The sequence below is a fragment of the Microcoleus vaginatus FACHB-2002 genome (genome assembly GCF_040004035.1).
Taxonomy (GTDB): domain Bacteria; phylum Cyanobacteriota; class Cyanobacteriia; order Cyanobacteriales; family Microcoleaceae; genus Microcoleus; species Microcoleus vaginatus_C.
In genome coordinates this window covers 1-57,671 of record NZ_JAMPLN010000034.1, presented here as the reverse complement: position 1 = coordinate 57,671, position 57,671 = coordinate 1, and the positions used below count along the sequence as shown (strand labels likewise).

The following is a 57,671-nucleotide window of genomic DNA, read 5'->3' as shown; positions in this document are numbered from 1 at the left end:
CAGCAAAGCAATTGGCAATCCCTCAAGTGCACCGGAAATTTCGCATTCCTGATATTTCCCGTTTTCCTGCAAGCGAAATGCCAAAACTCTCTCGCCCTTAATATCTACTACCCAATACTCAGGAATTCCCAAAGCAGCATACAACCGCTTTTTTTCATCTAAATCGCTGGCCAAAGTCGTATCGGAAGTTTCTATCACTAAATCGGGAATTCGCGATTTATTTAAATTAAGTCGGCGCGGTTCCCCTTTTTGCCACTGGATGAATTCTCCGCCGACATATAAAATGCGATCGGGCGCACCTCCTCCCACCTTTGGCTTCTCAATTACACATCCGCCCAAATCATCGAAGGCTTGTCCTCCTTTGCTGACAAACCAGGCGTAAAATACCAGCGTCAAGAGGTTGTTAAATCTGGCGTGCTGAGGCCCTTCATTACCCATGTCTATCCAAAGATATCCTTCATAAAAAAATATTCTGGCTTCCTCCAAAGATGGATCTTCGCAGGCTGCTACATAATCTTCCCATGTCGCCGCTTGCCATTGGGGAATTTCGCCCACTTGAGACACGATGAATTTTGCAGTTGTAGAAGTCATGATTTAAAAGTAAATTTAGGATATTTTTCTCCTAACTTAAGTCGCTATTTATAGCCGAAGAAAGAAGGAAGGCACTAGACGGCTGAGGAGACGGATACACGGATGAATTATCGAGTCTGAGTCATTCTTAAAAAAGAAGAAGGAAAATACAAGAAAGATCGACTTGCAGTCAGACGAAGGGGCGGGCACGGGGGCACCGCCCCTACAAATGGCGATCGCAATTCTTGTGCTTATCGAATTGCTGTGGGCGCCGCCATTGGTACTTCTAAGTCTGGTTGCAAGTCAAAGACTACGACAAGTGTTGCTTGAGGCATCAGTTGACGCAAACACAGCAAGTGTCCGTCAGCATCCGATCGACTGCGAAATCGCCCCACAATCGCCCGCTGCATACTGGGCATGAGTTTGGCGATCGCCCAAGGGTAAAGGCGTTTTTGGTACGCGATCGCACTAGGATTCGCTGCGAATCCCTGTTGATAACCGTTTTGTGGCATAATCGTGTTGTATTCGTAAGGAGTACACAAAAGGCGTTAGTAAGTTTCTTGGCGGGAATGTACTAACGCCTTTTCCATTAAAATTCAAGCACATATCACAAGAATTGTCAATTGTCAATTCTTAACGCTAAGTTTTAACGGTTATTGTATCTGAAGCTTTTATCGGCTAGGGATTTGAGGGTTTTAGTAAGTGTTGAATTGTTTGCCAAAGTGATAGATTTTTGATTTTTAACCGCAGATGCACGCGGATAAACGCGGATGAAAGAAAGATAAATTGAGAATGAGTTAAGGGGCGATCGCACTTAATCACACATCACAAACTCACTCTTTTGTCAATACAAAAACACTGTCTTTATTTCCCCGTCCAATCCGCAAATCTTTATCCAAATAAGTGATATCTAGCCATCCCTGCTGTTCGCGAGTATCCAGCCCGAAATCTACAGCAGCGAACTTTTTCCCCGACTCAATCTCATCGATAAACTTCGCCGGATATTCATAGCCAATCAACCTGCTTAAACCTACAATAGACCGCTCAAACTTGACCTGCACTCGCCGTTCCGAAGTTGGCTCAAATCTCGCTGCTACACTGACAATTCCTTCCAAATAAGGCAAGCCGTAAAGTTCGCCAATGTTGTAAATTTTAGATTCTTTGACGCGGATAGATTGATAAATTTGACCTAATTTTACCAAAGGGAAACTGTCAAGATTCAGCAGTTCGCGGCTGGTGGTGTACAATAACCGCCAATCACCATTTAAAAGCTCTGCGGCTTCGACAGGGCGTGGTGTGGGGTTGTAATCTTCCAATTGGGCGATCGCACTTAAAATTGCTTGTTTGTCGCTGGGAGTCGCCAGCAAACCGCGATTCTTACCAGCAATTATCTCTAAGAGTGCAGATTTTCTCAGCATATATTTTTTTAGGAAGAGGGATGAAGAAGGAAAAAATATTCTTGAGTTCGCGTTCAATATTATTTATAAATTACGCGACAAGTTGTTTTTAGCGCGCTTATTATTGGGTTTGTCTGTGCCCAGTGTTCACCCTACATTGATTAATGACTAATAACTAAGATACCAAATTTCACCAGATAGAGCATCGTCCGATATAGGTATGCTAATTCTTGCTCGTTTTTAACGTAGCGTCGGATAACTTCCCCCACGCTGATCGCACCTTCGTGCTTAATTGTATCCAATATCTCCATCTGAAGGCTCACAGATCTTCTTCTATCCTCACCAAAACTGGTAAACCTAATTGTCTGTACCTGCTTGAAAAGTTCTGGTGTGGCGATCGCACCCAGACTCAGCATCATCTCATTGCTTAAACTTCTAGTCGCATAATTACCCAATAGCCGAAACGGATCGTCGCCTAGGGGATAAGGCGGCTTCCCGGCTTTTAAAGGTGCTGACTCCGGTGCCGTAAGGCGAATTTCTGCTAATTCGCGCCACAATTGTTCGTAAGCAGCAATTACTACTTTCCAATCATAAATTTCCCTCGCCCTTTGTCTGGCATTTTCCCCCATCCGCTTTCTCAATTCGGGATTTTCAATTAATTGGCACAACGCCAGGGTGCAAGCATCAATGTCAACTGCTGTGGCGAGGGAAGTGTGACCCATGTAAGTGGGCCAATTTAAGCTGCCGTCGAGATAATTTAGGGCTAAATCTAAACAAGATTCCGGGGGCGGGATGAGTGTGGGAATGCGGAAGCCGTCTATTTCGTGGCGTACTGATTCTTTGTATCCGTTCCAATCGGAGACTATGGCCGGCAGTCCGTTCGCCATAGCTTCTATTGGTGTCAGTCCAAAGGATTCTTGAATGTTGTCGGAAAGCGAAATGAAAATGTCGGCCGCCGACCAAATATTTATTCTAATTTCCGGCTGTCTGCCATCTAAAAAAATAGCATTCACCGACGGACAAAATATTTGTGCGCTATTTTTAAAGTCGGGTTCTTCTCTCGGATCTTCGATCCAACCGGCTTGAATTAAGTGGATTTTGGCTTTTGTCTGTTGTGCGGCCCGTTCTAGGGCGATGTACATGGGTACCGGATGAGCTTTTGCAGAAAAAGTCAATCGACCGACAAATAACACAACAATATCTTCGGGAGAAATGCCGAGTTCTTGCCGCAGTTGGCGGCGACTATTAACTGCTTCCACACCCTGCGGAAACGCGCTGCAATCGACTCCGAGGGGAATAACGGGGAATTTGACCAAAATTTCCGGTTTACCGCCGTTACGCTGGGCTAAATATTCAGACCACTCCCTCATAACTCCTTCTACTGCTGTTTTCACGGCTGCAGAGGTGCAGATCAGGGCGTCCCAAGGCTGCATGGGTGCGGTTATCAAATCGCCGATCGCCTCCATGATGTATTTTGTACCGATCGTGTGAGTAACGCCGCAAACGCTGTAGGCCCGCTGATCGACAAATCTGCGCGCCCACACCATCTGCGACAGAACCGGATCGGGTCGGTAAATTGTGCCCGGTTGAGATAGCAAATCCGGTCGTTCCATCGGAATCCAGCGAACTTTCCGAGGTTTTTGCAGCCAAGGTTGGATGTGCGAACAAAACTCCTTAAAGGTTGTTTCGCTATCGGCGCAACAGTAGAGAGAGTCGGCGGTTCCGTGTTGGACTAAGCTTTTGAGAAACCCTTCTCCGGCTGAATGACGCCCCAGAAGTTTTTTGCCTCCGGTGTGGTAGCCCTCTTTGTTGTATAAAACCGCTGCCGTTATATCCATTCTGAGATTTATTGCTTGAGAGTTGACTGAAGAAGCCAGAGGGCATTCGGGCTCAGGCTTTGATGAAAAACCAGGAGACTGTTGTGAATCAAACCCTTGCCGTTAGCGAGGCTTGCAGAATAGGATCGGCCCGTGTCCCGCGATATCTTAAAGACGATCGTCTTAGATTACAATGCTTACGGCTAAAGAAGGATTGGCAAGAGCGGATTTTAGTGTTATCCTCATGCCCATGCTTGGGGGCGATCGCCTTTTGGGTCTCCCATCTTATCCGATCCGGAACCAAACAGTGCCTGTGGTATAATGCTTTAGCCTTGCTAAATGCCCGATTTGCAAGTGCTTGATCAAAGGAGCAGTTCGTCGGCAAAACGTTACCTCACTCGATCGCGTCTTTGTCTTTAAAAACCGATAATCATGTACAACCCATCTCTGCGTCAAATTCCTCGCCACTTACCTGCGGATGTAATTCCATTAAAACAGCAATCTTCTCTTTTAGACTGGTTGGAATCTAACAATCGCCTGTTAGCAAGGGATGTCCAAGAACCCGACTATCTGCACGAAGAAGAAATTTCTGAACTTATGGCAGTTGACGACAGTCCTTACGATGATTTAGAAGAGGAAGTAGAAGAGGATGTGAGTGTAGGCGAAGAATAACGGGTAGAAGGGTGAAGAAATCAACCGGAAACAGGGAAGAAAAACTCAGAGATTTCTCAATCTCCTGTATCGCACCCTATTCCCCATTGTCAATTGCTTATTCTCAAATAGTGTGTGGTGAGGAGTGTTATGGATAACTTTTTGGATGAGAAAATCCCTTTTAGTCTGCCTTTCAAACTTACAGGCAAGAATTTATTCCTGCTGCTGGGTTTGGGGCTCTGCACTGTAGCGATCGGTTTAGATGTAGCAGCGGATAGATTTTTGAATTTACCTGCATCGCTATTTATGCCGCTAGTTGTTTGTGCTTTAGTTGCGTCGGGGTTGGGCTATGCAGTTGTACCCGTACTCCAGCAACTAAAAGCAGGACAAATAATTCGCGAAGACGGCCCCCAAGCCCATTTGAAAAAAGCGGGAACTCCGACAATGGGAGGCATCTTTTTTATACCTGCGGGGGTAGCAGTCGCTTTACTTTGGTCGAAGTTTAACTCAGATGTTGTTGCCGTATCGGCTTTAACTTTAGCTTACGGTTTCATTGGCTGGATTGATGACTGGCAAATTCTGCGACGTAAGTCGAACAAAGGTATTTCACCTCGGATGAAATTGGCTTTGCAAATAAGTTTTGCTGCTCTATTTTGTCTGTGGCTGATGTTTCATCAACCTGCAATTTCTACGAATGTTGCTTTGCCTTTCGGTTGGGTATTGCCTTTAGGTTTGCTGTTCTGGCCGCTGGCTGGTTTTGTGCTAGTTGCCGAAAGCAATGCTACTAATCTTACCGATGGTGTTGACGGGTTGATGGGAGGTTTGGGGGCGATCGCACTTTTGGGATTGGGCGCATCTGTAGCGTCAACTTCTCCAGAATTAATGATTTTTTGCGCTTGCATCAGCGGCAGTTGTTTCGGTTTCTTAGCACACAACCGCAATCCAGCCAAGGTGTTTATGGGCGATACAGGTGCTTTAGCTTTGGGCGGTGCGTTGGGTGCGGTAGCTTTATTAACAAATAGCCTTTGGATATTATTAATTATCAGCGGGATTTTCTTTATCGAAACGCTGTCAGTAATTGCTCAAGTAGGTTATTACAAAGCTACAAAAGGGCCTGATGGAATCGGCAAGCGTCTGTTAAGAATGGCTCCGCTGCACCATCATTTAGAGTTGTGCGGCTGGTTGGAAACTCAGGTTGTGGGAATCTTTTATTTAACTAACGGGGCGTTAGTGTTAATGATTCTGATGTTGACGGGAAACAGTTGAGAAGGGATTGCGTGACGGATTGTACAGGGGATGTAAGAGATATTTTCTACTATTTCAAAGAAACAGGCAAGATGCCTGTTCCACAAGGACTGAATGCAGTTGTGGAACAGGCATCTTGCCTGTTTAAGGGGCCGAAGTTATAATTTTGACAATTTATATCCCCGTTAATGCAATGGAACTTAATAACGCTTTTTAATTATTTGAAGAACGGCGAAGACGCTTATAGGACAAAGTAAGAACTACATTTGCTTATTTATCTTCCTTAGCGTCCTTAGCGCCTTCGCGGTTCGTTTAATCTTACTCAATATTAGTTATGCTATCGTTTACGGTTGTTTGTGAATGACTAAAACGTGTTTACCGCAAGTTTCGGTGGTTGTGCCTGTTTACAACGGCGAGATGGATTTGCCGGAGTTGATCGAGTGCCTGCGATCGCAAACTTATCCGCCACAAAGTGTAGAATATCTCATAGTAGACAACAACAGCCGGGATCGCACTTCAGCAATCCTCGAAACAGCAGCTAAGTTGGATCAAATAACCATTCGCCACCTCACCGAAAATCAGATTCAAAGTTCCTACGCCGCCCGCAATCAAGGAATTCGCGCATCCACAGGCGAAATCATTGCATTTACCGATGCAGACTGTCGCCCGGAATCTGACTGGCTGGAAAATTTAGTTAAGCCATTTGTTGACTTAGAAGTAGGAATTAGCGCTGGGGAAATACTCGCATTGCCCGGTAAAACTATCTTAGAACAACACGCCGATCGCCAAAATACTTTATCTCAAAAACATACTCTCGCTCACCCTTTTTGTCCCTACGGCCAAACCGCCAACTTAGCTGTACGCAGGCTAGTTTTACAACAAATAGGATTATTTCGCCCTTACCTCACCAGCGGCGGCGATGCTGACTTGTGTTGGCGGATTTTGCGCGAAACATCCTATAAAATGTATTTTGCCGAAAATGCGATCGTCCGACACCGCCACCGTTCTACAATAAAACAGTTGCAAAGTCAATGGTATCGGTACGGCGAATCTAATAAATATTTGCACGAACTCCACGGTGTCGATTTGATGCGAGAATTCACAACAGGGGAATATGTTTACCGCCTGGCTAGGTGGCTGTTCAAGGAATTTCCGGTTGCTGCTGCCAAAAGTGCGATAGCCCAAGCCGATATGGTAGATTTGTTTAATACGCCGATCGGTCTTTTGAATGTTAGGGCAAGGGCGATCGGACAGCGCCAAGCCAAACTTCCTTTAGCAGCTTGGGAAATCCCACAATTATAACTGTGGGTCAGTTATGCTTAAATTTGTAGGGCTTAAATTTGTGGCAATCGAGACTTCCTTTCCTTTCCAGGTATCTGGAAGTTGCTCGCTACCAGGGTGGAGCCTGGTAACGCAGATAGGCGAGGAAGAGCCTCCTTTTTAAATTTGTTGCGCTTAAACTTTTTGCAATCGAGACTGACCTTGCTGTGGAGATAGCTCGAACTGTGCGAATGAATTTGATATTCCTTTTCGCTTAGCTCTCAGGTGTAATGCTGTTTGATAAAGTTCCAAATCTTCGCGATTGAGATGTATTAGCTCATTCATAATATGGCTGTCATATAGGATACTTTTTACCAAAGAGTTATAGCCCTTATGCTTGTTTGTATTTTCATAGGTTATTGAGATTTCTGGCCAATTTAACATCTCGGCGAGATTGGTTAAATCATCTTTAAAAAATCCTTGGATTCCCACAAAATAAAAATCTGTGAGATTGCGCCCCCCAACATATTGAGACATTTCATTGCGGAGTTGAGGAATCTTGGCAAATTCCACCAGATCTAAGTTTTTTTCTTGTACATAATTGTGCAAACTCTCATCTTCAGTACGAGGAAGACTTTTCCAAAAGAAATACAAGGAAATTAACCGCAGAATAGGATCTCTCAACCAGATTATTTCTTTTACTTGAGCCGGACAGAAATATTTTCTAGAAGGAACATGACCGTGTATTACTTTTATTGTTTGCGGATCTACACCTTCACTTACTGCTACGGATTCATCCAAAAAACCAGCGATTTTATCTAGACCGTAAACCTGTGTTAAAGCTATGAAAAAAGTTGTTCCTGCCGTTTTTGGTATGTGGTATGACATGATCTCCAAACCTGGCAATCCTAAAATACTTTTTTGCCATTCACTTATAAAATTAAATTCCGGTGACTGCAAAAATGAGCTGAGGATTTCCGGCCGTGTAAGTTCGCAGTTTTGCAATTTATGGAGAAAAAAGCTTTTACCATCAGCGTCAGAATCGCGTTTCAAATAAGCGCGGTAAACTTCTTCCAAAAATGCTTCATTATCAAGTGGCTCAGTTCTTTGCAAAAAATATTTTTCGTTCATTGTTAGAGTGTTATAAACTATAGATAGTAGGATTAAAAAATGACCCTAAGCATAGTATAAGCTGTGAGCGCTTGTATGCAAGCGCGATTCATAAGTTTAGGTGTTTTAAGTGTTATTACTTATTAGGTTATCTTGTTACTCGTTACCAGACTGGAACCTGGTAAAACATATAGGCGAGCCCGATCATCCTTTTTCGCTTTTATACAAGCGCGATTCATCACTTTAGCGGTTTTAAGTATTATTACTTATTAAGTGTTCCGGTTACTCGTTACCAGGCTGGAGCCTGGTAAGGCAGATAGGGGGATGAAGAAGCTCCATTTTGTTTGACGCGAGGCTCTTCCTCTGGATATGGGTTCCCAAAATCTAGCCTAGAAGTTAAATTTACTCTATTCTAAGTATTTTTACTTATTAACGTATCTTATATATTACATAACATACTAAATAATTATTAACGCAAAACTTAATTTAAAATTAAGAACAATATTCCGATCGCGCCCGGTTAAACGACGATAACCCAGGCTGATTCTCAGAATTTTAAATTTTTGTAACCTTTACAGGTAATGCCAATGGCTCAAATCTTACTCCAGACCGTTTGGTTTATACCTTGCTATCCACTTATCGGCGGAGTTCTGTCGATGCTGTGGTTTCCAGCAGTTACCCGCCGCACGGGGCCAAGACCATCCGGTTACGTGAACGCCATATTAACCTTGTTCGCTTTCTTACACGGCGTCATCGCCCTGACAGCTATCTGGAACCAACCGGCCCAACACCAGTTGATTCCCTGGCTGAATGTAGCAGGTTTAGACTTAACCATTCCCGTTGAAATCTCTGCTGTCACCGTCGGGGCGACAGTTTTGATTACCGGACTGAACTTGCTGGCGCAGATTTATGCTTTCGGTTACATGGAAATGGACTGGGGCTGGGCTCGGTTCTTTTCTCTGATGGGGCTGTTTGAAGCCGGGATGTGCGGCTTAGTGCTCTGCAATTCCCTGTTCTTCAGCTACATGATTTTGGAAGTTCTGACTTTGGGTACTTACCTGCTAGTCGGGCTGTGGTTCAATCAGTCTTTGGTGGTGACAGGAGCCCGCGACGCTTTCTTAACAAAGCGGGTGGGTGACTTATTCCTGCTGATGGGAGTAGTCGCCATTCTGCCGCTGGCTGGAACTTGGAATTTTGACGAGTTAGCTGTTTGGGCCCAGACTGCAAAGCTTGACCCCACTGTAGCGACACTGCTGACTTTAGCTTTGATTGCCGGCCCGATGGGTAAGTGTGCTCAGTTTCCCTTGCACCTTTGGCTGGATGAGGCGATGGAAGGCCCGCTGCCGGCGACGATTTTGCGGAACACCGTAGTTGTGGAAACTGGTGCTTGGATTTTGATTAAGTTGCAGCCAGTGATTGCTTTGTCGCCGATGGGGATGACGACAACTATTATTGTAGGCGCTGCGACGGCGGTTGGTGCTTCATTAATTGCGATCGCCCAAATTGACATTAAGCGCACGCTTTCCTATATAGTCAGCTCTTACATGGGCTTAGTATTTATCGCCGTCGGTACCGGACAAGCCCAGACAGCCCTGACATTGATATTTGCTTACACCTTGGCAATGGGTTTGCTGGTGATGAGCATCGGTTCGGTAGTTTGGAACAGCATCACTCAGGATGTCCGAGCTCTCGGCGGTTTGTGGGGAAAGCGGCCAATATCAGCGATATCGTTTATTGTCGGTAGCGCTGGATTGGTGGGACTGCCGCCCTTCGGCTGTTTCTGGGCTTTAGAAGACTTCACATCCGGGCTTTGGCAAACTCACCCTTTCTTGTTAGGAATAGTGCTCTTTGTAAACGGCGTCACTGCTTTTGGCTTGGTGCGCGTCTTCGGTTTAGTTTTCGGCGGTAAACCAAAGCAAATGACCGAACGTTCGCCGGAAGTTCACTGGCCTTTTATCTTGCCGATGACTGTTTTAATGGGCTTTACTTTGCACGTTCCGCACGTGCTGGCGACGTGGCAGTTATTGCCTGGGGCGAGTTTTAATTATACCGCCACTGCACTGCTAGTTTTGTCAACAGCGATTGGCATCGGTGCAGGAGCATTTGTTTACCTGAACGAGAAATGGGAGAAACCGGTGCGAATTGGTTCTCAAGCCCTGCAAGACTTTTTTGCCTACGACTTTTACACTGCCAAACTTTACCGCGTGACAGTGATATTTGCAGTTGGTTTGGTCTCGCAAATCATCTCCTGGGTCGATCGCAATATTGTTGACGGATTCGTGAACTTAATCGGTTTTGCAACGGTTTTCGGCGGGCAGAGCCTCAAATACAACGTTACGGGTCAAACTCAGTTTTATGCCCTGACAATTCTGTTGGGAGTAGCACTTTTGGGACTGCTGGTAAGTTGGCCTTTGCTAGCTCGCCTGTCGCTGATTGTGGGCGGGTAAAACTATATAAAATTTAAGATTTTAGGTGACCTTTTTAATCTAAAATCTTAAAAAGATGAAGTCTTGAACAAAGATTTCAAACTACATACAACAAGGCAAAATCAATGAACTCAAATAACAGAAAATTCAATCTTTCCCGCCGCAATTCCCTGAAATTTGTCGCCGGAGCCATTGGTACGGGGATACTGGCAGCACGAGCAGGCGCAGATTTGGCTGCACCCGAACCGGCAATTGCTCAAAGTGACTTGACTCCCGATGCAGCTCTGCAAAAGTTAATTGACGGGAACCAGCGGTTTGTTGACAAAAAACGCCAAAGTCCCAACCAAGACTTACCCCGCCTTCTCGAAGTTGCCCAATCTCAAAAACCCTTTGCTGCTATTCTCGGCTGTGCAGATTCCCGCTTTCCTTCCGAGATTATCTTCGATCAGGGATTGGGAGATTTATTTGTCTGTCGCGTGGCCGGAAATGTTGCTACTCCCGAAGAAATTGGCAGCCTGGAATTTGGCACGCTGGTACTGGGAGCAAAAGTGCTTGTGGTAGTCGGCCATAAAAGGTGCGGTGCGGTAGACGCAACCATCAAAGGAGCTCAAGTTCCCGGTCAAATTGGCAGTTTGCTCGACGCCATTAAGCCGGCTGTAGAAAGCTCGAAAAGCAAAACGGGCGATAGTCTAGAAAATGCCTCAAAAGCCAATGTGGTGTTGCAAGCTAACAAGTTGAAGGCCTCTCCAGTTATCTCTAAGTTAATTCAAGAGAATAAACTGAAAGTTGTTGGTGGATATTACGATTTAGACACGGGTAGAGTCACTATTCTTTCTGAGTCGTGATGAAATTTGGGATTGATAATTGGGAAAAAGTTTAACATCTAAACTCTCAAATTATCAAAGACAAGAGGCTGCAAAATTAATTGTTCACTCTTCACTCTTCACTTCACACATTATGCTTAGTGCCTTGCTCTGGTTGCCCGCGTTGGGCGCTGCGGTAGTCGGGTTCCTGCCCGGAAATATCAATGGGATGCGTCTGCGTTCAATAGCCTCGGCTTTTGCGGCAGCTATTTTCATTGTGAATATCTGGCTGTTGACTCAATTCGATCCAGCCAATTCGGGACTGCAATTTCAAGAATATTTGCCTTGGATTCCACAATTAGGTTTGAGCTACAACTTGGGCATTGACGGCTTGTCCTTGCCGCTGCTGGTTTTAAGTGCTTTGCTGACGCTATTAGTCATTTACGGCACTGGCGAAAAGATGGAGCGCCCCCAGCTTTACTACGCTTTGATTTTGCTAATCAATGCTGGTATTGCCGGAGCTTTGATGTCTCAAAATTTGTTGCTGTTTGTACTGTTTTACGAAGTAGAATTAATTCCTTTTTACCTGTTGATTGCGATTTGGGGCGGAAAGCAGCGGGAATACGCTGCCATGAAGTTTTTGATCTACACGGCAGTTTCGGGACTTTTAGTGCTGGCATCATTTTTGGGTGTGGCTTGGCTGAGCGGTTCTTTAAATTTCGATTACAGTGCGATTACCACTCAAGAATTGCCGAGAAATTTGCAGTTAATCCTGCTAACAATTTTGCTAATTGGGTTGGGAATTAAAATTCCTTTAGTGCCGCTGCATACTTGGCTGCCTGATGCTTACGTCGAAGCTTCGCCAGCAACAGCAATTTTGCTGGGAGGAATTCTGGCGAAGTTGGGAACTTACGGTTTAGTGCGGTTTGGCTTGCAGATGTTTCCCGAAACTTGGTCGATTCTAGCTCCCAGTTTAGCGATTATCGGGACGGTGAGCGTGATGTACGGGGCTTTGAGCGCGATCGCCCAAAAAGACATCAAGCGCATGGTAGCCTATAGTTCGATCGGGCATATGGGCTACATCCTCGTTGCCTGCGCGGCGGGTACGAAGCTGGCATTAATCGGTGCTGTCGGGCAAATGGTAAGCCACGGCTTGATTTTAGCTTTGCTGTTTTATTTGGTAGGTATCATCGAAACCAAAGTTGGCACGCGGGATTTGGACGTACTCAACGGTTTGATGAACCCGATGCGGGGTTTACCCACGGCCAGTTCCCTGTTAGTTTTGGGCGGCATGGCAAGCGCCGGAATTCCGGGTTTGGTGGGTTTTGTTGCTGAATTTTTAGTGTTTCAAGGCAGTTTCTCCATCTTTCCAATTCCAACTTTACTGTGCATTTTAGCTTCTGGTTTAACAGCAGTTTACTTTGTAATTCTGCTCAACCGCACCTGTTTTGGGAAGTTGGACAATGCCACGGCTTACTACCCTCCTGTTACGTTTGGTGAAAATATGCCGGCGCTGGTTTTGGCGGGCATCATTTTTGTGTTGGGGATTCAACCTGCTTGGCTGCTCAAGTGGAGCGAATCAACTACAAATGCGATATTTGCTACTCTGCCGGCGGTCAGAAATACCCAAATAGCTATTAGCTATCCCCTAGAACAGTCGGCTATGCAAATCGCGTCTACACAAACGAAGTCCGCCTCTGCAGACTAACAATCTACTCGTTACCAGGCAGAGCCTGGTAACGCAGATCCGGAGGCTCTGCCTCCAATTTTACGGCTCGCGGGCCTGGATATCGGTTCCCAGGATCTTCTTGGAAGTTAAAGAATCGCAGCTTTTTGCAATAATTCAAAATATTTAGATTCACTCAATCAAAGGAAGAAACAATGGTACAAACCCCTAATAAACCAGCCACTAAACTACCTCCTTCCAAACACGAATTTGCCGAAATAATTCACAGGCTAGAAGCTGGCGGCGCAATGATTCCAGATACGCCGGAAAACCTGATGCAAATCATCGCTATTTGGAAAGCTTACGCGGTGCCGATGGACTTTTACTGGCGGGATTTGCTTTACATCGCCGAACGGGTATTTTTACACCCGCTTCCTTTCTTTAAATACTTCTTGCCACAGGAGTATTTAGACTTGCAAAATCACTATGCAGGCGACGGTGCAGATTTGCGGATTTGGCGCGGGACTGGAAGTGTTCACCCGGAACTTTTGGAGTTCATGGAAAAGGGAGAAACTGGGAAAAAGCCGCGGCTTTTTCACCATTTGTGGCACGATCGCATTAACATGGAATTTGCCGAAGAGTGCATGAGGTCAATGCTTTGGCACCGGGGCTTGTACGTGCCGACCAATCAATTCGATCCTTATTTGGACAGTGACGAATATAAGGCTAATGCCGATCGCGCAATTAAAGCTTACTTCAAAAAAGACCCGTTCATGCTGGCACTTCACAAAGCATTTCCCGAAATGTTTTTAGAACAGTGCCGCCAAATGTCTTATTACAGCAATCTCGGTTTATTCTGGGAAGTAATGGCTCCGGTGTTTTTTGAAGTTTCCGACCTTTACGACGAAGGGAAAGTTACCACCGTCCCTCAAGCTATGGATTTTCTGGTAAATGGCATATTTGCGATCGCCGGTCGTCCGATTTACCACCACGTTCAAATCGACGGGGAGACCTACGAAATCATCCCGAAATCTAAAGGTTTCACTTGGCTTTATGAAGCAGCGTTACCTTACGTGGAAGCTGTATTTTACCGGACTTCGCCATTCCGAGGCACCAAATCTTACAACGCTCAAGCTAAGGAAGTTCCTGACGACCAAAAAGACTTCCACTTCGGAGTTTTGTATGCAGACAAATTCCCGGTAGGTACGGCGGGTATTCCGCCGACTTTGCTAGCACAAGATATGCTGCATTTCCTGCCGCCTTATTTGATGGATTTCTACAAACAGCGCTGTCGCGGCGAAGATGATATCCTGAATCAAATTGGGGTGACATTTCAGCGATCGATGTACTGCGTTACTTCGGCGGTGATTCAAGCTTTGCGGACTGCTCTTTTGTATCCTTTAGATGACCCGAATCCAAAGCATTTGAAGGCAAATAGGGCTTTTTTTGAGGCTCAGATCGATCGCTTCTGTCGCCCGGAATACGGCATGAAATATGCTGCGAAGCTCAAGAATATTCAGACTTCGGATTACAGGTAAAGGATGTTTTCGGGAGGCATCTTAGCTTCCAAGTCCGCCAGTCCGTTAGTTTGCCAGGGGTTGAAACCCCTGGCTCAAAGCTCAATTCGGTTGAAACCAACTGGGAAAAATCAGAGCTTTTTTAAACCGTTTCAAAAGTCCTATAATATTAAGCCAGTTGGCATCGTAATTATTCATCTCTCTCTCTTCTTTTCCTCTGATTTCTCTGCGTTCTCTGCGTTCTCTGCAGTTTAATCATTCCCATACAACCGGAAACGATCTAACCAATAACAAATAACCAATAACTATGGACAGCAACGATCTAGCCAAATATATCGAAGCAAAGGACGGGATTTCCAAACCTTGGCTGTTGGTGCAACTGCGGCTGAAAAAATTGCAAGAAAGGCGATCGGAGATTTCTGCTGAAGAGTATATGACAGAACTTACTGACCTTCACAAAGATTTAATGAATCTGGGGGAATGGTGGCTGGGAATCGAGGATGAAGTGTTCTAGGCGATTTGAAGAATGCTAGGTGCGGGGATGGGTTCACCTTCTTCCTGCCAAGCTTCTAGATACATTTCGAGCACTTCTTCGCCATGTCGGATGGCTTCTTCGCGGGTTTTGCCGTGGGTACAGGGCATGACAACGCGATCGGCAAACTCTGGAATCCTCACGAGGAAAAGTTGATCCTCGTCAGACCATTGGACGATCATACTGTATCGATTCATGAATCTTCCTCCTTTAACTCGTCGAGTTCGGCTAACAATATTGCCAACAGCTTCTCTAAATAGCGTGGCACATCATCTCCGTCTTTGCCTGGAATTGTTAATGTCTTCCCAATCAAAGGATGGTGCCATCTCTCATGGCTGCCTTTTCCACGTTTTGGCAAATAAATAAAGCCCTCACGGGTAATCTGAGCTTTTAACTCGCGAATTTTTCTAGGCCTGGTGATTGTCCATTTTCTACCTCCATTTTCTCACTTAGCCATTTATTTTAATTTTTCCTTGGCCCATTCTGGCAGTTGGTTGCCCGGGCGATCGCACTTTAAAATTTTTCCATCAAATGTTTTTCTTGGGCATAGACATCGCGTAGCTGTTGCAGCGCCGCCCCAGAAATGACCGATTTAACAGTAGCTACCAATTGGCCCCACTCCAGCAATCTCTCAACTGAAACTGCTTTTTTGAACTTGTACGTGTAGAATTTAGTCCAAAATGCTGGTGCTTGCTTGCTTTTCCAGCGTTTGTACCATCTGCCAAAATCTTGAGGTGCGATCGGCTTTACTTCTAAAATAGGGGGAAAATCGGCGTAGCTGACAAAGCGGCTGATGCCTTTGGCGTGCACGTAGACCATGTAGCGACAGCATTCGATGCGGTAAATCTCGTCTGCTGCGATATTGAACAGGAGTGCGACTGTTTCTTCGGTAACGAATCTCGCCAGCGGATGTAGGATTGGAGATTTATGAATTATTCTCGATTCTGCGATCGTTCGCGATTTTGCCGGAGTTTCTGATATCATGGCTAGTACACCTCTGGATATGGTTAGTAGACTTCTGGATATGGCAAATGCACTTTTTGATAGAAAGAAATAATCTATCCAGATTAGGTTTTACAGACGATCGCCCTTTAGTTTTCCAGGCCGGGGGGCGATCGGCTTTTTAGATAAATTTATTCTAAGGTGTTATAGCACCCATTGTCAAGCATGGGTTTAGTAAGAATTAAAGTCAGAGAACTAGCTGCAGAGAAAGGTTGGACATTCAAGGAAGTTTCAGAACGTTCTGGGGTAATGTACAACACTGTCAAGCATTATGCTCGTTGTCCAGGGCTGACAACGGTTGACTTTACTTTGCTGCGGAAGTTAGCTCGGACTTTTGATGTGATGATTGAGGATTTGGTTGAGGTTTTGGAGGAATAGTCGATCGGCCTTTCCACCTTTCTACTATAAACTTTTTGTTTCGTCTTGTCAAGACGCGCTTAAGCACTTTGCATCGCAGATAAAAGCTCAGCTTAAAGGTGCTAAGATTTAGTCAAAGTTGTTAATCTCCCGTTACCTTTGTGACTAGAGCCAGTACCGCCATTGGAGTCAGCCCCATAATTAAGGAACTTGTGCAGAAAAAGGCGCTAGCAACCCGACTAACGCTGAAGGAAATTATCTATGTTGGGATGCTGGCGATCGACGAGTTGGACGAAAAGCGCTTGCAAGAGTTGGCTGACAAGGTGCATCAGATGCAGGTGAATGGTGAAATTTGAGGGGATAAGGGCGATCGCCATTTTGGTGAAGTGAGGTTTGGGGCGATCGCATATTCAAAAATTTTCCCGCCAATATTTTTCGTATACATAAGCATCTCGCAGTTGTTGCAAAGCTGTTTCTGAGAACAGGGATTTGACTACAGCTACCAAGAGACCCCATGCAAGCTGTTTATCCGCAGTAGTAGCGTATTTGAATTGATGTATATAAAACTGTGTCCAAAAATCAGGTGCTTTTTTGCCTTTCCAGCGTTTGTACCATCTGCCAAAGTCTTGAAGTTTCGGTAATTCAACTTCTAAAATTGGCGGAAAATCGGCATAACTGACAAACCGACTGATGCCTTTGGCGTGGACGTAGACCATGTGGCGACAGCATTCGATCCGGTAAATCTGGTCTGTTGAGATATTGAACAGCAGTGCTATAGTTTCTTCTGTGACAAATCTTGCCAGCGGATGAAGGACTGGGGACTTGTGGATTATTTTGGAGCAGGCGAAGGTGCTTGATTTTAGCTGGAATGCTGCTATCATGGTGCATAACTTAGACAGTTGATACCTGTCTACATAAGTTTTAAAGGCGATCGCCCTTAAGTTGTCTACACCCGGGGCGATCGCTTTTTTGTATTTTTTACACTATAGCATGATTAACTGTACTTAGTCAAACATTATTGTACTTAATCGGATTGAGGATGGTAACATCAAGGAAAGTTGTTATTAATAGTTGATTATTCTTCGTGGCTAAAACTAATACTGCGATCGCCGTCAGTTCCGCGATCAAGGAAGTCATTCAAAAACAAGCGCTAGCGACCAGACTAACCCAGAAGGAAGTCGTGTACTTGGGAATGCTGGCAATTGATGCACTCGATAAGGAAAGCCGCCAAGAGTTGGCAGACAAGGTGCATCAGATGCAGGTGAATGGGGAGATTTGAGGGGATAAGGGCGATCGCCATTTTGGTGAAGTGAGGTTTGGGACGATCGCACTTCTCAAAACTTCAAGAACTGGCGAGCTTAGCTTTTTGATTGCCTGTATGCTCTTAGCCAATTTAAGCCCCGCTTAGCACCTAGTTTTTTCTGCATATCTTCCAGAGAACTGTAAACACGCTTATCGCGGATCAGCTTTGCGTATCCATCTTTAACTCCAGGGATTGAGGTAAGGTCAGATTTTGGATTGTTAATAAAATCCAAGAAATCTGTAACGTCTTGAGGCTCAACAACTCTTTGATTCAGCTTTGACTGCAAAACAGCTTGTTCAATCGCTGATTCTACTTCTGGTTGTTTGGCTGCAATTAGAAATACCCAAATTCGCTCAAGCTCTGCTTCAACTGCTGCTTCATAGATTGGTAGCCCAGTTAGCAAGTGGTATTTGTCTTCCTCATCAGTAATACAAACGATTGGCAGGGCTAAGTTAAATTCCCACACCTTCAAGCTTTCGGAAACTTTTTTTAAATCAGACTTTGAAGTTCCCGATTTTTCTTGAGAAACCTCTATCTGATTTAAAACCACAAGGCTAGGCTGACTCTCAATCCCTTTATAAAATTTTACCATTTCTACATTCCTACTGAACTTTCAATCTGATTGATTCTTAGCACTATTTCTTGGGTTAAGGCGGAGAATTGCTTTGCAACTTCGGCTGCTCCTTTATTATGTTCAGCAAACAAAGAAATAGGCTGACGAGCTTGAGATGCTTGACCAACAGCAGTAGCTCTCTTTATTTCTGGCAGAATCGTGATCCCCTGAAATCTTTTCTCTACTGACTGCTTAATTGTAGTATGAATTTTCACATTTTTTTCTGTCATCATTGGTACAATTCCCAGAATAGCTCCCCGCTTTCCCATTTCATCTTGAACTTCTCTAGCTCGTCCGATTGGAGTTCTGATGCCATAGACTGAAAGATATTCCATCTGGGATGGGATCACCACATATTGAGCTGCATAGAGTCCATTACTAGCAATTGTAGTAGCGCTTGGCGGTGTATCAATAACTACATAATCGTAATCATTAGCTATACCGGATTGTCGCAAAGCCTTATCTAGCCGCTTTTCACGAATACCGCCCAAGTTGGCCAGAGCAACATCTGTAGTTTTGTAGCTACTGGGTAAAACATCTATTTTCCCAAAACTCTTTGTTTTACGGAAAATTTGATTAATTGGGGAAATCTGTATATATTCTTTGTAGTTAAAACTTTTGGTGTCATAGTCTTTCAAAAACTCTATAACTTCTTTTCTATCCTGAAAAGAATCCAAAACTTTGTCAAATTCTTCTAAGGTAGAAGCTTTGTCAAATTCGTCAGCTTTGTTGACTCCCAAGGATAGGGTTGCATGAGCTTGATCGTCTAAGTCAATAACTAAAACTCTGTTACCTAATTTTGCCAGCTCATAGGCAATGTTGACAACTAAAGTAGTTTTACCAACCCCGCCTTTGGATGTATGAATTGCAATTGTACGCATTTTAACTGTATCCAAAAAACTTCTAACGAAATTTGCTACTGGTTGAATTTGTTCGGGGTTTTCTATATTGTCCTTACACTTTAGAGTCGCGAACCCTTGTGTATATTCGTAAATCTCCACTGAAAATGGGTCAATCAGTATCCCAAATCTTGTATTAGAATATTTCAGATACGTTTCTAATTGAAGGCGAGCTTCCGCATCAAGTCTAGTTTTAGCCGTCTTAATTTCAACCAAAAAGTTAATATACCTACTCAAGTCTTCTACTAAGAAATCAACTTCTTTTTGAGTCCAAACTATCTGACCATTGGCAGTCAGCTTAGGTATTTTAACCTTAAACTCTGGAATCCAGTGAGAATAACTACTCTTGCGAGGCAAATCCGCCATTTCCAGCATTGTCTGAACCAGATGCAGAGACACATAAGCCTCATTATTCCAGTCAGAAGACAGTTGAACCATGTTGAAAACTCAGGCTTTTTTCTATTATTACCCAAAATGAGGTTTAGAGGATAGATCGCACTTTTATTCCTGCTTGACAGACTCAGCCAACCGCTTCGCATTCTCCGGCCGATACATTAATCGGACTGTTGCGAATATCAACTTCTAGGGTTACTTATTGTAACTCAGAATCTGTAGTATTAACCCTTAAATTCCTTTGAATCCCACTTCCAGATCCATCTCTTTTGCCGGACTTACAGGAGGTTGAGGCGCGGGTTGGGTTTGCTTGCGAAAAACGCCAATTTGATTGAGAACGATCCCGATTAAAATGATGCTGCCGCCGATGTATTGAGCTGTTGTTGGCGTTTCCGATAAAATCAAATAGGCGGCTAAAATCCCCGCGATCGGACTAAACGAACTGGCGAGGGATACATCTGCAGCGCCCGTCGTTTTTAGCCCGGTAAACCAGCACAGTTGTCCGCCAACAACAATAATCGCACCATAAACGAGCATCCACTGCCAGAGGAAGGGCGCAAAAACATCGATAAAGTGGGTGGGAGTATATAAGATTAAAACGGCAATAAAGAAAACAACTGTTCCCAGTGTTGTTCTGATAATAGAGAACAATCCTAACGGAATTTGTTTGAGCGTGACTTTACTAATAATCGTCGAAATGGCTAACGCGATCGCCCCTCCTGCTGCCATGAATTCGCCTTTGCCGATCGTCAATCCGCCCATGTCCATCATATCGGTAGTCGGTGCTTGCAATACAATAGTCAGTGCAACACCCACAAACGAAACCATCGCCCCCGCAATCACCCAAAGATTGACGCGATCGCCCAAAATTAGAATGGACAGCGCTAAAATCAGAGGCGGCTCGATGCGTCCAATCAGTACCACATTATTGACAGCGGTTAAATCCAACGCCATAAAAGTTAAGGCTGGAGCCAATGCCCCAGATAGCAAAGAAATTCCGATCAACCCCCACCATGTTTTACTGGGAATCGAGCGGAAATTTTGCACCGTACATTGCTGGCGATAAACCAGGAATAAAACTGCTAAGGCGCAGAGATTCCCTACAAATAAAACATTACAAAGTGAAATCACATTTCTGCCGTCGATCGCGTTCTGCGCTCCTAAATCGGTCAGTTTGCGAATGACAGAGTTAGAGGCAGCAAAAATTATGATTGCTAGTAATAAATAGGTTCCTCCAGGGATGCGGTTGAATAATTCAGACACGATAATAGGAACATGAATATATGATGCGTTCTCTTCTTTATACCACTGTTTCCTATGCGGTAATTCCTTACAGAAATATACAAAAAAATCCCCCGCTAGAAGGCGGGGGATTTTAGTTAATTACCTAGAAACCAGAGTTCAGAGTTACCCGAATTTCCCGGCCGTCGAGGCAATTACAAAGGCGGCGTAAGTGAGGATGTATCCCACAGTAAAGTGAGCCAGACCAACAACGCGACCTTGGATGATGGACAAAGCAACCGGCTTGTCTTTCCAGCGAACCAAGTTAGCCAAAGGAGTGCGCTCGTGAGCCCAAACCAAAGTCTCGATCAACTCTTGCCAGTAACCTCTCCAAGAGATCAGGAACATGAAACCAGTTGCCCAAACAAGGTGTCCGAATAAGAACATCCAAGACCAGACAGACAAGTTGTTAGTACCATACGGGTTGTAACCGTTGATCAACTGAGAAGAATACAGCCAGAGGTAATCGCGGAACCAGCCCATCAGGTAGGTAGAAGACTCATTAAACTGAGCCACGTTACCTTGCCAGATGCCTAGGTGCTTCCAGTGCCAGTAGAACGTTACCCAACCCAGGGTGTTCAGCATCCAGAACATAGCCAGGAAGAAAGAGTCCCAAGCAGAGATGTCGCAAGTACCGCCACGGCCGGGGCCGTCGCAGGGGAAAGCATAGCCGAAGTCTTTCTTGTCCGGCATCAGCTTAGTACCGCGAGAGTCTAGAGCTCCCTTGACCAAGATCAATGTGGTGGTGTGCAAGCCTAATGCGATTGCGTGGTGAACCAAGAAATCGCCAGGTCCGATCGCCAAGAACAGAGAGTTAGTGCCGTTGTTAATCGCGTCCAACCAGCCTGGGAGCCATACGTTGCCGTAGTTCGGCCAAGCGGTAGAAGCAATGCTGTCGGGGTTAGACAACAGCACATCCATGCCGTAGAGAGCTTTTCCGTGAGCAGCTTGGATGAACTGTGCGAACACTGGTTCAATCAAGATTTGCTTTTCAGGAGTACCAAAAGCAACTACAACGTCATTGTGAACGTACAGACCGAGAGTGTGGAAGCCCAAGAACAGCGACACCCAGCTCAAGTGAGAGATAATCGCTTCCTTGTGCTGCAACACGCGATCGAGCACGTTGCCTTTATTTGCTTCAGGATCGTAGTCCCGCACCAAGAAGATAGCTCCGTGGGCGAAAGCGCCGACCATGATGAATCCAGCAATGTACTGGTGGTGCGTATACAACGCAGCCTGAGTCGTGAAGTCCTTACCTATGAAAGCGTAGGGAGGCATCGCGTACATATGCTGTGCTACCAGGGAGGTGATTACGCCCAAAGCAGCGAGGTGAAATGCCAGTTGGAAGTGCAGCGAGTTGTTGTAGGTTTCGTACAAGCCTTGGTGAGGCAAGTTGAACTGTCCTTCACTCTTTCCGCCGACCAAACCAGCCTTAGAATCCAACATCTCTTTGATGCTGTGACCGATACCGAAGTTAGTCCGGTACATATGACCGGCAACGATAAACAGAACAGCGATCGCCAAGTGGTGGTGAGCGATGTCTGTCAGCCACAGGGATTCTGTTTGAGGGTGGAAGCCGCCCAAGAAAGTCAGAATTGCGGTTCCCGCGCCTTCGGAAGAACCGAAGACATGGTTCGCTGCATCTGGATTCTCGGCGTATACGCCCCAGTTACCAGTGAAGAACGGAGCCAAACCGGCCGGGTGAGGTGGGGTAGACAGGAAGTTGTCCCAACCTACGTGCTGTCCGCGAGATTCGGGGATAGCAACGTGAACCATGTGACCAGTCCAAGCCAAAGAGCTGACACCGAACAAACCAGCCAAGTGGTGGTTGAGGCGAGATTCAGCATTTTTGAACCAAGACAAGCTGGGGCGGTACTTGGGCTGGAGGTGCAACCAACCTGCGAACAGGAAGACAGCCGCCAGTAGTAGCAAGAAGATAGCTCCTTGATACAGGTCGGCGTTTGTCCGAATCCCTTGGGTGAACCACCAATGGTAGACACCGGAGTAAGAGATATCCACCGGGTTAGAAGCGCCCCCTTGAGTGAAAGCTTCTACAGCAGGAGCGCCGAATTGCGGGTCCCAAATCGCGTGAGCGATCGGGCGGACGTTTAGGGGGTCTTTAATCCACTGTTCAAAGTTACCTTGCCATGCTACGTGGAACAGGCTGCCCGAAGTCCACAAGAAAATGATTGCTAGGTGGCCGAAGTGAGAAGCAAAAATCTTTTGGTAAAGATTTTCTTCGGTCATGCCATCGTGGCTTTCAAAGTCGTGTGCTGTGGCAATCCCGTACCAGATCCGCCGTGTGGTCGGGTCTTGGGCAAGGTCTTGGCTAAATTTTGGAAATTTCGTTGCCATAAGCCTTGATTAATCCTGAATCCTGAACAAAATTGAAGGGATTCGGTTCGGAGTTTGGATTCTCGATTTGAGATTCCTCCCAAATCGAGAATCCAAAACCTAGGGGTAGTTTACCCTACCGAAATGATTCGCGCTAGGAAAAATGCCCACGTAGTGACAATTCCTCCTAGGAGGTAGTGAGCTACACCCACAGCCCGACCCTGAATAATGCTCAGAGCGCGAGGCTGAATCGACGGAGCTACCTTGAGCTTGTTGTGAGCCCAGACAATCGACTCAATAAGTTCTTGCCAGTAGCCACGGCCGCTGAACAGGAACATCAAGCTGAAGGCGAAGACGAAGTGTCCAGCTAGGAACATCAGACCGTAGGCCGACAGTGCCGAACCGTAGGACTGAATCACCTGAGAAGCTTGCGCCCACAGGAAGTCCCGCAGCCAGCCGTTAATCGTGATCGAACTTTGTGCGAAGTTGCCGCCGGTAATGTGAGAAATTGTGCCGTCTGGCGATACTGTTCCCCACACGTCCGACTGCATTTTCCAGCTAAAGTGGAAAATCACGATCGAGATGCTGTTGTACATCCAGAACAAGCCTAGGAACACGTGATCCCAACCCGAAACTTGGCAGGTGCCGCCACGGCCGGGGCCGTCGCAAGGGAACCGGAAGCCCAAGTTGCCTTTGTCGGGAATCAAGCGAGAACTGCGTGCAAACAACACGCCTTTCAAGAGAATCAGGACTGTAACGTGAATGGTGAAAGCGTGGATGTGGTGGATCATGAAATCCGCCGTACCCAACTCGATCGGCATCATCGCTACTTTGCCGGCGACTACTACTGCACCGCCGCCAAAAGCGTGGCTGACGATTTCCGTAGCATTAGGCGCTGTTGTGCCCGGAGCCAAGGCGTGGATGTTTTGCACCCACTGGGCAAATATCGGACGCAACTGAATCCCGGTATCCGAGAACAAATCTTGAGGACGACCGAAAGCCCGCATCGTGTCGTTGTGAACGTACAAACCGAAGCTGTGGAAGCCCAAGAATATACAAACCCAGTTCAGGTGGGAAATGATCGCATCTCTATGACGGATCACGCGATCGAGCAGGTTGTTGACGTTGCCGCTCGGTTCGTAGTCCCGCACCATGAAGATTGCTCCGTGAGCGGCTCCTCCAACGATCAGGAATCCGCCGATCCACATGTGGTGGGTGAACAGGGATAGCTGAGTCGGGTAGTCCGTCGCGATGTACGGATACGGAGGCATCGCATACATGTGGTGGGCAACAATGATGCTCAAAGAGCCCATCAGTGCCAAGTTAATCGCCAGTTGCGCGTGCCAAGAAGTAGTCAGGATTTCGTAGAGACCTTTGTGACCTTCACCAGTGAAGGGGCCTTTGTGGTTCTCTAGGATTTCTTTCATGCTGTGGCCGATGCCCCAGTTCGTCCGGTACATATGACCAGCGACGATGAACAGCACTGCCAAAGCTAAGTGGTGGTGTGTTGTATCAGTCAGCCACAAACCGCCTGTGGTGGGGTTCAGACCGCCTTTGAAGGTCAGGAAGTCTGTGTATGCGCCCCAGTTGAGGGTGAAGAAGGGGGTTAAACCTTTAGCGAAACTCGGGTAGATGTCAGCCATCAAGCCCGGTGTCAAAATCCACTCGTGCGGCAGGGGGATGTCGGCAACTGTTTTGATCAGCTTGCCGCCGACTGTCAGCGGTGCACCTGCATCGATCGCGTCCATGCAAGCGTTGATTGGCAGCGACACGTGAATTTGCTGTCCCGCGTAGCCCAAGCAGCCGCAGCCCAACAACACAGCCAAGTGGTGGTTCATCATCGATTCCACGTTCTGGAACCATTCCAGTTTCGGAGCGCGGACGTGATAGTGGAACCAACCGGCAAATAGCATCAAAGCTGCCATTACCAGGGCGCCGATCGCAGTGCAATATAGCTGGTATGAGTTAGTGATGCCGTTGGCGCGCCACCACTGGAATAGACCAGAGGTGATCTGAATTCCGTGAAAGCCGCCGCCTACATCTGCATTTAAAATTTCTTGACCAAAAATCGGCCAGACCACTTGAGCGCTGGGCTTGATGGCTGTAGGATTTGTCAGCCAAGCTTCGTAATTGGAAAATTTAGCGCCGTGGAAATATGCGCCACTGATCCACACGAAGATTACTGCCAAGTGGCCGAAGTGAGCGCTAAAGATTTTGCGCGAAACGTCTTCTAAGTCACTTGTATGACTATCAAAGTCGTGAGCGTTAGCGTGGAGGTTCCAAATCCAAGTGGTGGTTTTTGGCCCCTTAGCTAGAGTGCGATCGAAATGACCTGGTTTTGACCACTTCTCGAAAGAAGTTGGAACCGGATTCTTATCGACTACTACCCTAGCTTTTACCTCTCGCTCTGGAGGACTAATGGTCATGAAGACTCTCCTCTCGGTAAGACAAGGAACGAGAACTGAATACTACTGTACCGGACACTCCCCACGCTTGATTAGGCGGGGGATTCTCGAAAAAGCCGACACTGCAGTGCACTTTACTCTTTGCAGAGTTAGACGCAGGTGCATCGTCTCCCCAAGCATTTTGCTTCTGTGAAGAAGCCAGTTTCCCAGTGTCGCTAACAATGTGACTGGGTACTGCCAACTCTTCTCTCCAGATGAGCCGCCGAGCGCATCCTTGATTCAGACTTGATACGGCTGCTCCTTTTGAGGGAGTTTTATGAATTATAAGCTTGCTAGAGGAGTATTAATCGCTTGTTAACAATACTTAAAAAAGGCTCAATTCTTGATGTAATAACGCCTTTAAATCCCACAGTCCCTTGAAAAAGTCAAGGGGTACTGCCATTAACTTTACAAAACTCAAAGATAAAGTAATTTAGCAATACTCATTTGTAGATAGATGTTTTGGAAAAAGACTGCGGGAATTAAGAGTGGGAGAGGATGAGTTGCCCGCTGCTGCCTCAATCCGGCTTCCTACGCGGCTTTGGAATTCATGAGGTAGAATTCCCCAATACTAAATTCATTTTTGGGCTATAGTTCCCTATGAGAAGGCTTCTAGGAGTATCGTTGCGTGATTGGGATCAATTGGCACAGAACGGTTGTGGGCAGGCTGCTGGCATTGTTCGCAGTAGCAGTATTAATTTTGGGTTTAGCAAGTTGTGGCGCCGGCCATCCCGAATTGCCCAAATCAGGGAACAAGAGCGGCTCAGCTACCGCCCCAGTAAACAGAATCTCAGAGGTTTCTCCCCCAGAAGCCATTCAACAACTGCGTCAGGCTCTAGAAATCTACCAGCCTCAAATTAGTATTTTGAATCCAAAACCTGACGAAGTGCTTCAGGATATAAATGTGTCTGTTCAGTTCCAAGTGAAGGACTTGCCCATTTTCAAAGATGCAAACTTGGGTTTGGGCCCCCATCTGCAAGTTTTATTAGACAACCAACCTTATGCAGCAGTTTACGACATCCACCAACCTTTAACGCTCTCCGACTTAGAACCCGGAACCCATACCCTGCAGGTGTTCGCCGCCCGCCCTTGGGAAGAAAGCTTTAAAAACGAAGGTGCCGCAGCTCAAACCACCTTTCACGTTTTTACCAAAACAGACGACAATAATCCCGATCGAACATTGCCCCTATTAACGTACAACAGCCCCCAAGGCAGCTACGGGGCAGAACCCATCCTGCTCGACTTTTACTTGACAAATGCCCCCCCCCACGAAGTGGCGCAAGAAAATTCCCAAGATGAAATACTCGATTGGAAAATTCGAGCCACAGTCAACGGCCAAAGCTTTGCGATCGACCAGTGGCAACCTATATATCTTAAAGGATTCAAACCAGGGAAAAACTGGGTACAGCTAGAATTAATTGACGAACGGGGAAATATCGTCAAAAACGCCTTTAATAATACAGTCAGACTGATAAATTTCCAACCGCTCGGCCAAGATCCTCTTTCTAAATTAGTGCGGGGCGAACTAACAGCAGCAGAAACTCGCGGTATAGTCGATCGCACCTACCAAGCCCCCCAACCGACACCAACCCCAACCCCCGAACCGACACCGACACCTGCATTAGAAAAAACACCAGTTGTCCCACCCTCACCAGCGGTTCCAGAAACCCCTGTTACCCAACCGAGGTTAGAGCCAACAGTCGCTCCCGAAGTTGCTCCGATTCAAGTAATAGAACCGACACCGACAGCAACTCCCCAACTCGAAGCGCCGAAAATTGTAGAACCAATTCAAGTAATAGAACCGACACCGACAGCAACCCCCCCACTGGAAGCGCCAAAAATTGTAGAACCAGTTCAAGTAATAGAACCAACACCGACAGCAACTCCACAGTTAGAAACCCCGAAAGTTGTTGCACCAGTTAAAATAATAGAACCTACCCCAACAGCATCTCCCCAAACAAAAAAACAGGAATATAAAGGATACTACAATCGGTTCCGCAACTTCTTGCGTGAAGAACCCCAACCTGCTAATCCTTCAGTGCCACCAACCCTCCCAGAAATAACAGGAAAAGCTCCAGTACCAAAAGTAGTCGCTCCCGCGATACCAGAAGAGTCTCCCAATCTTGTACCGCCAACGCCACCAGTTGCCGCTGAAACTCCTAGCCAGCCAACCACCGAATTAGCAGATCCCAAAACAACTGTTTCCGAACCCGAAAATCCGCCCAAATCCGAACAAAAAGTCGAATTTGCCACCTAAAAAAATATTTCTGGGCTTCGTGGCATCGGCGTTTCGCCCTTGCTCTATCTGCAGTTAAACATTAAAGGACACTAAAAAATGACCTACCTCGAAACAGCAGCCAAATTCTACAGTGATGTTGCCGAAACACCCCAAATCGGACTTTGCTGCGTCCAAAGCAGTCCCTTGCAATTGCCGGGATTAAAAATTCCCGAACAAATGCAAGAAATGAATTACGGCTGCGGCACAACCGTTCACGCCGCCGAACTTGTCGGCAATCCCTTCGTGCTTTATGTAGGCGTCGGCGGCGGATTGGAAGCACTACAATTTGCATATTTTTCTAGACATAAAGGAGCGGTTATTGCCGTCGATCCGGTTGCAGCAATGCGAGATGCGGCTGCCCGAAACCTGCAAATAGCCGCCCACGAAAATGATTGGTTTGATCCGAGTTTTGTAGAAATTTGTGAAGGCGATGCTTTTGCGTTGCCGGTGCCGGATGCTTCTGTAGATGTTGTCGCCCAAAACTGCTTGTTTAATATCTTTGAACCAGCGGATTTAGCTAAAGCATTAAAAGAGACTTATCGGGTGTTAAAACCGGGTGGCAGATTGTTGATGAGCGATCCGATCGCAACTCGACCCATTCCGCAGCATTTGAAGGAAGACCAACGCTTGCGGGCTTTGTGTTTGTCCGGTGCTCTGACATACGCAGAATACGTTCAACACCTTGTAGACGTTGGTTTTGGGCAAGTGGAAGTGCGGGCGAGAAGGCCTTACCGATTGCTGGACAAACACAATTATCAATTGGATGCGGATTTGCTGTTAGAAAGCCTGGATTCGGTGTCTTTCAAAGTGGATGTACCGGATGACGGAGCTTGCATTTTCACTGGCAAGACGGCGATTTATACGGGTTCTGAAGAGCTGTTTGATGACGGGGCAGGCCACGTTTTGCAGCGGGGAGTTCCAGCGGCTGTCTGCGATAAAACTGCTGGGAAGTTGGGGGGATTAATGCCCGATAAGGTGTTAATTACGGATTCGACTTGGCATTATAATGGCGGCGGTTGCTGTTAGATTTTGTGTGGTTAAGTCGATCGCAAGTGCGATCGGCCACAAAAAAATTAACGGTGTATTGGTGATACTGGAACATAACAGCCGGGAAAACCCAGGATAAAATTGGGGTTCAGCAAGAGGGGCGAATTTCTGAAGCGGTTAATTCTCTGGTTCATCAGAGAGAATTAACCAGGGTGGCGACATCTGGCCGTTCTTTGATTGGAGATACTGGTATACTACGATCGACAGTTAGTTATTTAATAATTTGTAGTCATGGTAAATATGTCAAGCATCTCCAACATGGCCTCTGAAGTGGAAAGTGACTTTCTGGGAGAGATTGATAACCTTGACAGGCAATTACACGATCGCTTTCAAGACAAGTTTGTAGTCCAGCCCTCGCTTACCCGACTTTTGGTTAGTTTTCAGGCTAACAAAACTAGACCCATTTATAGGTGGTACAAGTATAAGGAAGCTTTCTCCGCTTCTCTGGTAGAGTTCTTATTCCAAAAATATCAAGTCATTCAAGGCAAAATTTTAGATCCTTTTACAGGTAGTGGAACTGCTTTATTTGCTGCTAGCGACTTGGGAATAGATGGTGAGGGGATTGAATTATTACCTATTGGTCAACATATAATTAATACCAAAATTCTTTTAGACACTGCCTTCACTATTGATGATTTTCAGCGGCTAAAGACATGGTTTAATTTGCAAATATGGAAACAATTTGAAAACCCAGTCACTCTGCCAGAATTGAGAATCACTAAAGGGGCTTACTCCGAAGAAACTAAAAGAGCTATTGAGCAATATCTTGGAGCTTGTTATCAAGAAAATACGAAGGTTCAATCAGTTTTAATCTTTACTTTACTGTGTGTTTTAGAATCCGTAAGCTATACACGCAAAGATGGACAGTATCTTCGTTGGGATTACCGTTCTGGTCATGGACAGTCAAAGAAGTCCTTCAATAAAGGTGAGGTTCTTGAGTTCAGTCAAGCTATTACCCAAAAATTTAATGAACTTGTTAACGACTTAGAACCTCCTACACAACAACTGGAGCTTTTTCAAACTCAGAATAATCAAGGCAAAATTAATTTGCATCAAGGTTCTTGTCTGGAGATAATGCCCGATTTGCCGGACTCTACATACGATGCAATCATCACATCTCCACCCTACTGTAATCGATATGACTATACTCGCACCTATGCACTAGAGCTAGCTTTACTAGGAATTTCTGAAAAGGAATTAATTAATCTGCGTCAGGAAATGCTAAGTTGTACGGTCGAGAACCACCCAAAAAATTTGTTGGCTATCAATAAGGATTGGGAAGTAGCTTTAAGTATTGCTAATTCGCAAACTCTGTTGCAGGCTATCTTAAGATATTTGGACAGCCAAAAGTCACAGGGCGTATTGAATAATAATGGTATACCCAGAATGGTAAGAGGATATTTCTATGAAATGGCTTGCGTAATACAAGAAAGCTTTCGTATCCTTAAACCTGGGGCATTTTTGTTTATGGTTAATGACAATGTGCGCTACGCAGGTATAAGCATTTCAGTGGACATGATTCTTTCTGATTTTGCTGAAAAACTAGGCTTTATTACTGAAAATATTCTCGTCTTACCAGGTGATAAGGGGAATAGTAGTCAACAGATGGGAAATTATGGACGCGCTCCTTTGAGGAAGTGCGTTTATGTATGGAAAAAACAATAACTCGAAACCTATGTGTGTTTATCGTAACCATCTTCAATCCAGTGACAATCTTGTCACAACCTATGAAGACACTCGTGCGGGTTTTGTTGCACTTGCCCTTGAAAAAAATCGACGCGCTACACCTTACGTCGCCCAAGCAAGAGCACTTCAAGAAGCTGCTGGTCAAGCTGACAGTCCTGCTGATTTGTTAAATGTTAAGGGCATTGAAATGGGATTGTTGACTGCGGCAGGATTATCGGACAAGTCTCTTGCTCATTTGATGCCAAATGATAAAATTGAAGCTATCAATGGTCTAATCAGGAATTTTCTTGAGCCAGCAGGCACAAATTTTGTGGAGGAATTGGTCTTTAGATTTCTACTGACTCGTGGTGACACGCTTGGTGGCTCAATGCGTAATGTTGGCGGAGCATTGGCACAAAGAAAACTAACTCGTGCTATCCTCTCGACTCTCACTATTGCTGGTAAGAGATATTACTGGCAACACTCAAAGACAAAAAAGTGGATATCCATGACAAATGATGACACAGAAATTGAGTTGTCTTTACGTGGGATAAGTTGGGAGAGCGAGCTGGGTAATCGCACATTGATTTATAACCTAACTGTTCCGCTAGTCAGGAGCAATGTGGATTTATGTTTATTTAATCTTGCCCCGACGGAGTTGGTAGCCAGTCAATCCAGCGCAATTGACCCATCTATGGTGGCACCTTATGTTATTGCATTGGGCGAACTTAAAGGCGGAATCGATCCTGCAGGTGCAGATGAGCATTGGAAAACGGCACAAGCGGCACTAAATCGCATACGCGAAGCTTTTTTCCGGGTTGGACATTCACCTCTGACTTTCTTTGTGGGTTCAGCGGTGGCGACAAGGATGGCGGGTGAAATTTGGCATCAACTGGAAAACGGGACTCTCACTAATGCTGCCAATCTGAATGAGGAGAATCAAGTTGCATCTATTTGTCGTTGGTTATGTAATTTATAAAAGCAAAAACCGTTTTGACTCTGTGTCTGTTTTAACATCCGCCGTGACCCCCCTCTTGTGCCACAGCCATCTTGGCTGTCTCCAAAAACCCTGATTTAATCAGCTTTCTTCCCATCCTGCCAAACTTCCCGCTAAATTAAAGAAGTAAAAAAATCATTCACATACTACCCAGGAGATGCCATGCCTCGCGTCAGAGCACCAGAATTCCCCGGAAACTACCCCTGGTTAAACACCGAGAAACCTTTATCCATTGAATCCTTAAAAGGGCGCGTCGTCCTCCTCGACTTCTGGACGTACTGCTGCATCAACTGCTTGCACGTCCTCCCAGACTTAAAATACCTCGAACAAAAATATAAAGATTCCCTCACGGTTATCGGCGTTCACTCGGCTAAATTTGAAAACGAAAAAGAAGTAGAAAACATCCGCCAAGCTATCCTCCGCTACGATATCGAACATCCGGTAATCGTTGACAGCGGCATGAAAGTTTGGCAAAGCTACGCTGTTCGCGCTTGGCCGACTTTAATGGTGATCGATCCTGAAAGTTATGTCGTTGGCTTTGTTTCCGGCGAAGGCAATAGAGAAGCACTTGACGAGTTAGTTGGCAAGCTAATTGCTGAATACAAAGATAAAAATGCACTCAACTTTAAACAACTCAGTTTTCGCTTAGAAAAACAGCGCAAACCTGTATCAACACCCCTGGCTTTTCCCGGTAAAGTGCTGGCATTTGCGATCGCTGCAACGGAGGCAAAACAGCTTCACCAACAGGTCGCGCTTTTGGGCGAAATGACTCAGGAAAATGAATCTGTAGATGAAACTGTATTGCCAGGACCTGCTAATTCAGTCATACAAAACTTAGTCGGTTCTTGCTTATTTATTGCCGATTCCGGCCACAATAGGATTGTTGTCAGCACCCTCGAAGGTGAGGTGCTGCACGTCATCGGTAGTGGCAAGCCGGGTTTAACTGATGGGGACTTTGAAGAGGCTGAGTTTTTTGCACCTCAAGGTATGGCTTTTGATGCAGAAAGTCAAATTCTATATGTTGCTGATACGGAAAATCATGCTCTCAGAAAGATTGATTTTACGACTCAACGGGTAGAAACAATTGCTGGTACGGGCGAACAAAGTCACGAAATTTCACCCCGCAGCGGCAAGGGTTTAGAAACGCAATTAAATTCGCCTTGGGATTTAGAAAGAGTTGGAAATAGGCTTTTTATTGCAATGGCGGGTTCCCACCAAATTTGGGAAATGCAGTTAGACACTGGCACGATCGGCACTTATGCGGGTATTGGCCGAGAATCCTGTGTTGACGGAAGTCTTGCAGAATCTGCTTTTTCTCAGCCCAGCGGCCTCGCTACGGATCGATCGGAGTTGTTTGTTGCCGACAGCGAAATTAGTTCGATTCGTGCTGTGGGTATAGATGAAGACCCGAAGGTGCGAACTGTTTGCGGTAGCGGTGAATTGTTTGGTTTTGGGGATAAAGATGGTCGCGGTGATGAGGTGAGGTTGCAGCACTGTTTGGGTGTTGAATACGCTCAAAATTACCTCTGGGTGGCTGATACTTACAATCACAAAATTAAGCGGATCGACCACCGGGGCGGTACGTGCAGAACAATGATTGGAGATGGTACAGCAGGTTTGGTTGATGCTAAAGGTCTCAAGGCTCGATTTTTTGAACCTTCAGGGTTGAGTGCGATCGGGCCTCATTTGTTTGTTGCTGATACGAACAATCATGTAATTCGGAGAGTAGAGTTGGATACGCTGGAAGTCACAACTTTGGATTTCCTCAGTTTGTGCCCTCCCGATGTTTGTTTGCCTGAGTAAACCGATCGACCTTTTTGACATCAGGCACGGTTCTCAATTCTCCTGATTGCCAGATTGATGGTGGTAAAGTAGGGTGCTCTTCGGCGCACCTTACCACAATTTTTCAGGCAAGTAAGTTACCCTAATTATTCCCGGTGAGTGCATTGCCTTACCCGCAATTGAGTGCTGGATGCAGAACCTCTATATTTAGGGTGTACGACCCAAGAATACCTGACCGATAAAGTAGAACGCCCAACCACTTTTTGCGTCCAGGACTTAATTGCTAGATGTTCTTAATTCCAGGGCTACTCAAAATGCGATCGCCAGTAGTAAATAATCGCAAAAATCCTCGACCCTATCTAAAATTCCGAATAGCTCAGCAGCCGCACTATTTTTTCATCATCGTTCAATTCCCCGACAATTCGTCGCACCGGTTTCGGCCAGATTTTAATCAAAGTAGGAGTTGCTGAAATCTGATCTGCCTCAGCTTGGTCTGGATGTTTCAAAACATCAATTACTTTTAAAGTGTAGGGACGATCGAGGCATTGCTCTAAAAACTGGTGTAAAGTTTCGAGGGTGCGTTCGGTGCTGGGGTTGCTGCCGGAAACAAACAGACGCAAAACGTACCCTTGAGTTTGTGGCGGTGGGGTAAGTGCTGTTGGTTTAGGAAGCCGAGCCTGCTGCGATGGCGGAAAGCCCAATGAAGTTACGATCGAAGTGCTCCAGTCCGATCGAGCTTCGGGGCTGGCATACTGTACAACTAAGTCGTGATTTTCCCAAAGTTCGGGGAATTCTTCGTGATAAGTAGCAATCGCCATCGGTTCGCACATTTCTTCGCTCCGGGGATGCCACACTAAGTCGCCAGTCCCAAAAATGGCGTTCAGCAGCGTTTGATGTCGCAGCACCGGGGGGTAAGCCTCGGCAGCAACCCGCACCTGCCGATCGCCTGGATCGAGCCAGGAGTCAACGGTTGCCGTGTAGCAAGGTATCAGAAAATGCGGCGGTTCCGACAAACCGAGGATCTCCTGTAGAGCTACGCACAACTGCAAATGCCAGCGAGTTTGCTTGTGGGGGTCTATGCAATAGATTAAGTCTCCCCCTGGTGTAAACAGCGCAATACCTTTGAAAATTTCTGGCAAAATCGGGCGATCGACTTTCAATTCACTACACCAATAAAAGTTAAAAGTTAACACTTAACTGTTAACTTTTAACTGTTAACACTCGACCTTTACACTCGACCTCGGAGCATCTGAGCCATTTCGTTCGGGAACGGCGAGTTCTCTACACAAAGTTCTTCAGTAATCCGACCTTCTTGATAAAGGCCGTAGAGCGACTTATTCATCGTCGTCATGCCTTCATAAGTATCTTTGATCATGATTTGATTGATTTCCTCATTCTGGCCCTTCAGAATGTATTCCTTAACCACGTCGGTATTGATCAAAACGTCGTGGAAAGCAGCCCGCTTCCCGTCTGTGGTTTTGCACAGCAGTTGAGCAATAATTGCCACTAGGGATTCGGAAATTGAAACCCGTATGGCCTCCTGTTCTTCCGGTCCGAACATATCCAGAATCCGGTTCAGAGTTTTAATCGCACTGTTGGTGTGCAGGGTTCCTGCAACTAAGTGACCGGTCTGAGAGGCTTTGAGGGCGATTTCCACTGTCTCTCTGTCCCGAATTTCTCCTACTAGCATCATGTCCGGGTCTTGCCGCAGAGCGCCTTTGAGAGCGTTCATAAACTTCAGGGTGTGCCTGCCAACTTCCCGGTGCTTGATCAAGGATTTTTTGCTTTCATGTACGAATTCTACCGGGTCTTCGATCGTGATGATGTTGTACGCTTTATGCTTATTGATGTAGTCGATCATCGCAGCCAAGGTGGTAGATTTGCCCGAACCTGTCGGGCCTGTTACCAAAATCAGCCCTTTGTGGTATCCACATATTTTTCTAAAGACCTCCGGCAGTTTCAATTCCTCCAGTGTCATTATTTTGGCAGGAATTAGCCGCAGCACCATTGCCGGGCCCGCCAAGGAGTCCATGCAACTGATCCGAATGCGGACGAAGCCGAAGTCGAAAGCGCCGTCAAAGTCTAGGGTTTTTTGGAAAATTTCAATTTCTTCATCGCTCATGCACTCCCGCAACCAGCCAAAAAACGTATCTAAATCGGTCGGTGGATAGCCGATGTCGGCAATCTCGCCCCGCGTGCGGAAGCGGGGAACTTCGTTTACTCCGAGGTGAAGGTCGGATACTCCTTCTTCTTTGGCTCGGATTACTAGCTCTTTCAAACTCGGAACTCCGCCGCTGCTAGAAATCGGGTTTTTAGGTGTGGCGAAGGATTGCGGCGGCGGTGCTGGTGCTGGTGCTGGTGCTGGTGCGGGCGGCGGTGCGGGCGGCATTCCTGCTGCTCTGGGGGGCATCCCTGGAGCTGGAGGGCGAGGTATTCCTGGCAGTGGGGGAGCTCCGGGTACGGGCGGGCGAGGAGCTGGCGGATGCTGCTGTGTCATATGCGCTACCTTAAGTTGGTGAGAAGGCTGACTCGAACAGAGGATTTGTGGGAGTTGGACAATGCCGATCGCCATTGTGCGGCTCTTGCACAAAAGCTTAACTGTTCTCCTCAGTCTATCGCAAGATCAGTTTCTACTGGTGCAATACAAAGGAAATATTCTGCCAATAGGAGGATGCGCTCACTCTTGATCTACGACCAAATAGGGATTTTCCACATTTTTGGATAAATTTTTTAATGGAAAGAGTTTTCCGCACTCAAACAGTATAAATTGATACTTCATCCAATTATTAAGGACTTAAACCGATGAATTCTGTCGATCGGGCTTTTACTCCAGCTCTGGAGTTGGCGGAGTCGATCCGCACCCTGGAAGTGTCGCCTTTAGAAATTGTCAATCTCTACTTGGAACGGATTGAGCGATTAAACCCTGAGCTGGGCAGTTATTTTACAGTAACGGCCGAGCGGGCGATCGCCCTAGCTAAATCTCAAACCGAAAAACTAGCTGGGTTAAACAAGCCACAGGAATTGCCACCTTTTTTCGGAGTGCCGATCGCCATTAAAGACTTGACACCAGTGACCGGCGTTCCGTGTACATACGGGACTCAGGCTTTGCTGGGTAACATCTCTGCCTACGACGAGTCAGTAGTATGGCGGATCAAAGCAGCGGGATTTAACATTCTGGGGAAAACAGCAACCTCTCAAATTGGCTCATTACCTTACACCGAACCAGAAGGTTTCCCACCGGCGCGCAATCCCTGGAATTTAGACTATACGCCCGGAGGTTCCAGCGGTGGCTCAGCGGCGGCTGTAGCAGCCGGTTTGTGTGCGATCGCCCAAGGTTCAGACGGCGGCGGTTCGATCCGAGGCCCAGCTTCCTGCTGCGGTTTAGTGGGCATTAAACCATCGCGGGGGCGAGTTTCCTGGGCACCTGTCGGAGATTACCTCAGCGGCATTTCTGCTAACGGCCCACTGGCGCGCACAGTAGCTGACGCCGCCGCACTTTTGGATGTAATGTCAGGCTACACAACGGGCGATCCATACTGGCTACCAGATTCAAATCCGACGTTTCTAGAGGCTTCCCGTCAAAAGGTGGACAAACTGCGAATTGCGTTTTCTACGACTATTTCCCCTGTGGGCGAGGCGGAGGCTATCTGTCAGGAAGCCGTACTCGAAACCGTCAATTTACTGACAGATTTGGGCCACAATGTCGAACCGGGATGCCCGGATTTTACGGGTTTAATCGAACCGTTTACCGCAATTTGGCAGTCTGGGGCGGCGGCAAGTGGCATTCCAGGCCCTGCTTTGGAACCGATGAATCGCTGGCTGTTGGAAAGAACTATTTCCGCTGGGGAATATTTGCGGGCGGTGAATCAAATGCAGGTGATTTCACGGCGGATCGTGGGATTCTTTGAAAAATTTGATGTATTAGTTTTGCCGACTTATATGCACTCGCCAATCCGGGTTGGGGAGTGGGCGGATTTGAGTTTTGAAGAAACTTTGCAGCGCATTATTAATTGGGTAGCTCCTTGTCCGCCATTTAATGCTAGTGGTTTGCCTGCGATCGCCCTTCCTGCCATTTTAGATAACAACGGTTTGCCCGTGGGAATTCAAATTATCGGGCGACCGGCGGCGGAAGCAACTTTAATTGCTTTAGCGGCGCAGATGGAAGCGGCGAAACCTTTCCCGGTTTTAGATTTTAAATAGGGAAGAGCAAGGGATAAAAGCACGTCTCCCTTTTTTAGGGGTATGCCAAATCAGGATTTGTGCGCGGGGAACTAGAAATCCGGTTTTTGGCATAAATTTCTATTGACTGTTGACTGTTTGACATTTGAACAATACCGATGCAACGGCAAACGAGAGGCTTGAGAAAGAGGACTAATTTAAGGTTTAATTCGGATAAAATATAAGGTACTTCTTATTAAACTACTTGACTTTTGGGGGAAAGAGTGTAAAATTTAGTCAAATTCATTCCAGGTCGCGGGTGTATCTAAAAAAAAGCTTATGTTTAACACAGCAAGACTGTTTGAAGAAAATCAGATTCCGGGAAATGTTGCGGGTTTTTCAGCGGAAATACTAGACTTATTCAATAATTCAGATAGCTTAAATCGTATCGGCAAAATTGGCGTCGGCGATACCAATGGTTTATTTGATACCAGCTACGATTTGACTCAAAAACCAGATTGGCCGGCTGCTGCGACTGGTAGTGCGATCGACCTTTTTGAGGCCTTCACCCACTTCGGTCTCCAATCGTCAGGAGGCGACAATCTTAAAGTTGATAGTAGTCTAAAATCCCAGAGCGCTGTCTCGACTAAAGGTGAGATAGACGAACTGACAGGGATGGCTTTACCTGTGGGTGAACTCACCCTATCCCAAACTTCTTCCCTATTTTCTGATGAAAAGTGGGCTTTCAATTTAAAAGATTACACCATCGAGCACCAAGGTTTAAACACCCTAAACCTCAAAGTTGGTTACGGGTTAAAACCGGGAATTACCCCGAACGAGTATCCCGATTTTGTGCCCATTTACCAAAGCATTGATAACTTCCTAGTTAACTACCCAAACGAAACAGATTTTTGGGAAATTGTTAACAAAAACTTGACGGAAAAGGTGCTTAATGAAAATCCGGTACTGACAGATGTTACGATTCAACTTGAAGTTTTGCCAACGGAGATATTGCCCTACGCTCGCGCCAGTACAGTTTTCCGCAGTCAAGGCAAAATCACAGAAGATTGGAATTTTTCAGTCAAAGACTACGCAATCAATCACCAAGGATTAAACACGCTCAATCTCGATGTCAATTACCAGTATAAGCCAGGAATCGCTCCCAATGAATATCCCGATTTCGGGCCAATATATAATAGCATTGATAACTTTTTAACCACATATCCGAACGAAACAGATTTTTGGGAAATTGTTAATAAAAACTTGACTCAAAATATCCTCACCGAAAATCCTGCCTTGGCGGCAATTAAGATAGATTTAAACGTTTTGCCAACCCAAAACGTACCCTACAACCAAACGAGCAAAGTTACTCGCACTCAACCCAGCAATCCTCAAGGAACTTTCCTTGTTAGCAACACCAGGGGAAATAATGTACTTCGGTTTGACGGCAATACCGGCAATTTGCTAGGCGAATTTATTCCACCGGGAAGCGGCGGTTTGTCCAATCCAGATACGATCGTTTTTGGGCCAGATGGCAATGGCGATGATCAGTCGGACATTTACATTACTAGCGGCGACAAGCCCGGAAATTCGGGAGAACCAACAGCATCTGCGGTATTGCGGTATGACGGAATTACTGGCGCATTTATTGACAAGTTTGTCGGCGATAATCCGAACACGGCGGTCGATGAAACTGGCGGATTGTTTCGCCCTTACGGTTTAGCTTTTGGCCCTGACGGTAATTTTTATGTCAGCAGTTTTTTGAGTGACCAAATTCTCCGATATAACGGCAAAACAGGACAGTTTATTGATGTATTTGCTTCGGGAAATCAGCAAGCGGGAGGATTGAATGGCCCGAACGGTTTACTGTTTGCTCCTGACGGCAATTTGTATGTGACAACGCAGGGGAGTGTGGCGAGCAACGGTCAACCCGATTTTAGCGCGAGTTTCCCCAGTCAGGTGCTGCGTTACAACCCGCAAACCCGGCAGTCAAGTATCTTTGCTTCGCCCGATCCTTCGCCTCGGAGTCAGGGATTTACAAGTCTTTTGGGAATGGCAATCGGGCCGGCTGACGGCGACCTTTATGTCAGTGATTTTGCTAACGATATCAGGCGCTACAATTTAAAAAGTGGGGAATTGGTCAAGGTTTTATCTACCAATTATACGGATACTTCGCCCAGTAGCAATTATGTAGGTAGTTTGGCCTTTTCGCCGATCGGCAATTTGTTTGTAGTGGGCTTTGACAACCGCGCTAATGCTAACGGTGCCGGCGCTGTTTTGCGGTATAATGGCAAGACTGACGAACCGCTGCCAATATCGGGAAATCCTGGGTCGAGTAACAGTTCTATTTTTGTCCCTCCCGACAGCAAGCTACAGCGTCCAATAGGAATTGCTTTCTTTCCGTCCGATGCTCAACTGACGCAGAAATGGAATTTTACAGTGGCAAATTACCCCATTAATCATCAAGGGTTAAATAACCTGAATATTGATGTAAATTATAAGTACAAAGACGGGATTCAAAATTATCAGTATCCTGATTTTGTGCCTATTTACAAGAGCATTGACAATCTTTTAGTTAACTACCCGAATGAAACAGATTTTTGGGAAATTGTCAACAAAAATCTGACCGAAAAAGTGCTTGCTGACAATCCGGCAATTTCGTCTGTGACGGTTAATTTGGATGTTTTACCGACGAACCAATTGCCTTACGAGCGCAGCAGTACCGTTACTCGCACTCAAGATGGTAAATTAGGCGAAGCGTGGAATTTCAAGCTTCCTAATTACTCGATCGATCACCAGGGTTTGAATAACCTCAATATTGATGTCAAATATCAGTACAAACCAGGAATTACGCAGGCTGAGTATCCCGACTTTGTGCCGATTTACAAAAGCATCGACAGTTTCTTGACTAATTATCCCAATGAAACGGATTTCTGGGAAATTGTTAATAAGGGTTTGGCGCAAAAACTGCTAGCCGAAAATCCGGCTTTGGATTCGTTGCAAATTAATCTGGATGTTTTGCCGACTAACAGATTGCCTTACGAGCGAGCTAGTATTGTGTCGATCGCTTAGCCTATCATTGAAAATTAGATGGAAAAATCTTGACAACAAATACATACTTAGCTACCGTAAGGGTACGGTTAAGTACGTTGCGTGGAAACCGGGTTGTTTCTCGTCCAAGACTAACCCATTTAAATTGTCTGTTGTGGTGAAAAACCCGGTTTTTTTAAGAAACCGGGTTTCTGAATTAGACCGAGTTTGCCAAGCTCCATCTGGGGATATATGTCTGTGTCTCCCTGCATTTGATACCTAAATAGTGGTGGACGCAAATAGGATCAAAAATCAGGTGTCGGCGTTAACGTCGATCGCTCACAACCTGTTATTTTGACTCTTAACCGGGTTTTTGTGCCTCCCGGACTGAAAAATATAGTTTTTTTTATCGGAGTTCGTGATGCGCCCAATTTCTAGTCATCAAACCCATATTTTACCAATAAACAGAGTTACTCCCGCCCAGTCTTACTTATTACCAATTACGCTGTAAAATATTGAGAATACCTCTTTAGATTGATAGATATTTTGATGTTTTATTTTAAAACTGGTAGCAGTTCGCTGCCAATATGTAGGGTGAAAAACTTATGTTAACTTCCGGGCCAATTACCGCCCCCGTTCCCGTTTTCCTGGTTCTTTTAGCAATCATGCTACTCGCGCCGCTGGTATTTGAGCGCTTGCGACTACCGGGAATAGTGGGTTTAATTATTGCTGGCGTAATTGTCGGGCCCAACGGTCTCAATTTGCTGCAACGGGACGCTACTATTGTTTTGCTAGGTACTGTAGGATTGCTGTTTTTGATGTTCCTAGCGGGACTGGAAACTAGCCTTGACGATCTCAAACTCAATGCGGACAAAGCTGTCATATTTGGGCTAGCTACTTTTGCGCTACCGATGATATTGGGGACAGGGGCTATGCTGCTGTTGGGATATAGCTGGCTGGCTGCAATTTTAGTAGCTTCTTGTTTCGCTACGCACACACTTTTAGCGCTGCCAATTCTCACCAAATTGGGATTGATGCGAACTCAGACTATTACTACGACTTTGGGCGGGACTTTAATTACAAATGTGTTGGGACTGTTGGTGCTGGCAATTGTTGTTAAAGCTTTCAAAGGAAATCTCACTCTCGAATTTTGGCTGTTTCTCATTCCATCTCTTGCTATCTACACTTTTGCTACTTTGTGGGGAGTTCCCAAAATCGGTCGCTGGTTTTTTAAGAAATTTGGACACGACGAGAATGCCGAATTTATATTTGTATTGGCCACCCTATTTCTAGTTTCTTACGCAGCAGAATTAATTGAGATTGAGGCAATTATTGGTGCATTTTTATCGGGAATTGCCATTACTCAAATTATTCCCAAAATGAGTCCGCTGATGAATCGGATTGAGTTTATTGGCAATACGCTGTTTGTGCCATTTTTTCTGATTTCTGTGGGGATGTTAATTGACCCGCTAATTTTGGTAAAGCAGCCGCAGTCTTTGTTGGTGGCGGCGGTGATGATTTTAGCAGAGGTGGCGAGCAAGTTTTTGGCAGCTTGGCTACCGGGGAAATTATTTGGTTTTGAGTTTCCGAACATTATGGTAATGTTCGGCCTTTCTGTTGCTCAAGCTGCTTCTACTTTGGCGGCGATTACGGTTGCTTTTGAGATTAAATTGGTCGATCGCGTAACGGTGAATGGCATCATTGCCATGATTTTAGTAACTTGTGTCGCTTCTCCTTGGATTGTATCTCGGTGGGGTCAAGAAATGCAGCAGCCGGGGTCGAGTTTGCCGGTGGCTACTGCGGGAAAGCATTCATGGGGAGAGCGAGTTTTAGTGCCGGTTGCTAATCCGAATACAGAAGATAATTTGCTGCGTTTGGCTTTGATTTTAGCAAAAACATCTCAGGGAACTTTGCTGCCACTGCATATTTTGTCCGATCGCGGGGAAGCAATTTCGCCCGCAGATAAAATGCAGCAAACTCAACTTTTGACGGCTGCGGAAACTGTCGCCCATGCGGCTGCTTGTGCGGTTGAACCGATCGCGAGGATAGATGATGCGATCGATCGCGGAATTCTGCGGAGTGCAACCGAACGCGAGGCTAGTTTAATTGTTTGCGGTTGGAAGGGATTTTCCACGACGCGCGACAATTTTTTTGGCAGCATCATTGACACAGTGATCAGGCGATCGCCCGTACCGGTACTGATTGCTCGATTTCCCGATCCTCTCCAGAATACAGCCAGAATAATTTTGGCGGTAACTGACAGCGAGTTGACTCGGTTTGGATTTCAGGAAACTGTGGATATTGCTAAGAGTTTAGCCGAGGAACTCAAGGCGAGTTTGCAAGTGCTCTTGGTGGCGACAAAACGGGAACAAAGCAACAAAAGTGCGGCGGAGGTGGAAATTCTTTCTGAGATACCAGTAAATCGGGTGCGGGGAAATTTTATCAAGCTAGTTTCGCAGAATTTGTTAGAACATGATTTGCTGATTTTAACAACAATTTCTCACCAGAATTTGTGGGAAAAACCGGGAACTCTTAAAGAACCGGAAGCCATCGCCCGAATTCACCCAGATATTTCGATGCTTGTTGTTTATTTTCCTGTATCTTGAGGAAAATTTTAACCGCCGATGATGTTATGAATCTGCATTCATCTGCGGTTAAGATTTAGCTCTAATCCAACGGAATTGCTAGGAGAAATTCCTCACCTCTTCTGGGTTGGAAAATAGAATCGAGCATCCCACCGTGTTTTTCGGCAACCCTTGGATAGCCAATCGCTCAAACCAATTCGGTACCTTTCCGTTACCGCAATTTGGGTTAGTGCCTTAAACCAAATGACCATCTTTGCTTGATAATTATGGCTAATAAGTTATCGAAGTCTAGATTTGACTGTAAGTAGGCCAGATAGCCATCCTCGCATCATTTGTGAATTTCTTACTTTCTCAGGGTGGGTTCGGGGATGGTTGGGGTGGGGTAAAAAATTTGCGACTCCTGCAAGGATTGCTATAGAAGCTTATTATCGATCGGCAAGTAAATATGCCCAGAGGCCTTGACGATCGCACATTGATCTAGACAAATTCTCGGCATCGGGGAAAATTTTGAGAATATGGTGATATATCTCCTGTAGTTCAGTAACGTAAAAATGAGCATCAGACCAAATTTCAGATGGTTTTCTTCGGTGGCGAGTGTTTTGGGTTCGATTTCGATTAATCCTTTCAGCGACGTGACATCCCCTGTAAAAGCTGCAGAAACGGTTGTTGTCCGCAAAGGTATTTTAGAAACTTCAATATCGGTTGCTGATTTGCGCGAACTCGCAGAAACAGGAAAAGTCCCGGCAAAACTGCAAGCTTACGCCAATCTCCTGTCCTCCGAACAGCGGAGTAAAATTTTTCGGGCGCTGCAAGCGAAAATTCCCCTCAATGTAGTCGGCCTGAGCAACTTGCTAAGTACGGGCATCGGCACTGCCATCCTGACGGATTTGACTACAGTGATACCCAGGCGCGACGGTGGGGGTGTGGAAGCGCTGCGAGCGGCTCTGCTGCTGGGAGCCAACGCGCCGGAAGGCTTATCGGTATTGAGTTTTATTGAATCTTATCCGAGCTCGCGGGTCGTGGTGGATCTCGATCGAGCTTTCACAGTTTTGGGAAATATGAACACAAGTTTTTGGCAAACTCAGCGCTTTATGGCGGCGATCGCACCTCAGTTAGCACCGGTTAAACCCGCGTTTAACCTGCCTTTCGATCCCACCCAGCCCGGCCCTAATTCCGTGCAGGTACGGGCGCTAGATTTGAACGATAGCGCCCGCAATCGGTGTATTCAAGTCGATGTGTATTGGTCGAAAGCTGCGACACCCGACAAACCGACGATCGTCTTTTCTCACGGGTTGGGTTCCGTCCGCACGGATTTGCGCTACTTAGCCGAGCATTTGGCGTCTCACGGCTATGTGGTAGCAGCTTTAGAACATCCGGGCAGCAACGAGACGAATACCAATGCTGCGATGGCGGGTAAGTGTCCCTTGCTAGCCCCTCAAGAGTTTTTAGACCGTCCCAAAGACATCAGTTTTGTACTCGACGAACTGACAAAATTGAACCAAACTGATGATAATTTGCAGGGAAAAATCGCGCTCGACCCATCGGTAATAATTGGCTATTCTTTCGGCGGCGCCACAGCCTTGTCCTTGGCCGGTGCCGAACTGCAATTGAGTGGACTCAAACAGCGGTGTCAGGGAGATTTGATTGGGTTCAGCTTAGGCCAAGGCATTCAGTGCGCGGCGGCCGGATTGCCCGAAGAACGATATCAATTGCGGGATGGGAGGATTAAAAGGGCGATCGCCATGAATCCGATCACATCATTATTATTTGGAGAAACTGGTTTAAGTGCCATTCAAATTCCCACATTAATAGTAGCATCTTCTGCAGACAAAACCACTCCCGCCTTAGCAGAACAAATTGCAGGGTTCCCAAAAATTCCATCTCCTAAATGGCTAGTCGGTTTTGTAGGAGGAACCCACTTAAGCGTCAAAGATCCGAGTACAACTTTAAACCAAGTTCGCAGACCGAACACAGTAATGAGTGGCGATGAAGTTGTCGGCGAACAAGCTGTTAGCATACGCAATTATATTAAAGCTATAAGTTTAGCCACGGTCGCTCAACTGACAGCAGAAGCTGACAAATATGCAGTTTTTCTTACGCCCGAATACGCGCAATTAGCTTCCACATCGGCAATCCCGGTGCGGCTCGTAACTGAAATTTCCCCGGAAATTCATACAGTAGTGCAAACTTTTATTCAACGGAATAAGTAGTGATTAGTTATTAGTCGTTAAGTAGGTAAGCGCCAAAAAAACATAGTATTTTGTTGACTTCTGGACCCAGAACATAATTATGTAGGGTTCGCAGTCCGAACCTTACCACTATTAGTTATTAGCTAATAATCTGATGTCCACTCGAACACCTATAATAAAGGTGTTTGTAGTGGTAGTTCGAGGGGACATCAGATTGCGACTAGCAGGCTTTCCTATTGTAGGCGACGCCCCTTACCCCCCAGGGCTGTATTTTCTTCTTAAGCTGTTTCTGATATATTTTGTCCGTGCAAGGGCAAAATATAACAAAGCGCTTTCACAAACTCTACTCCCAAACTGCGATGCCTAAAAAAAATCTTATCCCGCTATTGCTGCTGTTGGCAGCCCTGTTTACCCTTTACGGTGACACTTTAACTTTTCTCCCCAAACCTGTAAGAGATACTAGCGTGGCAAGTCGGAAGTTCTTCGTGGGGTTGTGGCCAGATTGGTTGAGACCCAGAGATTTCAACGAGAAAAGGCAACAGGATCTTGAAAAATTGCAAAAAAGTCCTAGTCCCAGTCGATAGTTTTGAGCGACCAGCGAAAAACCCGGTTTCTCTAATAATACCTAGCCATTTTCTTGTAGGTTGGGTGAAGCGAAGCACAATCAAACATGACGATTTGAGATTGTAGATTTTAGATTTTTCCTCCAATCTCAAATCGATTAAACTTGAGATTTTAGATTTTCTTCCTATACCAATTTAATGTGAAGTTGCACATATCTCGATCCCCCTCGCATCCCCCTGATTGTTGGGGGACTTTGATCGGAATCTTGTCCCCCCCTTATTAAGGGGGGCTAGGGGGGATCGGATTGTACGGGGCCTCATAAAAAATTGGTACTAGCGGTAAGGTGTGCATTGCACACCCTACAGATAGAGGTTAGGCCTCCAGGACTGTTTTAGATTGGTACTCCCATCTAAAATCTAAAATCTAAAATCTAAAATTGACTAAGCCTGCTTTTTCAACCAGCTAAACATAGCTCGCAAATCTTTACCAACTTCTTCAATAGGATGTTCTGCTTCCTGACGGCGCATGGAGGTAAAACCGGGTTTGCCGGCTTGGTTTTCCAGAACGAATTCGCGGGCAAATTGGCCGGATTGAATTTCGCTGAGAATTTTACGCATTTCGGCGCGGGTTTGATCCGTGACGATGCGGGGGCCGCGAGTTAAATCGCCGTATTCTGCGGTATTGGAGATGCTGTCGCGCATTTTGGCGAGGCCTCCTTCTACTACTAAGTCAACGATAAGTTTAACTTCGTGCAAACATTCAAAATAAGCTAATTCCGGTTGGTATCCGGCGTCAACTAAAGTTTCAAATCCAGCTTTAATTAAGGCGCTCAAACCGCCGCACAAAACTACTTGTTCGCCAAAAAGATCCGTTTCTGTTTCTTCGCGGAAAGTGGTTTCCAGAATGCCGGCTCTGGTGCCACCGATACCTTTAGCATAGGCCATTGCCCGATCGCGCGCTTGACCGGAAGCATCTTGATATACTGCAAACAAACTGGGAACGCCTTCCCCTTGTTCGTAAGTCCGTCGCACCAAGTGTCCGGGGCCTTTGGGGGCAACCATTACTACGTCTACATTGGCAGGGGGAACAACTTGGCCGAAGTGAATGTTAAAACCGTGAGCAAATGCTAAAACATTTCCTTCAGAAAGGTTCGGTTCGATTTGTTCTTTGTAAATAGTTTTTTGAACTTCATCGGGCAATAAAATCATGATGAAGTCAGCGGCGGCGGCTGCTTTGTCTACCGGGTGAACTGTTAAACCCGCGTCGGTTGCTTTGGCTGCAGATTTGCTACCGGGATACAAACCGACAACGACATTCATGCCACTGTCTTTGAGGTTAAGCGCGTGGGCGTGTCCTTGGGAACCGTAGCCGATGATAGCAACCGTTTTGTTGGCTAAGAGGTCTAGGTTCGCGTCGGTGTCGTAATACATACGGGCCATAATCCTTGTCTCCTGAGATGCAAATTGGGTGATTGACTGCAAAACTCTCATTTTATCAATGTAGGGTACTTTTTTTGCAGAAATTTTTCCGATTAAGATTTGAGCGAGGGAAAATAAAGGGATCTCGCGTTGAATTTAGCAGGGTTTCTCGCCGTGTCTGCGATCGTCAAATATAATTGTCAATAGCGTGCTGTGCATTTGGAAAAACCTCAGATCTGGCACCATTCTCAAGAACAGGCAAGATGCCTGTTCCACAAAGAGTAAATTTTTTTGTGGAACAGGCATCTTGCCTGTTCATAAAAAGCTTATTTAAAATGGTGCAACATCTCAGAAAAACAAAATTAACTAACTTTATTCAGATGAAAATAAAAGCAATACATCATGTGGCGATTATTTGCTCGGATTACGAAGCATCGAAGAAATTTTATGTAGAAGTATTGGGATGTTCCATTATCAAAGAAACTTTCCGAACCGAGAGGAATTCTTACAAACTAGATTTGCGAGTCGGAAACGGCGACACCATTGAACTTTTTTCATTTCCCCATCCTCCTGAAAGAGTTAACAATCCTGAAGCTTGCGGTTTGAGACATTTAGCTTTTGCAGTTGAGGACATAGAAGCATCAGTTGCTCACTTAAAATCTCAACAAGTAGAAGTAGAAAATATTCGCCGTGACGAGATTACCGAAAAACGATTTACATTTTTCAGAGATCCAGACAACTTACCGTTAGAAATTTATGAAATTTAGACCCACATCCCTATCTTATAAAGATTAGCAGAGAGGATAATAATGGACTCTATCATCAGAAACACAATCACGGTCGGATTGCCTGCTTTAATGCTATTTATAGCCATCTTAGCTACAGGGAAAACAGGTGACGCCGCCGTTTGGTCGGGTTTAGTCAAAGTCGGCGGTTCCTTTGGTATGCTGATCGGCTTAGGTGTGTTGGTATTTGTAGGATTTGTTGCCAATTATTTTAGTTATTTTGTGGTAGATAGCTTGTTGGTGAGATTTTATCAAAAGCGGCGAGTGTTGGAACAGCCAGAACAACTGGTAACAGAAATTGATAAATTGCCGATTACCAACGACCTCAAAATTAAGCTCAAATGGGCGGTGATGCACAGCAGCAACTACAAAATCATTAGCTTGAAGCACGTAATTTTAAAATGGTTTATTATCGCAGCAACTGTAAATGCCGTATTGTCCATAGTCGGTTATTTGGGAGAATTTAACATTTTTTTTGAATTGAGTTCTCATTTTAAACTACAATATCTGGTGGTTGGTTTCTCTACTTTTATATTCTTCGCTCTCGTGCGCTCAAAAAAAATATGGCTGCTGGTGAGCGTATTTTGCATTATCATTAATTTGGCGGAAATTGTTCCTTGGTATTTTCCAGCGCCAGCAGTTGCCGGAGCAACTCCCGGACACAACTTGCGGATTTTGCATTCAAATGTTTTAAGGGCTAATCGGCGATATTCTGAGGTAATATCGCTGGTTAAAGCAGAACAACCTGATATCGCGGTTTTTGTAGAAGTCAACTCAACTTGGGCAAAACAGTTATCGGTTTTAAGCGAGATTTTTCCTTACTCTTCTACCCAGCAAGAATCTGAGAGATTTGGGAGTGCAATATACAGCAAGCTGCCTTTAGAAAATTCTTCGGTTAAAGCCTTTTCAAATCAAAGAAAGAGCTTGTCGGCGGATGTTAAATTTCAAGGTAAAATCATTTCTATGATTCTTGCTCATCCGACTGTGCCAGTCAAACAGGAGAGTTTTATCGATCGCAATAAACAGCTAGCAGGCATCGGCGAGTATGCAGCCCAAGTCAAAAATCCGCTGATTGTGGTTGGGGATTTAAATACCACAATGTGGTCGCCGTTCTACAAAAATATGGTAAAAACTGGAAAACTGCGAAATGCGCGATCGGGTTTTGGCATTTTACCGACTTGGCCGACTTTTATGCCGCTGGCTTATATTCCGATAGATCACTTTCTAGTCAGCAAAGAAATTGGTGTGTTGAAGATTCGTACTGGTCGCAATGTCGGTTCGGATCATTTGCCGTTAATTACAGATTTGGTCATTTGAAGGCAGGATTCGATATTTTCTAACAAATTATTGATTAACTGTATCTGGTATTGCTGAATATTTGTCTGTAGCGGCTCTTTGCTGTCTTGAAAACAGATAACTTTTCCGGCGATTTCCTTGTAGTGTTGCAGCATGGAAAAAGTATCGGTGCTGAAGCGAGCGAGATAGTTTTTAGCAGCCTCGCTGCAAATTTCCGTTACTTGATTTAGATATGCTTCTGGCGATTCAGGCGGCTTTTCATACCCAGTTCTTTTATTCAAAATATAGCTAGCACCGCCGACTACTGCGGCTCCCACAGGCCCGCCCAATAGCCAACCTAAGCCTGTTGCGATCGCCACTGGAGCCACTTCGCTGTCGATCGACTTTTGAGGTGGAGGTGGCGGCGGTTCCGGTAAACTGACTTGCGGGGATGGAGGAAACGAAATCAAAAGTGCGATCGGCTGTTCTTTCTCAAAGAATTCGCAAGCTTTATTTACCCATTCTGCGATGGTTTGCTGCTGATGTAAGACCTCTCGCTGAAATTTTAGCTTCCACGCATCAAAACTTCCTTCCTGAAGCGATAGCGCCATTTCCGATTGATACCGCTGCAAAAGTGTAGGCTGGTAAAGCCAAATCTCGAAATCGGAAACGCTGGCTTGAAAGCCTTTTGATATCAATTTTTCAGCTTTTTGTTTAATTTCAATTTTGTCTTTGTGCTTTTTTTGAGCTGCCGCTGTTTCTGCAGTGACAGTTTCAGCTTTGGCTCGGAGAGATTGGCAAATTTTAGTAGCTATAGCTTCAATTCTGGGCAACTTAACTGCTAGTTGTTCCTGTTGAGCTGCCACAATACTTTGCAAAGCCGATTCAAACGTGGCAATTCCTGTAGTTTGGGCTGCCGCCACATCTCCTTTCAGCCTCGCCCTCAAAGCCGGCAAAGCATCGACGCGGTAGATATTGCTGATATTGGTCGGCAAGTTCGAGCGAAAACTTTCGGCAACAAACAACAAGCGATTGTAAACTTGTTTTTGGTCGTCTGGTTCGAGTAGATTGAGAAAATTGGCAACAAAGACTACAGTCTTGATGTTGCGATCGCTCAACCAATCTCTCAAGTTCTCCCGTTCGCCTAAAGTCATCAATTTGCGAGCATCTAAAACCTGCACAACTAAATCAGCCGTTAGCAATTTATCCCGAACCAAATTATCCTGTTCTTCGCGGTCATTGGTTCCCGGCAAATCCAGCAATTCCACACCGGTTTGCAGGAATGGATGGGGACAGTAAACATTCACGGCCGCCACATCATCCCGCATTTGTCTCGCGTCGTCAAGGATGGCGTAGCGTTTCAAAACATCAGTCCCCCGTTCGCTAACTTCCGTGCCGTCTTTCAGGGTAATTTTTGCGCGCAATTCCTCGCCGTAGTTGACATAAATGGCAGCACCTGTAGTGGGCACTAGGTCGATCGGCAAAGCACGATTTCCCAGCAAAGCATTCAGCAAAGTTGACTTGCCGTAATTAAACGGGCCAAAGACAGCAATTTGAAAAGTTGGTTTGGTCAGATAGTCGCAAATTGAGGTGGTATCTCGATACAGTTGGGAGTTTTTCTCAAGTTCGAGAATACCGAGTGCTGATTTGAGATTGTCGGTCAGGTCTTGATAAATTTCGGTTTGTTGCATATTGTTGTTTTATTTCAAGCCGATGCTAGGAAAGCTTGATATAGCGATTCAATACTCTGCGACTCGGCAGAAACATCAGCCTCCAATTTTTTCAACCGCTCAGATTCAGCCTGACAATTAATCTCGCGAGATTCCTTTTGTTCGAGCAAATTATCTAACTCAGCTTTCCGAGAATTAATATCATCATTCATGCGATCGCCCACTTCTCGCCCGTAAACATCAAAACACTCTTTCACAGCATCGTGAATCGGCTGCCACTGCTCTTGAGCCACCTGTGGCAGATATTTCACCAGCTCTTTTTTCGCGGCTTTCACCAACTGTTTATGAGCTCCGTCTGCTTGCAAAACCCCTACACCCATTCCCAACAACGCCAAGTACAGCGGCCCCAAAACAATCCCCGTAAAACTAGCAAGAATCGTACTAACGCTTAACACAGTAATTAAATTAAGCAGGATATTTTTCCAATCAAAACCCGCTCCTGCCATTGCTACGCCCGCCAGATTTCCGGTCGTTAACGAGAACAATCCCATCGCCCATTTTGCCCAAGCTGGCGAGTTATCTTCGTTTGAGTTGCTGACTGCTGCTGGTATTTTTTGCCCAGTCAGTTTTTCTGTGATTTTTTCAGTCACTTTCGTGTAAGATGCTCCGTAATTTGCCGCACTTTGTGAGAGCTGCGAAAATGCTGAATTCATCTCTTGTTCAGCCGTGAGAGTCCAAGCTGCTAGTTTGTCGTTGATGTACTGCTCGAATGCTCGTTTGAGCGATGCTTCAAAAGCTTCTCGCTTGCCTTGGCTGAAGAAATCGAGAAATCTCAGTTCAGGTTGATACCGTAAGAAATCTGTTTCAAAGGTATTTTCTAAGTTAAGAACGTAGGCGCGAAAAGAATCTGCGATCGCCCGCGATTTACTATCTCTAACTCGGCTAATTTCTTGTTGAAACTCATCGCGAATCTGAGTTAGCTTTTTAAACTCTGGCTCAACTGAATTAATTTTTTCCTTCAACTCATTGACATCGCGATCGAGTAATGGTAATCTGCGCCCAACAGCTTCGCGGACGCGAGCAGAAATTTGACGCGCCAAAGTCCTCGCCGGACGCAATTCCGAAATCGCTCTTTCCTGGGTCAAAAACGTATTTAGTGCCGCCATAAACTCGGGAAAACCAGTCCCTGCCAAATCCGCATCCGGGTTTTTCATCCGCAACCTGAGTGCCTTAATTGAGGTAATTGCAAACACTCGCTCGTCGTAAATATCGTGTCCTTCTGTTAAACAATATTCAGCCAAATTAGCTTGAAAAACCCGCCGCAGTTTCCCTTCTGCTTCTGCTAATTCTTCAGGATCATCCGGGTCAATCAAACTTTCTCGCACTTGATCCCAAGCATTAATCAGAAAGAAAATGCTCAATCCGCGATTTTTGATGTAATTTTCTAAATAACGTCTTTCACCCATCGTGCAAGGCTGAGTTGCCCTGAGTACAAACAAAATAGCGTGGCAGTTGTTGATGTAACCGAGAGATAATTCGTTGCGGGCTTCTGTATCGTTCAGTCCGGGACTGTCTACTATTTCTATGCCTTTTTCCAGCAAAGGTAAGGGATATTCTACTACGGCGCAGTCGATATCGGGAAATGCTGGTTTCTTTTCTTCTTCTAAGCGTTTTGCCTCAGCCGGGTCAATTGTGTAGTTCTGTTTAAAACTTTTAAAATCTAGCTCTTTTGGGCTTTTGCCGTCATTGAAATAAACGGTTACTTTTTTTTCTGAACCATAGCGCAAAATCGTCAGCAAAGCTGTACAGGGATTTACATCACTGGGCAGTAAGTTTTCGCCGATTAACGCATTGAGAAAAGTGCTTTTTCCGCGTTTCATGTCGCCTAGCACTAGCAGCCGAAAGACCCCTTGGCGCAAGTTTTTACTAGCGACATCAATGTCGGCGTTGTCTGTTTCTAAACCGAGTTTTCCCGATCCTTCTCCTCCTGCTAATTCTGATTTGTTGATGGCTGTCGCGATGTTGCTGAGGCGAGTGGCAATTTCTCGGCGGACGGCGGCTACTCGCTCTAAATCGTTGAGAAAGTTGCTAGTTTCTACTTTAAGGTTCATGGGTATTTCCTGATAGTTTCCTGCTTGACATTCTCAACTTTTGTCTTCTTCAATAAACATTTTGTAAGCTATGAAAGCAATGCCTCCCACTATCAGCGCCGCTGCCAGCCAAGATGCTATGCGAACTGCAACGATAACAGCAATGACAATGCCTGTAAATTGAGCGGCTGCTATAATTTTTCGGCGCCACTGTTTGAGTTTGCCGTTAACTTTGCTGTCTGGTTCTTGGTACTTGCTTGTTAGATGTTCGGGCACTGAGCGGTCGATTTCGGCTTCTAGTTCGCGGAGCCGAATTTCTTGTTCGCGCTTCCGGAGTTCTTGTTCTTTGCGCCGGAGTTCTCGGGATTTGTTGTCAGGAGAATTCATAAATTTTAGCCTTTTTTCCGCTGGAAAAATGTGTTATTTATTGTCAATGTTGCGGATCGATAAGTTCTCTACGACTGTAACTCACATTTTCCCGCGTGTCGAGAAATGTTAAGAAATTTTAAAAAGGGCGATTCGCTACGGGATAGCTACGCTTCACGACTAATTAAGCCGATCGCCCGCAGCGCTGGAAATCATCAATAGCCTTCGGGCCCGATAGTAGTGCGATCGCACTCCGCTTCCGACAAATCAACCAAGCGCGATCGAAATAAGTTGCAGCCTGCTAATTGAGCTTTGGTTAACTTTGCTTTCTCCAAATTAGCTCGGCTCAAATCCGCATATCTCAAATCCGCATTCCTCAAATCTGCATTGTACAAATCCGCACCTTGCAAATTCGCTTTCTGCAAATTGGCACCTTGTAAATTGGCGTGGCGCAAATTGGCTCTGGATAAATTTGCTCTGGATAAATTTGCTTCCGACAAGTTTGCCTGATAAAGTTGAATGTCGCCCAACTCAGCATCTTGCAAATCAGTTTTATAAAGATTGGCTTCAGTCAAATTTCCGTAGGGCAAATAAGCTCCCCTCAGAACGCTACCAGACAGATTTATTTCTGCCAAATCGGCTTGAAACAAGTTATCTTCACTTAAGTCAACGGCGTTAAAGTTTCGCTTGCCCTCAGCATACTGAGCGAGCAATTCTTCAGCGCTTAGCTTTTGCATTTTCATCCCTTTATGAGGACAGCTATTGCAGCCAATCCATAACAGTAATTAATGGTTATTTTTCTGCGTATTTATACTTATGTCTCTTATTATGTTAAGCTTGTGTAACAACAGTCGCATTTTTTCTAAGATTTTTTTTATATTTGTAAATTTCTGCCTTGCTCAACCAGTAAGCGGTTAGTAATGTCAAGATCGATCGAGAAACCAAAGCGAATCCTCTACTGAAATATGCCAGAACTTCCTCTCTCCATTGCTCAGCACTACCACGAACGGACAAAATACGACCCTGAAACCATTGCCGCCAAAAGCAAACAGCTCGATTGGACAGAGCAACCTGTGCCTTTCAAAGAATATAAAATTGGAGCGTATTTTGACCTCAAGCCTTATCTAAAAGACCCCTCGGAGGATGCCGATGCCGATCCCGATGCCGCTTGGTGGCATCGGTTATCTAGCTTGTTGCTGTGCAGCTACGGGTTGACGGCGAAAGTACAGACGGTAGACGACAGCTACCTGTATTTGCGCTCTGCACCGTCGGCGGGTGGACTCTACCCAGCAGAGGTTTATTTAATCTCCCGTGGCACTGCCCAGTTGCCGGCCGGACTCTACAACTATCAGTGCAGAACTCATTCACTTGTTCATTTTTGGGACAGTCAAGTTTGGCCTGCCCTGCAAGCAGCTTGTTTTCAGTCGCCAGCACTAGAAAATACCCAATTGGCGATCGCCATTACCACTGTTTTTTTCCGTTCTTCTTGGCGTTACGAAGACCGAGCTTATCGGCGAATTTTTCTAGACACCGGTCATTTATTGAGCAATATCGAGTTAGCTTGCGCCGTCAACGATTACCGACCTCACCTGATTGGAGGATTCGCCGACGAAGCTGTCAATGAATTACTATACATCGACTCGGAGCAAGAAGGAGCGATTTGTGTAGTTGCTTTAGCCGACTTGCTAGATATTGACCAAAACTTGCCTAAATTTAAAACAGCTTTACCTGGAAACACCACGACAGATTACCCTAAAATTTCCGAGGGTCAACTGTTAAAATACCTCCACAAAGCCACGCATTTAGACTCAGACCCTACCGGAGCAGACGGCTGGAAACTTGAGGAAAGTGAAGGGGAATTAGAGGATAAATATAACTTTCCATTTTGTACTAAAGTTTCGACGGTCACTCCTTCGATTCCTTGGGGAGTGAACCTGGAAAGTTTAGAAAACACTATGCTAAAAAGGCGTTCTACCCGTGCTTATACAGGTGCTTCTTTGAGCTTGGGCGAACTGCTAGCTATGCTCGATTTTACTTACCAGCCGCAGCACTATATCGACCAAGGATTAGACGGTTCTCCAGACTATTTCGATCTAAGTTTGATCGAGACTTTTATTGCTGTTTCGGGAGTGAATGGGTTAGAAGAAGGCTGTTACTATTACGCTCCGAAAGCTCAAGAATTGCGGCAAATTCGGTTTAAAAATTTCCGCAGGGAATTGCATTTTTTGTGTTTGGGGCAAGATTTAGGCAGAGATGCGGGGGCGCTGTTATTTCACACGGCGGATTTGAACAGGGCTGTAGCAAAATATGGCGATCGAGTTTACCGCTATTTGCACATGGACGCGGGTCATTTGGGCCAGCGGTTGAATTTAGCAGCTATGCAACTGCGTTTGGGTGTCAGCGGTATCGGGGGCTTTTTTGACGATCGCGTCAATGACGTTCTCGGTATTCCTGCGGGTGAGGCTGTGCTTTATATTACAAGTTTGGGAAGACCTCGATCGTGACAATAAGTTAGTTGTTATTTGTCAGTAGTATTGCTTCACTAAGCCCAGGCGCATCGTAAGGATTCAGGTCTCAATTAGAGGAATTAAAGAAGGAGTCTGCACAGCCGAGTCAACCATTGCTTTTATAGCTTGGTCAAAAAACTCGGCGGACACAACGTCCTTGATGGCGACAAGTTTGTATAACCGTCAATAAATTGGCAGTATCTTGAAACCGTTCCATAGACCGGGAACCTCCACTAATTTTTCTTTTTGTGACGGCTAAACGTAACGTTCGTTCTGCTAAATTATTATCAGGCGGTATCTTTGGGGGGTCTAAAAAATACCACCATTGATGAGCCTTATTGCTCAAGGAGCGTAAAAGTTTCCCGGCTTCCCCTCCGGCTCTCTCTATCCATGAATGAATAGTAGATTCAACTTTTGGTTTAAACTCGGATGTCCAACTCAAGAATTGAGCGAGGTTTTGGGTTTGTTGGAATAAAGCGTAGTTTTTAAAACCCTCATCTCAATACTCCGGACAGTTTTTCAAGAGGGATGCGATACCTTCGGCAAGCAACGCTTACGCAATAAAGCACAGAAGCGAAAAAAGTGAGTGCAATCTGAACCCAAAATTAACAGAAAAAAAGGCGCTCTTTTAGGTTAAGCTATAAAAACACACAAGCTCAACAGATTGCCTTAGGAAGATTATTGAATCCATCTTACAACAAATGCCAGGGATTAGTCAACCCCAAAAGAAGTTTTTAATCACTTTATTCTTAACTATTTTGCTGGTTTATGGTAAAGTCAACTTCACGAATTTAAGTCGTTATAGTTATTTGAGCGAAAAAACCTACCGTCGTCACTTTATCAAAACTTTTAATTTTCCACAATTTAATCAATATTTCCTCGAATCTGCCTTAAATACTGAACACACAGTCATTGCTGTTATTGATTGTTCTTTGGTCACAAAAAATGGCAAAAAAACTGACGGTAAAGCTTATTTTTATAAGGGTGTAGCTGGTAAATCGGAACAGGGGTTGGAAATTTCTGTGATTTCTATTGTCGAAATTGAGATTCGTTTAGCTTATAGTTTAAGCCTACAGCAGACTCCATCACGCCCTCAAATAAAGCCGGTGAAAAAACTGCCACAAAATCCGAAGAATTCCTGGTCTAAGAAATCTCGCAAAAAACCGGACCCTCAAAGCTCAACGCCTGACATCACAAGAGTTGATGACTATGCACAACATCTAAAGAATACTCGTTGTTTCTGACCAACTTCTGTACGTTATTTGGTGGCTGATGGCTATTACTATCGATCTCAATTCTGGGATGCTGTGCGGGACTTAAATTTAGACTTTATTGGCAAGTTAAGAGTTGATGCTAACTTACGCTATCTCTATAGAGGTGAACAAAAGAAACTGGGAGCTCCACGTAAATATGATGGTAAGGTTGACTGCCATGATTTGAGTCGTCTTAATTTTGTTAAATATCTAAAGCTGGGAGTTTCATTATATACATTAGTTGTGTGGAGTAGTTGTTTAAATTGCCAAATTACTTTGGGCGTTGCTGAATTGATGTATGATGTAGCGATCAAGAGCCAAAAACATTATTCAAAACAGGATGGAATCTTTAGCTACATTTAATAGTTAGCAGGATATGGGGTGGGAACATC

At 45.5% G+C, this 57,671-nt stretch carries 47 protein-coding genes (1 of these 47 running past the window's edge); 25 read left to right on the top strand and 22 right to left on the bottom strand.

The genetic code is table 11. The features are described 5' to 3' along the window. The 4 genes from NDI35_RS23455 to NDI35_RS23440 all read right to left on the bottom strand — a co-directional run. On the bottom strand, positions 1 to 591 hold the 5' portion of the coding sequence (locus tag NDI35_RS23455; RefSeq protein ID WP_445314816.1) for a Uma2 family endonuclease. Its footprint begins 78 nt before the window's first position; the window shows 591 of its 669 coding nt (coding positions 1-591); the start codon lies at positions 589 to 591; the stop codon falls past the left edge of the window. A 230-nt stretch (positions 592 to 821) separates the two neighbouring features. Further along, entirely contained in the window at positions 822 to 1,082 is a 261-nt protein-coding gene (locus NDI35_RS23450; RefSeq protein WP_445314815.1) for a hypothetical protein, read from the bottom strand. Between the two features lie 321 nt (positions 1,083 to 1,403). Next, complete coding sequence (locus NDI35_RS23445; RefSeq protein ID WP_445314814.1) at positions 1,404 to 1,988, bottom strand: PAP/fibrillin family protein; 585 nt, start codon at positions 1,986 to 1,988, stop codon at positions 1,404 to 1,406. A gap of 140 nt (positions 1,989 to 2,128) precedes the next feature. Beyond that, the gene (locus NDI35_RS23440) at positions 2,129 to 3,805 is read right to left on the bottom strand and encodes a glycosyltransferase family 4 protein (protein ID WP_445314813.1); all 1,677 of its coding nucleotides are present in this window, start codon (positions 3,803 to 3,805) and stop codon (positions 2,129 to 2,131) included. A 411-nt stretch (positions 3,806 to 4,216) separates the two neighbouring features. On the opposite strand from NDI35_RS23440, the gene NDI35_RS23435 reads away from it, so the two are divergent. From NDI35_RS23435 to NDI35_RS23425, 3 genes are all read left to right on the top strand, one after another. Further along, the gene (locus NDI35_RS23435) at positions 4,217 to 4,456 is read left to right on the top strand and encodes a DUF3134 domain-containing protein (protein WP_006631296.1); all 240 of its coding nucleotides are present in this window, start codon (positions 4,217 to 4,219) and stop codon (positions 4,454 to 4,456) included. 129 nt (positions 4,457 to 4,585) lie between these two features. After that, a complete protein-coding gene (gene mraY / locus NDI35_RS23430; RefSeq protein WP_445314812.1) occupies positions 4,586 to 5,701 on the top strand; it encodes a phospho-N-acetylmuramoyl-pentapeptide-transferase in 1,116 nt (371 codons plus the stop codon). 339 nt (positions 5,702 to 6,040) lie between these two features. Next, positions 6,041 to 6,982 carry a glycosyltransferase family 2 protein gene (locus tag NDI35_RS23425; protein ID WP_445314811.1) on the top strand — a complete coding sequence of 314 codons (942 nt, stop codon included), beginning with the start codon at positions 6,041 to 6,043 and terminating at the stop codon, positions 6,980 to 6,982. Positions 6,983 to 7,135: 153 nt separating this feature from the next. Here NDI35_RS23425 and NDI35_RS23420 read toward each other — a convergent pair whose 3' ends face one another. Continuing rightward, positions 7,136 to 8,071: a DUF4214 domain-containing protein gene (locus tag NDI35_RS23420; protein ID WP_445314810.1), complete on the bottom strand. Its 936-nt coding sequence runs from the start codon at positions 8,069 to 8,071 to the stop codon at positions 7,136 to 7,138. Positions 8,072 to 8,637: 566 nt separating this feature from the next. Here NDI35_RS23420 and NDI35_RS23415 point away from each other — a divergent pair. The 5 genes from NDI35_RS23415 (at position 8,638) to NDI35_RS23395 (ending at position 14,976) form a co-directional block, all read left to right on the top strand. Beyond that, positions 8,638 to 10,497 carry an NAD(P)H-quinone oxidoreductase subunit F gene (locus tag NDI35_RS23415; protein ID WP_445314809.1) on the top strand — a complete coding sequence of 620 codons (1,860 nt, stop codon included), beginning with the start codon at positions 8,638 to 8,640 and terminating at the stop codon, positions 10,495 to 10,497. 104 nt (positions 10,498 to 10,601) lie between these two features. Continuing rightward, positions 10,602 to 11,321 (top strand): carbonic anhydrase, encoded by a 720-nt coding sequence (locus NDI35_RS23410; RefSeq protein WP_445314808.1) that lies wholly within the window; start codon positions 10,602 to 10,604, stop codon positions 11,319 to 11,321. Positions 11,322 to 11,433: 112 nt separating this feature from the next. Beyond that, positions 11,434 to 12,987, top strand: a complete 1,554-nt coding sequence (locus NDI35_RS23405) for an NADH-quinone oxidoreductase subunit M (protein ID WP_445314807.1) — start codon at positions 11,434 to 11,436, stop codon at positions 12,985 to 12,987. Between the two features lie 173 nt (positions 12,988 to 13,160). Then, complete coding sequence (locus NDI35_RS23400) at positions 13,161 to 14,483, top strand: CO2 hydration protein CupA (RefSeq protein ID WP_445314806.1); 1,323 nt, start codon at positions 13,161 to 13,163, stop codon at positions 14,481 to 14,483. Between the two features lie 286 nt (positions 14,484 to 14,769). After that, complete coding sequence (locus NDI35_RS23395) at positions 14,770 to 14,976, top strand: hypothetical protein (protein WP_333037052.1); 207 nt, start codon at positions 14,770 to 14,772, stop codon at positions 14,974 to 14,976. Here NDI35_RS23395 and NDI35_RS23390 read toward each other — a convergent pair. The 3 genes from NDI35_RS23390 to NDI35_RS23380 form a co-directional block, all read right to left on the bottom strand. Beyond that, a complete protein-coding gene (locus tag NDI35_RS23390; RefSeq protein ID WP_445314805.1) occupies positions 14,973 to 15,191 on the bottom strand; it encodes a type II toxin-antitoxin system HicB family antitoxin in 219 nt (72 codons plus the stop codon). The genes NDI35_RS23395 and NDI35_RS23390 overlap by 4 nt on opposite strands. After that, positions 15,188 to 15,397, bottom strand: coding sequence for a type II toxin-antitoxin system HicA family toxin (locus tag NDI35_RS23385; RefSeq protein ID WP_445314821.1), 210 nt, complete (start codon positions 15,395 to 15,397; stop codon positions 15,188 to 15,190). The genes NDI35_RS23390 and NDI35_RS23385 overlap by 4 nt, the downstream gene beginning before the upstream one ends. Before the next feature lie 110 nt (positions 15,398 to 15,507). Then, positions 15,508 to 15,978 carry a hypothetical protein gene (locus tag NDI35_RS23380; protein WP_445314804.1) on the bottom strand — a complete coding sequence of 157 codons (471 nt, stop codon included), beginning with the start codon at positions 15,976 to 15,978 and terminating at the stop codon, positions 15,508 to 15,510. Between the two features lie 183 nt (positions 15,979 to 16,161). Between NDI35_RS23380 and NDI35_RS23375 the strand changes: the two genes are divergently transcribed. Together NDI35_RS23375 and NDI35_RS23370 are read left to right on the top strand one after the other, a co-directional pair. Next, on the top strand, positions 16,162 to 16,374 hold the full coding sequence (locus tag NDI35_RS23375; protein ID WP_242717445.1) for a helix-turn-helix domain-containing protein: 213 nt from the start codon (positions 16,162 to 16,164) through the stop codon (positions 16,372 to 16,374). A gap of 140 nt (positions 16,375 to 16,514) precedes the next feature. Next, positions 16,515 to 16,709 carry a hypothetical protein gene (locus NDI35_RS23370; RefSeq protein WP_190744088.1) on the top strand — a complete coding sequence of 65 codons (195 nt, stop codon included), beginning with the start codon at positions 16,515 to 16,517 and terminating at the stop codon, positions 16,707 to 16,709. A gap of 54 nt (positions 16,710 to 16,763) precedes the next feature. Here the strand turns inward: NDI35_RS23370 and NDI35_RS23365 are convergent, their stop codons facing one another. After that, complete coding sequence (locus NDI35_RS23365; RefSeq protein ID WP_445314803.1) at positions 16,764 to 17,234, bottom strand: hypothetical protein; 471 nt, start codon at positions 17,232 to 17,234, stop codon at positions 16,764 to 16,766. A gap of 203 nt (positions 17,235 to 17,437) precedes the next feature. On the opposite strand from NDI35_RS23365, the gene NDI35_RS23360 reads away from it, so the two are divergent. After that, entirely contained in the window at positions 17,438 to 17,632 is a 195-nt protein-coding gene (locus tag NDI35_RS23360; RefSeq protein ID WP_194010318.1) for a hypothetical protein, read from the top strand. Positions 17,633 to 17,711: 79 nt separating this feature from the next. Here NDI35_RS23360 and NDI35_RS23355 read toward each other — a convergent pair whose 3' ends face one another. The 5 genes from NDI35_RS23355 to psaA form a co-directional block, all read right to left on the bottom strand. Then, positions 17,712 to 18,248, bottom strand: a complete 537-nt coding sequence (locus NDI35_RS23355; RefSeq protein WP_445314802.1) for a hypothetical protein — start codon at positions 18,246 to 18,248, stop codon at positions 17,712 to 17,714. A 2-nt stretch (positions 18,249 to 18,250) separates the two neighbouring features. Beyond that, positions 18,251 to 19,606 carry an AAA family ATPase gene (locus NDI35_RS23350; protein ID WP_445314801.1) on the bottom strand — a complete coding sequence of 452 codons (1,356 nt, stop codon included), beginning with the start codon at positions 19,604 to 19,606 and terminating at the stop codon, positions 18,251 to 18,253. Between the two features lie 186 nt (positions 19,607 to 19,792). Beyond that, positions 19,793 to 20,824, bottom strand: coding sequence for a DMT family transporter (locus tag NDI35_RS23345; RefSeq protein WP_445314800.1), 1,032 nt, complete (start codon positions 20,822 to 20,824; stop codon positions 19,793 to 19,795). Between the two features lie 144 nt (positions 20,825 to 20,968). Further along, the gene (gene psaB, locus NDI35_RS23340; protein WP_445314799.1) at positions 20,969 to 23,197 is read right to left on the bottom strand and encodes a photosystem I core protein PsaB; all 2,229 of its coding nucleotides are present in this window, start codon (positions 23,195 to 23,197) and stop codon (positions 20,969 to 20,971) included. Positions 23,198 to 23,307: 110 nt separating this feature from the next. Next, entirely contained in the window at positions 23,308 to 25,602 is a 2,295-nt protein-coding gene (psaA, locus tag NDI35_RS23335) for a photosystem I core protein PsaA (RefSeq protein WP_445314798.1), read from the bottom strand. Between the two features lie 646 nt (positions 25,603 to 26,248). Between psaA and NDI35_RS23330 the strand changes: the two genes are divergently transcribed. From NDI35_RS23330 to NDI35_RS23310, 5 genes are all read left to right on the top strand, one after another. Continuing rightward, positions 26,249 to 27,877, top strand: a complete 1,629-nt coding sequence (locus NDI35_RS23330) for a hypothetical protein (protein WP_445314797.1) — start codon at positions 26,249 to 26,251, stop codon at positions 27,875 to 27,877. A gap of 78 nt (positions 27,878 to 27,955) precedes the next feature. Continuing rightward, positions 27,956 to 28,924 (top strand): arsenosugar biosynthesis arsenite methyltransferase ArsM, encoded by a 969-nt coding sequence (gene arsM / locus NDI35_RS23325; protein WP_445314796.1) that lies wholly within the window; start codon positions 27,956 to 27,958, stop codon positions 28,922 to 28,924. A 252-nt stretch (positions 28,925 to 29,176) separates the two neighbouring features. Further along, entirely contained in the window at positions 29,177 to 30,610 is a 1,434-nt protein-coding gene (locus NDI35_RS23320; RefSeq protein WP_445314795.1) for a site-specific DNA-methyltransferase, read from the top strand. Next, a complete protein-coding gene (locus NDI35_RS23315) occupies positions 30,591 to 31,589 on the top strand; it encodes a type II restriction endonuclease (protein WP_445314794.1) in 999 nt (332 codons plus the stop codon). The genes NDI35_RS23320 and NDI35_RS23315 overlap by 20 nt, the downstream gene beginning before the upstream one ends. Positions 31,590 to 31,769: 180 nt before the next feature. After that, positions 31,770 to 33,410: a thioredoxin-like domain-containing protein gene (locus NDI35_RS23310; RefSeq protein ID WP_445314793.1), complete on the top strand. Its 1,641-nt coding sequence runs from the start codon at positions 31,770 to 31,772 to the stop codon at positions 33,408 to 33,410. Positions 33,411 to 33,748: 338 nt separating this feature from the next. On the opposite strand, the gene NDI35_RS23305 is transcribed toward NDI35_RS23310, so the two are convergent. Together NDI35_RS23305 and NDI35_RS23300 are read right to left on the bottom strand one after the other, a co-directional pair. After that, entirely contained in the window at positions 33,749 to 34,549 is an 801-nt protein-coding gene (locus NDI35_RS23305; RefSeq protein ID WP_445314820.1) for a circadian clock KaiB family protein, read from the bottom strand. A gap of 68 nt (positions 34,550 to 34,617) precedes the next feature. Next, positions 34,618 to 35,886, bottom strand: a complete 1,269-nt coding sequence (locus NDI35_RS23300; RefSeq protein WP_445314819.1) for a type IV pilus twitching motility protein PilT — start codon at positions 35,884 to 35,886, stop codon at positions 34,618 to 34,620. Positions 35,887 to 36,191: 305 nt separating this feature from the next. Here NDI35_RS23300 and NDI35_RS23295 point away from each other — a divergent pair, with 305 nt between their 5' ends. From NDI35_RS23295 to NDI35_RS23280, 4 genes are all read left to right on the top strand, one after another. Then, positions 36,192 to 37,589, top strand: a complete 1,398-nt coding sequence (locus tag NDI35_RS23295) for an amidase (protein WP_445314792.1) — start codon at positions 36,192 to 36,194, stop codon at positions 37,587 to 37,589. A gap of 297 nt (positions 37,590 to 37,886) precedes the next feature. Beyond that, a complete protein-coding gene (locus NDI35_RS23290) occupies positions 37,887 to 40,619 on the top strand; it encodes a Vgb family protein (protein ID WP_445314791.1) in 2,733 nt (910 codons plus the stop codon). A 563-nt stretch (positions 40,620 to 41,182) separates the two neighbouring features. Further along, positions 41,183 to 43,183, top strand: coding sequence for a cation:proton antiporter domain-containing protein (locus NDI35_RS23285; protein ID WP_445314790.1), 2,001 nt, complete (start codon positions 41,183 to 41,185; stop codon positions 43,181 to 43,183). A 530-nt stretch (positions 43,184 to 43,713) separates the two neighbouring features. Next, positions 43,714 to 45,372, top strand: coding sequence for an alpha/beta hydrolase (locus NDI35_RS23280; RefSeq protein WP_445314789.1), 1,659 nt, complete (start codon positions 43,714 to 43,716; stop codon positions 45,370 to 45,372). A 983-nt stretch (positions 45,373 to 46,355) separates the two neighbouring features. Here the strand turns inward: NDI35_RS23280 and ilvC are convergent. Further along, positions 46,356 to 47,405, bottom strand: a complete 1,050-nt coding sequence (gene ilvC, locus NDI35_RS23275) for a ketol-acid reductoisomerase (protein ID WP_445314788.1) — start codon at positions 47,403 to 47,405, stop codon at positions 46,356 to 46,358. A gap of 308 nt (positions 47,406 to 47,713) precedes the next feature. Here ilvC and gloA2 point away from each other — a divergent pair, with 308 nt between their 5' ends. Next, positions 47,714 to 48,100, top strand: a complete 387-nt coding sequence (gene gloA2, locus NDI35_RS23270; protein ID WP_445314787.1) for an SMU1112c/YaeR family gloxylase I-like metalloprotein — start codon at positions 47,714 to 47,716, stop codon at positions 48,098 to 48,100. Between the two features lie 42 nt (positions 48,101 to 48,142). Next, positions 48,143 to 49,435, top strand: coding sequence for an endonuclease/exonuclease/phosphatase family protein (locus NDI35_RS23265; protein WP_445314786.1), 1,293 nt, complete (start codon positions 48,143 to 48,145; stop codon positions 49,433 to 49,435). On the opposite strand, the gene NDI35_RS23260 is transcribed toward NDI35_RS23265, so the two are convergent. From NDI35_RS23260 to NDI35_RS23245, 4 genes are all read right to left on the bottom strand, one after another. After that, entirely contained in the window at positions 49,402 to 51,084 is a 1,683-nt protein-coding gene (locus NDI35_RS23260) for a dynamin family protein (RefSeq protein ID WP_445314785.1), read from the bottom strand. The genes NDI35_RS23265 and NDI35_RS23260 overlap by 34 nt on opposite strands. A 14-nt stretch (positions 51,085 to 51,098) precedes the next feature. Beyond that, positions 51,099 to 53,174 (bottom strand): dynamin family protein, encoded by a 2,076-nt coding sequence (locus NDI35_RS23255; protein ID WP_445314784.1) that lies wholly within the window; start codon positions 53,172 to 53,174, stop codon positions 51,099 to 51,101. A 33-nt stretch (positions 53,175 to 53,207) separates the two neighbouring features. Continuing rightward, complete coding sequence (locus tag NDI35_RS23250) at positions 53,208 to 53,540, bottom strand: hypothetical protein (protein WP_445314783.1); 333 nt, start codon at positions 53,538 to 53,540, stop codon at positions 53,208 to 53,210. A gap of 194 nt (positions 53,541 to 53,734) precedes the next feature. Further along, positions 53,735 to 54,256 carry a pentapeptide repeat-containing protein gene (locus NDI35_RS23245; RefSeq protein ID WP_333349824.1) on the bottom strand — a complete coding sequence of 174 codons (522 nt, stop codon included), beginning with the start codon at positions 54,254 to 54,256 and terminating at the stop codon, positions 53,735 to 53,737. A 228-nt stretch (positions 54,257 to 54,484) separates the two neighbouring features. Here NDI35_RS23245 and NDI35_RS23240 point away from each other — a divergent pair, with 228 nt between their 5' ends. Further along, entirely contained in the window at positions 54,485 to 56,023 is a 1,539-nt protein-coding gene (locus NDI35_RS23240; protein WP_445314782.1) for a SagB/ThcOx family dehydrogenase, read from the top strand. A gap of 133 nt (positions 56,024 to 56,156) precedes the next feature. On the opposite strand, the gene NDI35_RS23235 is transcribed toward NDI35_RS23240, so the two are convergent. Further along, positions 56,157 to 56,468 carry an IS66 family transposase gene (locus tag NDI35_RS23235; RefSeq protein ID WP_445314781.1) on the bottom strand — a complete coding sequence of 104 codons (312 nt, stop codon included), beginning with the start codon at positions 56,466 to 56,468 and terminating at the stop codon, positions 56,157 to 56,159. Positions 56,469 to 56,727: 259 nt separating this feature from the next. Here NDI35_RS23235 and NDI35_RS23230 point away from each other — a divergent pair, with 259 nt between their 5' ends. Continuing rightward, the gene (locus NDI35_RS23230; RefSeq protein WP_445314780.1) at positions 56,728 to 57,270 is read left to right on the top strand and encodes a hypothetical protein; all 543 of its coding nucleotides are present in this window, start codon (positions 56,728 to 56,730) and stop codon (positions 57,268 to 57,270) included. Positions 57,271 to 57,291: 21 nt separating this feature from the next. Then, complete coding sequence (locus NDI35_RS23225) at positions 57,292 to 57,642, top strand: hypothetical protein (RefSeq protein WP_445314779.1); 351 nt, start codon at positions 57,292 to 57,294, stop codon at positions 57,640 to 57,642. Positions 57,643 to 57,671 lie beyond the last annotated feature (29 nt).

Coding starts and splice junctions, on each gene's coding strand:
- mraY (WP_445314812.1), top strand. CDS start 4,586: ATGGATAACTTTTTGGATGAGAAAATCCCTTTTAGTCTGCCTTTCAAA.
- NDI35_RS23380 (WP_445314804.1), bottom strand. CDS start 15,978: ATGATATCAGAAACTCCGGCAAAATCGCGAACGATCGCAGAATCGAGA.
- NDI35_RS23375 (WP_242717445.1), top strand. CDS start 16,162: ATGGGTTTAGTAAGAATTAAAGTCAGAGAACTAGCTGCAGAGAAAGGT.
- NDI35_RS23405 (WP_445314807.1), top strand. CDS start 11,434: ATGCTTAGTGCCTTGCTCTGGTTGCCCGCGTTGGGCGCTGCGGTAGTC.
- NDI35_RS23320 (WP_445314795.1), top strand. CDS start 29,177: ATGGTAAATATGTCAAGCATCTCCAACATGGCCTCTGAAGTGGAAAGT.
- NDI35_RS23395 (WP_333037052.1), top strand. CDS start 14,770: ATGGACAGCAACGATCTAGCCAAATATATCGAAGCAAAGGACGGGATT.
- NDI35_RS23450 (WP_445314815.1), bottom strand. CDS start 1,082: ATGCCACAAAACGGTTATCAACAGGGATTCGCAGCGAATCCTAGTGCG.
- NDI35_RS23415 (WP_445314809.1), top strand. CDS start 8,638: ATGGCTCAAATCTTACTCCAGACCGTTTGGTTTATACCTTGCTATCCA.
- NDI35_RS23245 (WP_333349824.1), bottom strand. CDS start 54,256: ATGCAAAAGCTAAGCGCTGAAGAATTGCTCGCTCAGTATGCTGAGGGC.
- NDI35_RS23315 (WP_445314794.1), top strand. CDS start 30,591: ATGTATGGAAAAAACAATAACTCGAAACCTATGTGTGTTTATCGTAAC.
- NDI35_RS23240 (WP_445314782.1), top strand. CDS start 54,485: ATGCCAGAACTTCCTCTCTCCATTGCTCAGCACTACCACGAACGGACA.
- psaB (WP_445314799.1), bottom strand. CDS start 23,197: ATGGCAACGAAATTTCCAAAATTTAGCCAAGACCTTGCCCAAGACCCG.
- NDI35_RS23440 (WP_445314813.1), bottom strand. CDS start 3,805: ATGGATATAACGGCAGCGGTTTTATACAACAAAGAGGGCTACCACACC.
- NDI35_RS23260 (WP_445314785.1), bottom strand. CDS start 51,084: ATGCAACAAACCGAAATTTATCAAGACCTGACCGACAATCTCAAATCA.
- NDI35_RS23400 (WP_445314806.1), top strand. CDS start 13,161: ATGGTACAAACCCCTAATAAACCAGCCACTAAACTACCTCCTTCCAAA.
- NDI35_RS23310 (WP_445314793.1), top strand. CDS start 31,770: ATGCCTCGCGTCAGAGCACCAGAATTCCCCGGAAACTACCCCTGGTTA.
- NDI35_RS23290 (WP_445314791.1), top strand. CDS start 37,887: ATGTTTAACACAGCAAGACTGTTTGAAGAAAATCAGATTCCGGGAAAT.
- NDI35_RS23355 (WP_445314802.1), bottom strand. CDS start 18,248: ATGGTAAAATTTTATAAAGGGATTGAGAGTCAGCCTAGCCTTGTGGTT.
- NDI35_RS23230 (WP_445314780.1), top strand. CDS start 56,728: ATGCCAGGGATTAGTCAACCCCAAAAGAAGTTTTTAATCACTTTATTC.
- NDI35_RS23410 (WP_445314808.1), top strand. CDS start 10,602: ATGAACTCAAATAACAGAAAATTCAATCTTTCCCGCCGCAATTCCCTG.
- NDI35_RS23295 (WP_445314792.1), top strand. CDS start 36,192: ATGAATTCTGTCGATCGGGCTTTTACTCCAGCTCTGGAGTTGGCGGAG.
- psaA (WP_445314798.1), bottom strand. CDS start 25,602: ATGACCATTAGTCCTCCAGAGCGAGAGGTAAAAGCTAGGGTAGTAGTC.
- NDI35_RS23435 (WP_006631296.1), top strand. CDS start 4,217: ATGTACAACCCATCTCTGCGTCAAATTCCTCGCCACTTACCTGCGGAT.
- arsM (WP_445314796.1), top strand. CDS start 27,956: ATGACCTACCTCGAAACAGCAGCCAAATTCTACAGTGATGTTGCCGAA.
- ilvC (WP_445314788.1), bottom strand. CDS start 47,405: ATGAGAGTTTTGCAGTCAATCACCCAATTTGCATCTCAGGAGACAAGG.
- NDI35_RS23350 (WP_445314801.1), bottom strand. CDS start 19,606: ATGGTTCAACTGTCTTCTGACTGGAATAATGAGGCTTATGTGTCTCTG.
- NDI35_RS23280 (WP_445314789.1), top strand. CDS start 43,714: ATGAGCATCAGACCAAATTTCAGATGGTTTTCTTCGGTGGCGAGTGTT.
- NDI35_RS23285 (WP_445314790.1), top strand. CDS start 41,183: ATGTTAACTTCCGGGCCAATTACCGCCCCCGTTCCCGTTTTCCTGGTT.
- NDI35_RS23250 (WP_445314783.1), bottom strand. CDS start 53,540: ATGAATTCTCCTGACAACAAATCCCGAGAACTCCGGCGCAAAGAACAA.
- NDI35_RS23420 (WP_445314810.1), bottom strand. CDS start 8,071: ATGAACGAAAAATATTTTTTGCAAAGAACTGAGCCACTTGATAATGAA.
- NDI35_RS23365 (WP_445314803.1), bottom strand. CDS start 17,234: ATGATAGCAGCATTCCAGCTAAAATCAAGCACCTTCGCCTGCTCCAAA.
- NDI35_RS23255 (WP_445314784.1), bottom strand. CDS start 53,174: ATGAACCTTAAAGTAGAAACTAGCAACTTTCTCAACGATTTAGAGCGA.
- gloA2 (WP_445314787.1), top strand. CDS start 47,714: ATGAAAATAAAAGCAATACATCATGTGGCGATTATTTGCTCGGATTAC.
- NDI35_RS23265 (WP_445314786.1), top strand. CDS start 48,143: ATGGACTCTATCATCAGAAACACAATCACGGTCGGATTGCCTGCTTTA.
- NDI35_RS23425 (WP_445314811.1), top strand. CDS start 6,041: ATGACTAAAACGTGTTTACCGCAAGTTTCGGTGGTTGTGCCTGTTTAC.
- NDI35_RS23390 (WP_445314805.1), bottom strand. CDS start 15,191: ATGAATCGATACAGTATGATCGTCCAATGGTCTGACGAGGATCAACTT.
- NDI35_RS23300 (WP_445314819.1), bottom strand. CDS start 35,886: ATGACACAGCAGCATCCGCCAGCTCCTCGCCCGCCCGTACCCGGAGCT.
- NDI35_RS23445 (WP_445314814.1), bottom strand. CDS start 1,988: ATGCTGAGAAAATCTGCACTCTTAGAGATAATTGCTGGTAAGAATCGC.